The 54654-nt window shown below is 71.8% G+C and carries 50 protein-coding genes, 3 tRNA genes and 1 other RNA gene; 21 read left to right on the plus strand and 33 right to left on the minus strand.

Features of this window, described 5'->3' with window-relative positions:
• Positions 1–1104: 2-oxoglutarate dehydrogenase, E2 component, dihydrolipoamide succinyltransferase (gene sucB / locus AVP42_RS14225; protein WP_067950283.1), on the plus strand; the 1104-nt coding region annotated here is incomplete at its 5' end.
• On the opposite strand, the gene AVP42_RS14230 is transcribed toward sucB, so the two are convergent.
• Positions 1101–2723: a hypothetical protein gene (locus tag AVP42_RS14230; protein ID WP_067950185.1), complete on the minus strand. Its 1623-nt coding sequence runs from the start codon at positions 2721–2723 to the stop codon at positions 1101–1103. The genes sucB and AVP42_RS14230 overlap by 4 nt on opposite strands.
• A gap of 114 nt (positions 2724–2837) precedes the next feature.
• Here AVP42_RS14230 and lipB point away from each other — a divergent pair, with 114 nt between their 5' ends.
• The 3 genes from lipB (at position 2838) to AVP42_RS14245 (ending at position 5255) form a co-directional block, all read left to right on the plus strand.
• Positions 2838–3485, plus strand: a complete 648-nt coding sequence (lipB, locus tag AVP42_RS14235) for a lipoyl(octanoyl) transferase LipB (protein WP_067950187.1) — start codon at positions 2838–2840, stop codon at positions 3483–3485.
• Complete coding sequence (gene lipA / locus AVP42_RS14240; RefSeq protein WP_067950189.1) at positions 3482–4471, plus strand: lipoyl synthase; 990 nt, start codon at positions 3482–3484, stop codon at positions 4469–4471. Before lipB ends, lipA begins: the two co-directional genes overlap by 4 nt.
• Before the next feature lie 61 nt (positions 4472–4532).
• Positions 4533–5255 (plus strand): DUF4191 domain-containing protein, encoded by a 723-nt coding sequence (locus tag AVP42_RS14245; RefSeq protein WP_067950191.1) that lies wholly within the window; start codon positions 4533–4535, stop codon positions 5253–5255.
• Between the two features lie 53 nt (positions 5256–5308).
• Here the strand turns inward: AVP42_RS14245 and AVP42_RS14250 are convergent, their stop codons facing one another.
• Entirely contained in the window at positions 5309–5743 is a 435-nt protein-coding gene (locus tag AVP42_RS14250) for an RDD family protein (RefSeq protein ID WP_067950193.1), read from the minus strand.
• Between the two features lie 138 nt (positions 5744–5881).
• Between AVP42_RS14250 and glnA the strand changes: the two genes are divergently transcribed.
• Complete coding sequence (gene glnA, locus AVP42_RS14255; RefSeq protein WP_067950194.1) at positions 5882–7306, plus strand: type I glutamate--ammonia ligase; 1425 nt, start codon at positions 5882–5884, stop codon at positions 7304–7306.
• A gap of 108 nt (positions 7307–7414) precedes the next feature.
• Here glnA and AVP42_RS14260 read toward each other — a convergent pair whose 3' ends face one another.
• Together AVP42_RS14260 and AVP42_RS14265 are read right to left on the minus strand one after the other, a co-directional pair.
• Entirely contained in the window at positions 7415–10429 is a 3015-nt protein-coding gene (locus AVP42_RS14260; protein WP_067950196.1) for a bifunctional [glutamine synthetase] adenylyltransferase/[glutamine synthetase]-adenylyl-L-tyrosine phosphorylase, read from the minus strand.
• Positions 10430–10442: 13 nt separating this feature from the next.
• Positions 10443–11780 (minus strand): glutamine synthetase family protein, encoded by a 1338-nt coding sequence (locus AVP42_RS14265; protein WP_067950198.1) that lies wholly within the window; start codon positions 11778–11780, stop codon positions 10443–10445.
• Positions 11781–11866: 86 nt separating this feature from the next.
• Between AVP42_RS14265 and panB the strand changes: the two genes are divergently transcribed.
• Positions 11867–12754 (plus strand): 3-methyl-2-oxobutanoate hydroxymethyltransferase, encoded by an 888-nt coding sequence (gene panB / locus AVP42_RS14270; protein WP_067950200.1) that lies wholly within the window; start codon positions 11867–11869, stop codon positions 12752–12754.
• A 34-nt stretch (positions 12755–12788) separates the two neighbouring features.
• Here panB and AVP42_RS14275 read toward each other — a convergent pair whose 3' ends face one another.
• Positions 12789–12974: an SPOR domain-containing protein gene (locus AVP42_RS14275; protein ID WP_067950202.1), complete on the minus strand. Its 186-nt coding sequence runs from the start codon at positions 12972–12974 to the stop codon at positions 12789–12791.
• A gap of 11 nt (positions 12975–12985) precedes the next feature.
• On the opposite strand from AVP42_RS14275, the gene map reads away from it, so the two are divergent.
• Positions 12986–13849: a type I methionyl aminopeptidase gene (gene map / locus AVP42_RS14280; RefSeq protein WP_067950204.1), complete on the plus strand. Its 864-nt coding sequence runs from the start codon at positions 12986–12988 to the stop codon at positions 13847–13849.
• Between the two features lie 34 nt (positions 13850–13883).
• Positions 13884–14639, plus strand: coding sequence for a polyphosphate--glucose phosphotransferase (gene ppgK, locus AVP42_RS14285; protein ID WP_067950207.1), 756 nt, complete (start codon positions 13884–13886; stop codon positions 14637–14639).
• A gap of 25 nt (positions 14640–14664) precedes the next feature.
• Here the strand turns inward: ppgK and rnpB are convergent.
• The 5 genes from rnpB to AVP42_RS14310 form a co-directional block, all read right to left on the minus strand.
• Positions 14665–15040: RNase P RNA component class A (rnpB, locus tag AVP42_RS14290), an RNA gene on the minus strand.
• Positions 15041–15093: 53 nt separating this feature from the next.
• Positions 15094–15831 (minus strand): zinc ribbon domain-containing protein, encoded by a 738-nt coding sequence (locus AVP42_RS14295; protein WP_067950209.1) that lies wholly within the window; start codon positions 15829–15831, stop codon positions 15094–15096.
• Between the two features lie 37 nt (positions 15832–15868).
• A complete protein-coding gene (locus AVP42_RS14300) occupies positions 15869–16690 on the minus strand; it encodes a Nif3-like dinuclear metal center hexameric protein (protein WP_067950211.1) in 822 nt (273 codons plus the stop codon).
• A 39-nt stretch (positions 16691–16729) separates the two neighbouring features.
• A tRNA-Val gene (locus AVP42_RS14305) sits at positions 16730–16802 on the minus strand.
• A 51-nt stretch (positions 16803–16853) separates the two neighbouring features.
• Complete coding sequence (locus AVP42_RS14310; protein ID WP_067950213.1) at positions 16854–17321, minus strand: redoxin domain-containing protein; 468 nt, start codon at positions 17319–17321, stop codon at positions 16854–16856.
• A 161-nt stretch (positions 17322–17482) separates the two neighbouring features.
• Here AVP42_RS14310 and aceE point away from each other — a divergent pair, with 161 nt between their 5' ends.
• The 6 genes from aceE (at position 17483) to AVP42_RS14340 (ending at position 25085) form a co-directional block, all read left to right on the plus strand.
• Entirely contained in the window at positions 17483–20209 is a 2727-nt protein-coding gene (gene aceE, locus AVP42_RS14315) for a pyruvate dehydrogenase (acetyl-transferring), homodimeric type (protein ID WP_067950215.1), read from the plus strand.
• A gap of 13 nt (positions 20210–20222) precedes the next feature.
• A complete protein-coding gene (locus tag AVP42_RS14320) occupies positions 20223–21437 on the plus strand; it encodes a CdaR family transcriptional regulator (RefSeq protein ID WP_067950217.1) in 1215 nt (404 codons plus the stop codon).
• Between the two features lie 91 nt (positions 21438–21528).
• Positions 21529–22449: an ACP S-malonyltransferase gene (locus AVP42_RS14325; protein WP_067950219.1), complete on the plus strand. Its 921-nt coding sequence runs from the start codon at positions 21529–21531 to the stop codon at positions 22447–22449.
• A 23-nt stretch (positions 22450–22472) separates the two neighbouring features.
• Positions 22473–23477 (plus strand): beta-ketoacyl-ACP synthase III, encoded by a 1005-nt coding sequence (locus AVP42_RS14330; protein ID WP_067950221.1) that lies wholly within the window; start codon positions 22473–22475, stop codon positions 23475–23477.
• A gap of 65 nt (positions 23478–23542) precedes the next feature.
• On the plus strand, positions 23543–23791 hold the full coding sequence (locus AVP42_RS14335) for an acyl carrier protein (RefSeq protein WP_067950223.1): 249 nt from the start codon (positions 23543–23545) through the stop codon (positions 23789–23791).
• Between the two features lie 58 nt (positions 23792–23849).
• Positions 23850–25085: a beta-ketoacyl synthase gene (locus AVP42_RS14340; protein WP_067950224.1), complete on the plus strand. Its 1236-nt coding sequence runs from the start codon at positions 23850–23852 to the stop codon at positions 25083–25085.
• Between the two features lie 151 nt (positions 25086–25236).
• Here AVP42_RS14340 and AVP42_RS14345 read toward each other — a convergent pair whose 3' ends face one another.
• Positions 25237–25758 carry a DUF3145 domain-containing protein gene (locus AVP42_RS14345; protein ID WP_067950225.1) on the minus strand — a complete coding sequence of 174 codons (522 nt, stop codon included), beginning with the start codon at positions 25756–25758 and terminating at the stop codon, positions 25237–25239.
• Positions 25759–25951: 193 nt separating this feature from the next.
• On the opposite strand from AVP42_RS14345, the gene AVP42_RS14350 reads away from it, so the two are divergent.
• Positions 25952–26578 (plus strand): PadR family transcriptional regulator, encoded by a 627-nt coding sequence (locus AVP42_RS14350; protein ID WP_067950227.1) that lies wholly within the window; start codon positions 25952–25954, stop codon positions 26576–26578.
• Between the two features lie 6 nt (positions 26579–26584).
• On the opposite strand, the gene AVP42_RS14355 is transcribed toward AVP42_RS14350, so the two are convergent.
• Entirely contained in the window at positions 26585–28336 is a 1752-nt protein-coding gene (locus tag AVP42_RS14355; RefSeq protein WP_067950229.1) for a bifunctional 3'-5' exonuclease/DNA polymerase, read from the minus strand.
• 190 nt (positions 28337–28526) lie between these two features.
• Between AVP42_RS14355 and AVP42_RS14360 the strand changes: the two genes are divergently transcribed.
• Positions 28527–29198 carry a hypothetical protein gene (locus tag AVP42_RS14360; protein ID WP_157356859.1) on the plus strand — a complete coding sequence of 224 codons (672 nt, stop codon included), beginning with the start codon at positions 28527–28529 and terminating at the stop codon, positions 29196–29198.
• Between the two features lie 57 nt (positions 29199–29255).
• On the opposite strand, the gene AVP42_RS14365 is transcribed toward AVP42_RS14360, so the two are convergent.
• From AVP42_RS14365 to AVP42_RS14395, 7 genes are all read right to left on the minus strand, one after another.
• Positions 29256–30230 carry an NAD(P)-dependent oxidoreductase gene (locus tag AVP42_RS14365; RefSeq protein WP_067950237.1) on the minus strand — a complete coding sequence of 325 codons (975 nt, stop codon included), beginning with the start codon at positions 30228–30230 and terminating at the stop codon, positions 29256–29258.
• Positions 30227–32863, minus strand: coding sequence for an alpha/beta fold hydrolase (locus AVP42_RS14370; protein ID WP_067950238.1), 2637 nt, complete (start codon positions 32861–32863; stop codon positions 30227–30229). Before AVP42_RS14370 ends, AVP42_RS14365 begins: the two co-directional genes overlap by 4 nt.
• A 3-nt stretch (positions 32864–32866) precedes the next feature.
• Positions 32867–33901, minus strand: coding sequence for a 3-oxoacyl-ACP synthase III (locus tag AVP42_RS14375; RefSeq protein ID WP_067950239.1), 1035 nt, complete (start codon positions 33899–33901; stop codon positions 32867–32869).
• Positions 33902–33994: 93 nt separating this feature from the next.
• Positions 33995–34666: a VOC family protein gene (locus tag AVP42_RS14380; RefSeq protein WP_067950246.1), complete on the minus strand. Its 672-nt coding sequence runs from the start codon at positions 34664–34666 to the stop codon at positions 33995–33997.
• A 128-nt stretch (positions 34667–34794) separates the two neighbouring features.
• A tRNA-Ile gene (locus AVP42_RS14385) sits at positions 34795–34868 on the minus strand.
• A gap of 10 nt (positions 34869–34878) precedes the next feature.
• Positions 34879–36120: a glycosyltransferase gene (locus tag AVP42_RS14390; protein ID WP_067950248.1), complete on the minus strand. Its 1242-nt coding sequence runs from the start codon at positions 36118–36120 to the stop codon at positions 34879–34881.
• A gap of 157 nt (positions 36121–36277) precedes the next feature.
• Entirely contained in the window at positions 36278–37195 is a 918-nt protein-coding gene (locus AVP42_RS14395) for a DMT family transporter (protein ID WP_067950250.1), read from the minus strand.
• Between the two features lie 40 nt (positions 37196–37235).
• Here AVP42_RS14395 and def point away from each other — a divergent pair, with 40 nt between their 5' ends.
• Positions 37236–37802 carry a peptide deformylase gene (gene def / locus AVP42_RS14400; RefSeq protein ID WP_067950252.1) on the plus strand — a complete coding sequence of 189 codons (567 nt, stop codon included), beginning with the start codon at positions 37236–37238 and terminating at the stop codon, positions 37800–37802.
• Positions 37803–37843: 41 nt separating this feature from the next.
• Here def and AVP42_RS14405 read toward each other — a convergent pair whose 3' ends face one another.
• From AVP42_RS14405 to dusB, 12 genes are all read right to left on the minus strand, one after another.
• Positions 37844–38149 (minus strand): AzlD domain-containing protein, encoded by a 306-nt coding sequence (locus AVP42_RS14405; protein WP_067950254.1) that lies wholly within the window; start codon positions 38147–38149, stop codon positions 37844–37846.
• Complete coding sequence (locus AVP42_RS14410) at positions 38146–38874, minus strand: AzlC family ABC transporter permease (RefSeq protein ID WP_067950256.1); 729 nt, start codon at positions 38872–38874, stop codon at positions 38146–38148. The genes AVP42_RS14405 and AVP42_RS14410 overlap by 4 nt, the downstream gene beginning before the upstream one ends.
• Positions 38875–38928: 54 nt before the next feature.
• A tRNA-Asn gene (locus tag AVP42_RS14415) sits at positions 38929–39001 on the minus strand.
• A 71-nt stretch (positions 39002–39072) separates the two neighbouring features.
• Entirely contained in the window at positions 39073–40014 is a 942-nt protein-coding gene (locus AVP42_RS14420) for a D-isomer specific 2-hydroxyacid dehydrogenase family protein (protein WP_231878646.1), read from the minus strand.
• Positions 40011–40877: an ATP-binding cassette domain-containing protein gene (locus AVP42_RS14425; RefSeq protein ID WP_082847308.1), complete on the minus strand. Its 867-nt coding sequence runs from the start codon at positions 40875–40877 to the stop codon at positions 40011–40013. The genes AVP42_RS14420 and AVP42_RS14425 overlap by 4 nt, the downstream gene beginning before the upstream one ends.
• Positions 40874–42565: an ABC transporter ATP-binding protein gene (locus AVP42_RS14430; RefSeq protein WP_067950258.1), complete on the minus strand. Its 1692-nt coding sequence runs from the start codon at positions 42563–42565 to the stop codon at positions 40874–40876. Before AVP42_RS14430 ends, AVP42_RS14425 begins: the two co-directional genes overlap by 4 nt.
• Positions 42562–43641, minus strand: coding sequence for an ABC transporter permease (locus AVP42_RS14435; protein ID WP_067950260.1), 1080 nt, complete (start codon positions 43639–43641; stop codon positions 42562–42564). Before AVP42_RS14435 ends, AVP42_RS14430 begins: the two co-directional genes overlap by 4 nt.
• A gap of 1 nt (position 43642) precedes the next feature.
• Positions 43643–44740 (minus strand): ABC transporter permease, encoded by a 1098-nt coding sequence (locus AVP42_RS14440; protein WP_067950262.1) that lies wholly within the window; start codon positions 44738–44740, stop codon positions 43643–43645.
• Positions 44741–44826: 86 nt separating this feature from the next.
• A complete protein-coding gene (locus AVP42_RS14445) occupies positions 44827–46461 on the minus strand; it encodes an ABC transporter substrate-binding protein (RefSeq protein WP_067950264.1) in 1635 nt (544 codons plus the stop codon).
• A 231-nt stretch (positions 46462–46692) separates the two neighbouring features.
• Positions 46693–48669: a DNA primase gene (gene dnaG, locus AVP42_RS14450; protein ID WP_067950266.1), complete on the minus strand. Its 1977-nt coding sequence runs from the start codon at positions 48667–48669 to the stop codon at positions 46693–46695.
• A 49-nt stretch (positions 48670–48718) separates the two neighbouring features.
• Positions 48719–49978 (minus strand): deoxyguanosinetriphosphate triphosphohydrolase, encoded by a 1260-nt coding sequence (locus AVP42_RS14455; protein ID WP_067950268.1) that lies wholly within the window; start codon positions 49976–49978, stop codon positions 48719–48721.
• A 4-nt stretch (positions 49979–49982) separates the two neighbouring features.
• A complete protein-coding gene (gene dusB, locus AVP42_RS14460; RefSeq protein WP_067950288.1) occupies positions 49983–51137 on the minus strand; it encodes a tRNA dihydrouridine synthase DusB in 1155 nt (384 codons plus the stop codon).
• Positions 51138–51230: 93 nt separating this feature from the next.
• On the opposite strand from dusB, the gene AVP42_RS14465 reads away from it, so the two are divergent.
• Positions 51231–51716 carry an aminoacyl-tRNA deacylase gene (locus tag AVP42_RS14465; protein WP_067950270.1) on the plus strand — a complete coding sequence of 162 codons (486 nt, stop codon included), beginning with the start codon at positions 51231–51233 and terminating at the stop codon, positions 51714–51716.
• Between the two features lie 228 nt (positions 51717–51944).
• Here AVP42_RS14465 and AVP42_RS14470 read toward each other — a convergent pair whose 3' ends face one another.
• Positions 51945–52607, minus strand: a complete 663-nt coding sequence (locus AVP42_RS14470) for a DsbA family protein (RefSeq protein WP_067950273.1) — start codon at positions 52605–52607, stop codon at positions 51945–51947.
• 135 nt (positions 52608–52742) lie between these two features.
• Complete coding sequence (locus tag AVP42_RS14475) at positions 52743–52964, minus strand: amphi-Trp domain-containing protein (protein WP_067950274.1); 222 nt, start codon at positions 52962–52964, stop codon at positions 52743–52745.
• 108 nt (positions 52965–53072) lie between these two features.
• Here AVP42_RS14475 and AVP42_RS14480 point away from each other — a divergent pair, with 108 nt between their 5' ends.
• The 3 genes from AVP42_RS14480 to AVP42_RS14490 all read left to right on the plus strand — a co-directional run bounded on the left by AVP42_RS14480 (position 53073) and on the right by AVP42_RS14490 (position 54376).
• Positions 53073–53354, plus strand: a complete 282-nt coding sequence (locus tag AVP42_RS14480) for a hypothetical protein (protein ID WP_067950276.1) — start codon at positions 53073–53075, stop codon at positions 53352–53354.
• Positions 53355–53427: 73 nt separating this feature from the next.
• A complete protein-coding gene (locus AVP42_RS14485; protein ID WP_082847309.1) occupies positions 53428–53898 on the plus strand; it encodes a DUF4304 domain-containing protein in 471 nt (156 codons plus the stop codon).
• Positions 53899–54136: 238 nt separating this feature from the next.
• Positions 54137–54376 carry a hypothetical protein gene (locus AVP42_RS14490; protein WP_157356860.1) on the plus strand — a complete coding sequence of 80 codons (240 nt, stop codon included), beginning with the start codon at positions 54137–54139 and terminating at the stop codon, positions 54374–54376.
• The last annotated feature ends 278 nt before the right edge of the window (positions 54377–54654 follow it).

Raw genomic sequence — 54654 nt, forward strand, 5'->3', positions numbered from 1 at the left:
ACCATAGACCCCTGGTTACCTTTCCGAAAAGGCTTTCGGGGATGTCGAAGCCCCGCGGGAGTGCCGGCCCCGCAGCAGGCCCCGGCGCAGGCCGAGCCCCAGCAGGCTCCGGCGCAGGCCCAGCCTGAGCCGCAGCAGGCGCCCGCGCAGCCCGCCGCCCCCGCGCAGGAGGCTCCGCAGTCCGGTGGCGCCCACGCCGGCCCGTCCGGCTACGTCACGCCGATCGTGCGCAAGCTCGCCAACGAGCAGGGCGTCGACCTCGCGTCGGTGCAGGGCACCGGCGTCGGCGGACGCATCCGCAAGCAGGACGTGCTCTCCGCCGGCTCCGCGCCGGCGGCCGCTCCGGCCGCCGAGGCCGCGCCGGCTCGCCAGCAGCTCGAGACCTCGCCGCTGCGCGGCACCACCCAGCCGATGACCCGGCTGCGCAAGGTCGTCGCCGAGCGCGCCGTGGTCTCGATGCAGTCGACGGCCCAGCTCACCTCGGTCGTCGAGGTCGACGTCACGCGTGTCGCCCGTCTCCGCGACCGTGTGAAGGGCGAGTTCCTCGAGAAGACCGGCACGAAGCTGTCCTTCCTGCCGTTCTTCGCCCTGGCCGCCGTCGAAGCGCTGCGCGCCTACCCGATCATCAACTCGACCGTCGACGGCGAGTCGATCGTCTACCCGGAGCGCGAGAACCTCAGCATCGCGGTCGACACGGAGCGCGGTCTGCTCACCCCGGTCGTCCGCGACGCGGGCGAGCTCGACCTCGCGGGCCTGTCGAAGCAGATCGCCGACCTGGCCGAGCGCACGCGGAACAACCAGCTCAAGCCCGACGAGCTGGCCGGCGGCACGTTCACGCTGACCAACACCGGCTCGCGCGGCGCGCTGTTCGACACGCCGGTGGTCTTCCTCCCCCAGACGGCCATCCTCGGCACGGGCATCGTGGTGAAGCGGCCGGTCGTCATCTCGGAGGACGGGTCGGACGCGATCGCCATCCGCTCGATGGTGTACCTCGCCCTGTCGTACGATCACCGGATCATCGACGGCGCCGACGCCGCCCGGTTCCTCACCGCGGTCAAGGCACGCCTCGAGGAGGGCGACTTCGAGGGCGACCTCGGGATCTAGTCGAACCACTCCCGCAGACGCCAACCGGCCTCGCTCCGCATCATCAGGAGCGAGGCCGGTTCGCGTTCGACCTCGCTCCAGGGCACGGTGAGCACGACCGCATCCCCCAGGTCGGCAGCCACCGTGATCGCGTCGAGATCGACGTCGTCCGGTGCCGGGCCGTCGGCGTCGATCTCACCCCGATCACGGACGGCGATCGGCGAGCCCGGCTGGTCGACCGCGAGCACGCACTCGACATCGCGCGCGGCAAGGCACGTCTGCCGGATCTCCAGTAGGGCGGCCGCCGCAGCCACCGGGTCCTCGGGCAGGTCCGCGAGCGACGCTCGGGCAGGGATCGCGCCCGCGTCGGCCCCGGGAGGACCGAGTCGGTCGTCGAGGTCACCGACCTCCGGCGCATCCGCGTCCGCGGTCGGGGTGGTCGTCCCGCTGTCGGCCCTCGACTCGGCCGAGGACGCCGGAGGGACCGCGGTGAGCAGCGCGACGAGGGCGGCGGCGCCGACCAGACCACCGGCGAGCAGCGCCGGTCGACGCTGACGGGTCCAGTCCGACATCCGGCGCACTGCCTGCGCCCGGGGATCGGCGTCCAGCGCCGCGGCCAGTCCATCGACGGCGTCCGGCGAGAGCTGCAGCAGGGCGGCGAGCCGCCCTCGTCGTGCCGGTGCTCCGGGATCGCGTTCGGCGGACTCGTCGGCCGGCGAGACCGGCTCCGCCGGCGCGACCGCGATCCCGAGCGCCCTCGAACGGAGCGCGGGCACCTCCGGCGGTCGACGGAGCACCGAGGCGACGATCGGCTCCGCGGGCGCGACCGCGAAGAGCGCCCGCTCGAGTTGCGTTTCGACGCGTTCGAACGGCCGCGCCTCCAGCGCCGCGCGGAGGAGCTCGGTCGGTCCGGAGAAAGCGGACGGGTCGGAACACCGGGCGGCGACGTCCTCGATGAGGCGGAGCATGGCGGCGTGCCCCTCGCGAACGACCGCGACGCGCTCCGCTGCGGTGGCGAACCGGTCGGTGCGCCGAAGGGCCCCCAGTCCGAGCAGCCGGGGCCGACCGGAGTCGTCGATCACGAGGTCGAACCGGGCGAGACGGGTGTGGACGAAGCCCCGATCCGCGAGACCGCGAAGCGCGACGACGACCGGCGCGAGTGCGGTCACGGCCTGTCCCGGAGCGAGTCCGTCGGCGAGCAGCTCCGAGAGCGGACGGCCCGCCACCCGCTCGACCACCAGGCAGCCCCGGCCGTCGCGAACGTTCGCGACATCCAGCAGGCGCGGCAGGGTACCGGTGGCATCGGCCTCCATCGCCTCGATCTCGGTGGTGATCGCCTCGTCGTCGGATCCCGGCCCGTAGACCCGCATGACGACGAGCGGCGCACTCGAGGCCACGGCCTCGGCGTCCTCCGGCGCGAATGAGGAGCGCCCGGACGCGCCATCCGCGACCGCCAGGTACATATCGGCCCGATCACCGGCGGCGAGCCGGCGCAGGAGCCGGTAGCCCGCGAGCGCGGTGTCGGTCGACGTCGTCTCTTCTGACGCGTCGGACGCGCACCGCGCGGACTCGTCGGCACCGCGCGGGTCGGCACGTCGTGCGGCTCGCGATCGGGCAAGTCCAATGGACGGCTTCGGCATGGGCCGATCGTCCCGTCTCCGGACGCGCCGACGGCCACGCCGCCAGCTGGTAGGGGTACGGCGAAGGACCTCACGGCGCTGGGGAGGACGGGTCGTCCACCTAGACTGGGCCCCATGCTCGACTACGTCGTCACGGGGCTAAGCGCCAACTCCGTGCCGTACAGCGAGGGCCTCTCCCTCCAGCGCGCCGTCCATCAGGCGGTGGTCTCCGGTGAGCGACCGGACACCGTCATCCTCCTCGAACACGAGTCCGTGTACACCGCCGGCAAGCGGACCGCCCCCGACGAACGACCGACCGACGGCACGCCCGTGGTCGACGTCGACCGGGGCGGCAAGATCACCTGGCACGGACCGGGCCAGCTCGTCGGCTATCCGATCCTGCGCCTGGCCGAACCCATCGACGTCGTCGGCTACGTCCGACGCCTCGAAGGGGTGCTCATCCGGGTGCTCGACGACTTCGGCATCCGAGGGGAACGCGTCGAGGGTCGTTCCGGGGTCTGGATCCTCCGGGACGGCATCGAGGAGAAGATCGCCGCCATCGGCATCCGCGTCGCCGACGGGGTCACGATGCACGGCTTCGCGCTCAACTGCTCGAATTCCCTCGACCCGTACGAGAAGATCGTCGCCTGCGGGATCCGGGATGCCGGCGTCACGACCATGACGCGCGTGCTCGGGCGGCCCGTGGCTCCGGCGGAGGTCGTGCCGTCCGTGCGCGCGCGACTCGCTGCCGAGTTCGCGCCGGCCGAGGGGGTGGCCGCATGAGCGCCGATCCCGCCGGCCGCCGCATGCTCCGCCTCGAGGTCCGCAACGCGCAGACGCCCATCGAGCGGAAGCCCGAGTGGATCAAGACGCGCGCGAAGATGGGGCCCGAGTACCGGCAGCTCCAGCAGTTGGTGAAGGGCGAGGAACTGCACACGGTCTGCCAGGAGGCCGGATGCCCGAACATCTACGAGTGCTGGGAGGATCGCGAGGCGACGTTCCTCATCGGGGGCTCCCAGTGCACCCGGCGGTGCGACTTCTGCCAGATCGACACCGGCAAGCCCGCGGACTACGACGTCGACGAGCCGCGCCGGGTCGCCGAGTCGGTCGTCCGGATGCAGCTGCGGTACTCCACCGTCACGGGGGTGGCCCGCGACGACCTGCCCGACGAGGGCGCCTGGCTGTACGCCGAGACCATCCGCGAGATCCACCGCCAGTCCCCCGGCACGGGCGTGGAGATCCTCGTGCCCGACTTCTCCGGCCGTCCCGAACTGCTCGGCGAGGTCTTCTCGGCGAAGCCCGAGGTGTTCGCGCACAACGTCGAGACGGTGCCGCGCATCTTCAAGCGCATCCGTCCGGCGTTCCGGTACGAGCGATCCCTCGACGTGATCACGCAGGGCCGCGACGCCGGGCTCATCACGAAGTCCAACCTGATCCTCGGCATGGGCGAGGACCGGTCCGAGATCTCGCAGGCGCTCCGCGACCTGCACGACGCCGGAACGGACATCATCACGATCACGCAGTACCTGCGGCCGAGTCCCCGGCACCTGCCGGTCGCACGATGGGTCCGACCCGAGGAGTTCGTCGAACTCAAGGCGGAGGCCGAGGAGATCGGATTCCTCGGTGTGCTCGCGGGGCCCCTCGTCCGCTCGTCCTACCGGGCCGGCCGGCTCTGGGCGCAGTCGATGCGCGCCAAGGGCCGCACGCTGCCGCCGGAACTGTCGCATCTCGCGGATGAGTCGCTCGGGTTCGCGCAGGCCGTCGGCTGAGCCGTACGGGCGGCCCCCTCGGACGTCCGAGGGGGCCGCCCGCCGCCGGTATCCTTGACGCATGGCACGCACCAAGGACGCCGGGTCCTCCCCTAAGCCCCGCAAGGAGCCCGGCCGCATGAAGCAGATGTGGCAGGTCTTCCAGATGACCCGCCGCTACGACTCGAGCGCCCAGTGGCTCATGCTCCTCGGCTTCCTGCTTCCGATCCTCGTCAGCCTCGGCCTCGCGCTCTGGCTCGCGGGAGGCAACGGCTTCACGATCGCGCTCTGGATCGTCGCGGGCGTGCTCGCCGGCATCCTCATCGCGCTCGTGATCCTCGGACGACGAGCCGAGCGCGCCGCGTACTCGCAGATCGACGGTCAGCCCGGTGCCGTCGGCGCGGTCCTCCGCAGCGGCCTGCGCGGTGGCTGGGTGGGCAACGAGATGCCCGTCGCGGTCAACGGCAAGACGCAGGACGCGGTCTACCGTGCGGTGGGCCGCGGCGGCGTGGTGCTGATCAGCGAGGGTCCCAGGTCGCGCACGACGCGGATGCTCGAGGACGAGAAGCGCAAGATCAACCGCGTGCTCCCGAACGTCCCCGTGACGCTCCTCTCGGTGGGTCACGAGGAGGGTTCGGTCGAGCTGCACCGCCTCCCCGCCACGCTGCGCAAGAAGAAGCGGACCCTGACCAAGCCCGAGGTCCTCGCGGTGACGAACCGGCTGAACTCGCTTCAGGCGTCGCTGCCGATCCCGAAGGGCATCGACCCGATGAAGGTGCGCCCGCAGCGCGGCAAGATGCGCTGACCGACGACTCCCACCTGCGGCATCCGTTCACTCGAGCGGATGCCGCCGTCGTCTCAGGCGCGGATCAGGACCGTGCCCGCCGCCTTGTCGTGCAGGCCGCGCTGGTCGGAGTCCCAGATCAGGGCGGGGATGACGAAGACGAGGAGCAGGGTGCGCACGACCGGTCGCCAGGGGCCGACCCATCCCCCGCCGAGCGGGACGACGCGCAGTCCGAGCGCGCGGTGGCCGATGCTGCCGCCGATGGTGGGGATGAAGAGCACCTGCATGAGCGCGAACAGGCCCAGCGTGGCCCACGATTGCGCGTTCGAGGCGTAGGGGCCGACGAGGAGCGCGATGACGTTCGCGATCGCCCAGTCGATCAGCAGCGCCGCGAATCGCCGGCCGAGCCTGGCGACGGAGCCGATGCCCTCTTCCGGGAGGCCGAGCCGCTCCCCCGGGTACCGGCTCGGCTCGAGGTCTCCGGACGGGGCGGGGGCAGGCTGGCTCACCGGACGATTCTACCGGGGCCCGGTCCGCGTAACACGGCGGAAACATTCGCGTCATGGTCGGGAAACGGCACCCGGCTACCGTCGTGAGCGGTCGAACGACTGCGTCTCGCCCCCCAACCCGCCTTGGAGCACCGTCACATGTTCAGTGATTCTTCCGAAGTCCTCAAGTTCATCAAGGAGACGGACGTCAAGTTCCTCGACATCCGTTTCACCGACCTCCCGGGTGTGCAGCAGCACTTCAACATCCCGGCCGCCACCGTCGACGAGGACTTCTTCACCGTCGGCCAGCTGTTCGACGGCTCCTCGATCCGCGGTTTCGCGTCGATCCACGAGTCCGACATGCAGCTCATCCCCGACGTCTCGACGGCCTACGTCGACCCGTTCCGCGCCGAGCGCACGCTGGTCATGGTCTTCGACATCTACAACCCGCGCAACGGCGAGATCTACGCGAAGGACCCGCGCCAGGTGGCCAAGAAGGCCGAGAAGTACCTCGCGTCGACCGGCATCGCCGACACCGCGTTCTTCGCGCCGGAGGCCGAGTTCTACATCTTCGACGACGTCCGCTACGAGGTGAACCAGCACTCGAGCTCGTACTCGGTCGACTCGAGCGAGGGCGCCTGGAACTCCGGCCGCGTGGAAGAGGGCGGCAACCTCGCCAACAAGACCCCGTACAAGGGCGGCTACTTCCCCGTCTCGCCGGTCGACCAGCACGCCGACCTGCGCGACGACATCGTCCTCAAGCTCATCGAGGTCGGCCTCGAGGTCGAGCGCTCGCACCACGAGGTCGGCACCGCCGGCCAGGGCGAGATCAACTACAAGTTCGACACGATGGTCCACGCGGCCGACGACATCCTGAAGTTCAAGTACATCGTCAAGAACACGGCGAACGAGTGGGGCAAGACGGCCACCTTCATGCCGAAGCCCCTCTTCGGCGACAACGGTTCCGGCATGCACACCCACCAGTCGCTGTGGAACGACGGCAAGCCGCTGTTCTACGACGAGGCCGGCTACGGCGGTCTCTCCGACATCGCCCGGTGGTACATCGGCGGCATCCTCAAGCACGCTCCCGCGGTGCTCGCCTTCACGAACCCGACGGTGAACTCGTACCACCGCCTGGTCCCGGGCTTCGAGGCCCCCGTCAACCTGGTCTACTCGGCCGGCAACCGCTCCGCCTCGATCCGCATCCCGATCACCGGGACGAACCCGAAGGCGAAGCGCATCGAGTTCCGCGCGCCGGATGCCTCGGGCAACCCGTACCTCGCATTCGCCGCGCAGCTCATGGCGGGCATCGACGGCATCAAGAACCGCATCGAGCCGCACGAGCCGGTCGACAAGGACCTCTACGAGCTCCCGCCGGAGGAGGCCAAGTCGATCCCGCAGGTTCCCGCCTCGCTGGGCGAGGCGCTCGACGCGCTCGAGGCCGACCACGACTTCCTCCTCGAGGGCGGCGTGTTCACCAAGGAGCTCATCGAGACCTGGATCGACTACAAGCGCGAGAAGGAGCTGAAGCCCCTGGCCCAGCGTCCCCACCCGTTCGAGTTCGAGCTCTACTACGGCGTCTAGACTCTCGCCCCACCCCCCAGAGAGAGCCGAGGGCCCGCGTCGCATGTCGACGCGGGCCCTCGTGGCGTTGCAGCGGATGGCGCAGCGCGGTGTCGCCGGGTGGGGAACTCAGCTCCGGGTCGGTTCTCGCTTCGGTTCGACGCCGTAGAACCCCCGCTCGAAGACGGCCCGGGCTCGTCGGGTGACCTGCAGGTAGTCGTCCTCCAGCCGGGCTGCGGATCCGGGCGGGTACCCCATGATCCGCGCCACGCCCTCGAGCTGCGTGCGCTCCACGGGGAGCACGTCGGTGGTCTTGTCGAGCCAGAGCGTGAGCGCGGAACGCGCACGCGAGGCGAACACCCACGCCGCCCGGAGGGTTTCCGCGTCGGCGCGCTCGATCAGGTCGGCATCCACCGCTGCGGCGAGGGCGTCGAGGGTCGACGTGGTCCGCAGCGACGGGACGCGAGCGCCGTGCTCGAGCTGGAGCAGCTGGACGTACCACTCGACGTCGCTCAGCGAGCCACGGCCGAGCTTCAGGTGCCGTTTCGGATCGGCCCCCTGCGGCAGCCGTTCGTTCTCGACTCGCGCCTTGATGCGCTTGACCTCGCGCACCTCGCGTTCGGCGATCTGCTCGGGATAGCGGACGGTGTCGGCCAGCGCGGTGAAGTCGTCGAGGAGGGCGGCGTCGCCGGCGACGCCGCGGGCTCGCAGGAGCGCCTGGGCCTCCCAGGTGAGCGACCAGCGCGCGTAGTAGGCGCGATACGCGTCGAGCGACCGAGCCACCACGCCGTTGCGCCCCTCGGGCCGGAGGTTCGCGTCGAGTTCGAACGGGAGGCGGGCGTCCTCGCTCACGCGGACGAGCTCCGAGACGATCTTCAGCGCGCGGGTGTGCGCCGCGTCGGGTTCGGCGCCGGCCGGGCGGTAGACGTAGAGGATGTCGGCGTCCGACCCGATGCCCAGTTCGCGTCCGCCGAATCGGCCCATGCCGATCACCGCGAACTCGATGCCGTCGTCGCCGCGCCGGATCGCGCGGACGAGCCCGTCGATGTGGGCCTGGACCACGTCGCTCAGCCCGTGTCCGAGCTCCTCGACGGTGCAGACGTCGAGCATGCCGGCGAGGGACAGTCGGAGCACTTCGCGGCGCCGCATCGCGCGCAGCACCTTGGCCGCCGGGTCCAGCTCGCCGTGGCGCGCGAGAACGGCCGCCACCTCGTCCTGCAGCGAGGCCAGCGGTCGGGGTCGCAGCTCGGCCACGTCCTCCAACCAGGCAACCGCCTCGGGGATCCGCTCGAGCAGCTCCCCGGCGAACCGCGAGCCGGAGAGGATGCGGGTCAGGCGGAGCGCGGCGTCGGAGGAGTCGCGGAGCAGGCGGAGGTACCAGTGGGTGGTGCCGAGCGTGTCGCTGATCCGGCGGAACGCCAGCAGGCCGTAGTCGGGGTCGGTGCCCTCGGCGAACCACGAGATGAGGACCGGCATGAGGTGCCGCTGAATGGTGGCCCGGCGCGAGACCCCGGCGGTCAGTGCGCCGATGTGCGCGAGCGCGCCCTTCGGATCGCGGAAGCCGATTGCGGCGAGCCGCGCGGCCGCCTGCTCGCTCGTGAGGCCGAGCCCGTCGGCCGGCAGCGCGGCGACCGCCGAGAGCAGCGGACGGTAGAAGAGCCGTTCGTGCAGCCCGCGCACGCGGCGGCGCGTGGACTGCCACAGGGCCGTCAGCTCGTCGGCGGTGCGCCCGAGCCCGGACGAGCGGGCGAGCACGCGGAGCCCCCCGGCGTCGGTGGGCATGAGGTGGGTCCGCCGCAGCCGGGCGAGCTGCAGCCGGTGTTCGAGGACCCGCAGGATCCGGTAGTCGCGCGAGAACTCCGCGGCCTCCTCGCGGCCGACGTAGCCGTGCTCGGCCAAGGCCGCCAGGGCGGGCAGCGTGCCCGCCTGGCGGATCGCGTCATCCGTCGCGCCGTGGACGAGCTGGAGCAGCTGCACGGTGAACTCGATGTCCCGCAGGCCGCCCGGCCCGAGCTTCAACTGCACGTCCACCTCGTCGGCCGGAATGTGCTCGGTGACCCGCTCGCGCATGCGCTGCACGGACTCCACGAATCCCTCGCGCGACGAGCTCGCCCAGACCTTGGGGGCGACGCCCGCGGCATAGCGGGCGCCGAGTCCGGCGTCGCCCGCGAGCGGACGCGCCTTGAGCAGCGCCTGGAACTCCCAGCTCTTCGCCCACCGGTCGTAGTACTGCAGGTGCGACTCGAGCGTGCGCACGAGCGCGCCGTCCTTGCCCTCGGGCCTGAGGTTCGGGTCGACCTCCCACAGCGGCGGCTCGATCCCGGGCTCGCCGATCAGGCGCATCACGAGCATCGAGAGGCGCGTCGCGATGTCGAGGGCGCGCGCGGTCGGCGCGGCCTCCTCGTCGGCGCTCTCGGCGACGAAGATGACATCGACGTCGCTGACGTAGTTGAGCTCGCGCGCCCCCGCCTTGCCCATGCCGATGATCGCGAGGCGGGTCGCGTCGACCTCGGACGCCGGGAACCGGCCGGGCGCGGCGGGCGCACCGGGCTCGCGGGCGACCGCGCGACGCGCCAGGTGCAGGGCGGCGTCGAGCGCGGCGCCCGCGAGGTCGGCGAGGCCGGCAGCCACGGTGTCGACCGCGTCGACCGCGTCGGGGCGCATGAGGTCCCAGATGGCGATGCGCGCGAGCAGCCGGCGGTAGCGCACGCGGAGCACGCGTGCGCCGGCATCGATGAGGTCGGTTCCGGTCGCGTCGACGGAGGCCACCGCATCGACGAGTTCCGCCGCGGCCGCACTCGCGGTCGGCGGTGCGGATGCCGCGGTGCGGAGGACGTCGAGCTCGTCGAGGTTGCGCAGCAGGAAGTCGCCGAATCCGCGCGACGCGCCGAGGAGCCGCACCGCGCGGTCGCGCGTGGCGTCGTCGGCGAGCAGCTCGCGCACCGCGTCGGGCGCGCGATCGGTCAGTCGCCGGAGCTCCTCGAGAGCCTGGTCGGGGTCGCCCGCCGCGGCCAACGCGTCGACGAGGTCGGCCTGACGGATGCCCGTCGCCTCGGCGAGGGCGCTCGACTCCCGGGCCGCCCGGTCGAGGTCGGCGAACCCGGCACGCGCGAGTGCACCGAGCATCGGGGCCTGGCGCGTCATCCGTCGCCGCTCGTCAGAGGATCTCGAGGTTGCGCTGCAACTCGAACGGCGTGACCTGCGACCGGTACTCGCGCCACTCGGCCCGCTTGTTCGCGAGGACGTAGTTGTACACGTGCTCGCCGAGGGTGTCGGCGACGAGCTCGGACTCCTCCATGTACTCGATGGCGTGGTCGAGGCTCGCCGGCAGCGGACGGTACCCGAGCGCGCGACGCTCGCTGTCGGTGAGCGCCCACACGTCGTCCTCCGCCTCGGCGGGGAGCTCGTAGCCCTCCTCGATTCCCTTCATGCCGGCCGCGAGCAGCAGGGAAAAGGCGAGGTACGGGTTGGCGGCCGAGTCGATGGCGCGGTACTCGACGCGCGCGCTCTGGCCCTTGCCGGGCTTGTAGAGCGGGACCCGCACGAGCGCGGACCGGTTGTTGTGCCCCCAGCAGACGAAGCTCGGCGCCTCGTCGCCGCCCCAGAGCCGCTTGTACGAGTTGACGAACTGGTTGGTGACCGCGGAGATCTCGTTCGCATGCCGGAGCAGGCCGGCGATGAACTGCCGCCCGATCTTGGACAGCTGGTACTGGGCGCCCGCCTCGTAGAACGCGTTCGCGTCGCCCTCGAAGAGCGAGAGGTGCGTGTGCATTCCCGAGCCCGGCTTGTCGGAGAACGGCTTCGGCATGAAGGTGGCGTACACGCCCTGCTCGATCGCGACCTCCTTCACGACCGTGCGGAAGGTCATGATGTTGTCGGCGGTCGTGAGGGCGTCGGCGTAGCGCAGGTCGATCTCGTTCTGGCCCGGCCCCGCCTCGTGGTGGCTGAACTCGACCGAGATGCCGAGGTCTTCGAGCATGCGGACGGAACGACGGCGGAAGTCGTGCGCGGTGCCGCCCGGGACGTTGTCGAAATACCCGGCCGAGTCGACCGGCTGCGGCCCCTCGGGCCCGTACTTGCTCGACTTCAGGAGGTAGAACTCGATCTCGGGGTGCGTGTAGAAGGTGAAGCCCCGGTCGGCCGCGCGGGCGAGCGTGCGCTTCAGCACGTTGCGCGGATCGGCGACGGCGGGCTCGCCGTCGGGCGTGGTGATGTCGCAGAACATGCGCGCCGTGGGATCGATGTCGCCCCGCCACGGCAGCGTCTGGAAGGTGGTCGGGTCGGGGAAGGCGAGCAGGTCGGACTCGAACGTGCGGCTCAGGCCCTCGATGGCCGAGCCGTCGAAGCCGATGCCCTCGGTGAACGCGCCCTCGACCTCGGCCGGGGCGATCGCGACCGACTTCAGCGTGCCGACGACGTCGGTGAACCACAGCCTGACGAACTTGACCCCGCGTTCTTCGATGGTCCGGAGAACGAAGTCGCGCTGCTTGTCCATGCACACCCTTCCTCGATGCCCTCTCAGCGTACTGGGTCGCACCGGCCCCCGGATCTGGCGGATGGCACGTGTGCCAGACTTGCGGCATGTCCGAGCACGCATCGAACGACGCCGCATCCGACAGCGCGAACGCCCCGGCCGAGAACCCCTACGGTGGTGCCGCGAAGACGGCCCCCGGCCCCAAGCGCGTGCGCACCCGGCACTTCCAGAACGCCAAGCGCGAGGGCATCAAGATCACCGGCCTCACGAGCTACGACGCGCTCACCGCCCGGATCTTCGACGAGGCCGGCATCGACTTCCTGCTCGTCGGCGACTCCGCGGCCAACAACGTCCTCGGGTACGAGACGACGCTGCCGGTCACGCTCGACGAGCTGATCCCGCTCACGCGCGCGGTGGCCGGCGCCGTCCAGCGCGCGTTCGTGGTGGCCGACATGCCGTTCGGGTCGTACGAGAACGGTCCCGACGAGGCGCTGCGCACCGCCATCCGCTTCATGAAGGAGACCGGCGCGCACGCCGTCAAGCTCGAGGGCGGCGAACGCAGCCACAAGCAGATCCGCCGCGTGGTCGGCGCCGGCATCCCCGTCATGGCGCACATCGGCTACACGCCCCAGAGCGAGCACGGCCTGGGCGGGCACATCATCCAGGGACGCGGCGAGGGCATCAAGCAGCTGCTCGCCGACGCCGAGGCGGTGCAGGACGCGGGGGCGTTCGCCGTCGTGCTCGAGATGGTCCCGGCCGACGCCGCCCGCCAGGTGACCGAACTGCTCGAGATCCCGACCATCTCGGTCGGCGGCGGGCCGCACTGCGACGGGCAGCTGCTCGTGTGGACGGACTGGGCGGGCCTGACCACGGGCCGGATCCCGAAGTTCGTGAAGCAGTACGCGAACCTCGCCGGCGTCCTGCGCGAGGCGGCGACCGAATGGCGAGCGGATGTCGCCTCGGGGGCGTACCCGACCGAGGAGCACTCCTACTGAGCCGAGCCCGCCCCGCGGGCCCGACGCGGAGGGCTCAGTCCTCGGCGGCCTCCTCCTCGGCCCACTTGGCGCTGTTCGCGCGGAGGATCTCGAGCGCGCGCTCGGCCTCGGCCCGCGTCTCGAACGGCCCCACGCGCTCGACGGCCGGGGAGACCATGCCCTCCTCGACCTCGCCGGTGTTGAGGTTGTACCAGAACTGATGCTCGGTGTCTCGCGACATAGGCTGATCCTATGCCCAAGGACCCCGACGGCCACCTGATCCCCGGCCGCCTGTCGCCCGCGCGCGCCGTGCCCGCCTCGATCCCCCGCCCCGAGTACGTGGGACGCCCCGCGCCCACCCCCAACACGGGGGGCGACCGCTACGCCCCCGACGAGATCGAGCGCATCCGCGCCGCCGGGCGCGTCGCCGCGGGCGCCATCGAGGCGGCCGCGGCCGTGATCCGCCCCGGCGTGACGACCGACGAACTCGACCGGGTCGCGCACGAGTACGTGGTGGCCCACGGCGCCTACCCGTCGACGCTCGGCTACCGCGGGTACCCGAAGTCCTCGTGCACGTCGGTGAACGAGGTGATCTGCCACGGCATCCCCGACGACACCGTGCTCCAGGACGGCGACCTCGTGAACATCGACGTCACCGCGTACCTCGACGGCTACCACGGCGACCTCAACCACACGTTCGTGGTCGGCGAGGCCGGCGACGAGACGCGGCTGCTCGTGGAGCGCACGCGCGAAGCGCTCGCCCGCGGCATCCGCGCCGTCGCCCCCGGGCGGCAGGTCAACGTCATCGGGCGTGCGATCGAGTCGTACGCGAGGCGCTTCGGGTACGGCGTCGTCCGCGACTACACCGGACACGGCGTCGGCCGCGCCTTCCACACGGGCCTCGTGATCCCCCACTTCGACGACCCGAACGCGACCACGGTGATCGAACCGGGCATGGTGTTCACGATCGAGCCCATGCTCACCCTCGGCACGATCGAGTGGGACCTCTGGGACGACGACTGGACCGTGGTGACCCGCGACCGATCGCTCACCGCCCAGTTCGAGCACACCCTCGTCGTCACCGAGCGCGGCGCGGAGATCCTGACGCTGCCCTGAACGCCCGCCGGGAGCCCCGCGATAAGGTGGCGCCATGGCGACTGGACGTGCGATCGGCATCGACATCGGCGGCACGGGCATCAAGGGCGCGGTCGTCGACCTCGGCACCGGCGAGCTCGTCACGGAGCGCATCAAGGTCAAGACCCCGAAGGGCGGCCGTCCTGCCGACATCCTCGAGGCCACGCGGCGACTGCTGGAGACGATCGGCGAGCAGGGCCACACCGGTCTCCCCCTCGGCGTGTGCTTCCCGGCGATCGTCCGCCACGGGCGCACGCTGTCGGCCGCGAACATCTCCGAGGAATGGATCGGGCTCCAGGCCGAGCAGCTCTTCGAGCGCGAGCTCGGCAGCGACATCCACTTCATCAACGACGCGGATGCCGCCGGCTACGCCGAGGCGCGCTTCGGCGCGGCGAGGGGCGAGCGGGGCCTGGCGATCCTGACGACGCTCGGCACCGGCATCGGCTCGGCCTTCCTCTACGACGGCGTGCTCGTGCCGAACACCGAGCTGGGTCACCTCGAGCTCGACGGCCACGACGCCGAGGAGCGCGCCGCGTACTCGGCCATGGAACGCGAGGACCTGTCGTGGGCCGAGTGGGCCGCGAGGCTGCAGCGGTACTACTCGCACGTCGAGTTCCTCTTCAGCCCCGACCTGTTCGTGGTCGGCGGCGGGGTGTCGAAGCACCACCGCGAGTTCCTGCCGCTGCTCTCCCTCGACACGCCGATCGTGCCGGCGGCCTTCCGCAACAACGCCGGGCTCCTCGGCGCGGCCGCACTCGCCGCCGACGCCTGACGGCGGGCGGGCGAGGCCCGGGGCGCGAGCGGGCCGGCTGATACGCCGGGTTCTGTTCACCGGGCGCTTGCGCGACACCGGCTGGACGACCATCTCTCTCGGGGACGCGTTGCCGCGACCCTCCAGCGGCCTACCCGGGAACGGGACGGGCAGCCCCATCGTTCCCTGTCTGGCCTTGCTCCGGACGAGGTTTACCGAGCCGACCGCGTCACCGCGGCCGCTGGTGGGCTCTTACCCCACCGTTTCACCCTTACCGCGGGCCGAAGCCCGAGGCGGTCTGCTTTCTGTGGCACTGTCTCGCGGGTCACCCCGGGTGGGCGTTACCCACCGTCCTGCCCTGCGGAGCCCGGACGTTCCTCGGCGCCCGATCACTCGGGCGACGCGGTCGTCTTGCCGACCCGCTCGCCCTTCAAGGGTATCGGACGCAGCTCCCGGGCTCCCCCGGCATCCGCCGTCAGAGGCCGGATTCGTCGGTGCGGACCAGGATCCGGTCGCACTCGGGGCACTGCACGACCTCGTCGGGCGCCGCGCGCCGCACGGCGTCGAGGTCGGAGCCGGTGAGCGTGATGGTGCAGCCGCTGCACGTGCGCTGGCGCAGGAGGGCGGCGCCCACGCCCGCGCCCCGCGTGCGGCGCTGCTCGTAGAAGGCGAGCAGGTCGTCGGGGATCGTGGCGGCGATCGCCGCGCGGTCGCGCTCGGCGCCGTCGCGCTCGACGCCCAGACCGCCCGCCGCCTCGTCGCGCTCGCCCTCGAGGCGCGCGGTGTCGGCGGCGATGGCCGCGCGCTCCTCGTCGATCGCGGCGACGCGCGCCTCGGCGTCCTCGACCTTCTGCATGACGACGAGCTCGAGGTCCTCGAGGTCGGCGAGGCGCTTGCGCAGGGACACGAGCTCGGACTCGAGCGCGGCGACGTCCTTCATCGACGACGTGTGCGTGAGCCGCTCGCCGTCGCGGGCGATGCGCTTCTCCACGACCTCGACGTCGGACTCGATCCGACCGAGCTCGGCACGCGCGTCCTCGAGCGCGCCGACGGCCTCGGCACGGCGGCCGCGCACGCCGGCGTCGCGCTCGGCGAGGGCCTGCAGGTCGGCGGTCTGCGGCAGCGAGCGGAGCCGGTGCGCGAGCTGCTGCAGGCGCGTGTCGATGGACTGGAGTCGCAGCAGCTGCTGCTGATCGGCGGGGCTGGCCTTCACGTGGTGCTCCTCGGAGGGGTGGTCGGGGCGGGACTGGTCACTGGACGACCAGGAAGTCCCACGGGTCGGTGTTCAGGTCGCTCACGACGATCTCGAGGTCGGGGTGGGCCTCGCGCAGCCCCGCCGCGGCCGCGTCGAGCCACAGCCACTCGCTCGCCCAGTGCGACACGTCGACGAGTGCCGGGCCTCCGCCGAGCAGGGCCTGCTCGCGCGACTCGGAGGCCGGATGGTGCCGCAGGTCAGCCGTGACGTAGACGTCCGCGGCTCGCACGGCCGGATCGGCGAGCAGGGAGTCGCCCGCCCCGCCGCACACCGCCACGGTCTCGACGGGCGCCTCGTACCCGCCCGCGACGCGGACGCCGCCGGCGGTGGCCGGCAGCAGGTCGGCCAGGTGTCGTGCGAGGCGGCCGAGGGTCGTCGGCTCGGCGAGTCGGCCGACGCGACCGAGCCCGCGCGCGGCATCCGTCGCGTTCGGGACGATCGGGCGGGCGTCGAGCAGCCCGAGGCGCTCGGCGAGCACCGCCGACGTGCCGGACTCGACCACGTCGGCGTTGGTGTGCGCGGCCACGAGCGCGCAGTCGGCGCGGATCAGCCGGGCGAGGAGCGCGCCCTTGTAGCGGTCCTCGGCCACGGAGGTCACCCCGCGCAGGAGCAGCGGGTGGTGGGCGATCACGAGGTCGTCGCCGGCGGCGACCGCCTCGTCGACCGTCGCGGCGACCGCGTCGACGACGAGTCGCACGCGGGACACCTCGCGTGCCGGATCGCCGGTCACGAGTCCGGGAGCATCCCACGCCTCGGCGCCCGAGACGGGCCACAGGCGCTCGACGGTCGAGAGGACGTCGGCGAGGAGGACTGGCACGCGCCCCAGCCTAGCGCCGCCGCCGAGACGTGCTCCGCGTGGGCCCTGCCGGGCTCGAACCGACGACATCCACGGTGTAAGCGTGGCGCTCTACCAACTGAGCTAAAGGCCCCTGCGCGCGCGGCGCTCCCCCATCGTACGCCGAGGGCCCCCCCGGCATCCGTCACCGTCGGTCGAGGGCCGCGAGGGCCTCCCGGTACGCCGACAGCGGCCGGGGCTCGCCCGGGGCCGTGGCGAACGACGAGCGGATGACGCCGTCGTCGCCGATCACGAACGTGGCTCGTCGCGCGAATCCGGCTGCCGCGTCGAACGCGCCGTAGTTCGCAGCGACCGCGCCATGCGGCCAGAAGTCCGACAGGAGCGTGAGCCGCACGTCCTCCGCCTCGGCCCAGGCGCGCAGCGCGTACTTAGCGTCGACGGATGCGACGAGCACCTCGGCACCGGCCTCGTCGAACATCGCGACGTTCGCCGCGAGCTCGCGCAGCTCGCCCGTGCAGGTGCGCGAGAACGCGAACGGCACGAACACGAGGACGACCGGGCGCACGCCGCGCCGATCGGCGAGCCGCTGCGGCGCGCCGAACTGGTCCGGCAGCTCGAACTCCGGCGCGATCGCGCCCGCGTCGAGGATCAACGGCGCCTCCCTCACGGCCGGTGGAACGGGCGCCAGCCTAGCTGCCCGCACCCGGGCATAGAATCACTAGGATGGCGTGGTGCCCCCGACCGCAACCCGGTCGCTTCGTCGTGCGCACGCACCGAACGCAAGGCATGATCTGCTGAAGAGAGAGGTCGAGTGTGACTGTCAACGACCAGGACCCGTACTCGGTCGAGGCGATGGACTCCGATCCGGAGGAGACCACCGAGTGGGCGGAGTCCCTCGACGCCCTCGTCGCCGAGAAGGGCCACCAGCGCGGGCGTGAGATCATGCTCAGCCTGCTCAAGCGCTCCAAGGAGCTGCACCTGGGCGTGCCGATGGTGCCCACCACCGACTACCTGAACACGATCGCACCCGAGAACGAGCCCGAGTTCCCCGGCGACGAGGAGATCGAGCGCCGCTACCGCGCGTGGATCCGCTGGAACGCCGCGATGCTCGTGCACCGCGCGCAGCGGCCGGGCATCGCCGTGGGCGGCCACATCTCGACGTACGCGTCATCCGCTGCGCTCTACGAGGTCGGCTTCAACCACTTCTTCCGCGGCCAGGACCACCCCGGCGGCGGCGACCAGATCTTCATCCAGGGCCACGCCTCCCCCGGCACCTACGCCCGCGCCTACCTCGAGGGACGACTGTCCGCCGACCAGCTCGACGGCTTCCGCCAGGAGAAGTCGCACGCGCCGAACGGCCTCTCGTCGTACCCGCACCCGCGGCTCATGCCCGAGTTCTGGCAGTTCCCCACCGTGTCGATGGGCCTCGGCCCGATCAACGCCATCTACCAGGCGCAGGCCAACAAGTACCTCACCAACCGCGGCATCAAGGACGCCTCCGACCAGCACGTCTGGGCCTTCCTCGGCGACGGCGAGATGGACGAGGTCGAGAGCCGCGGCCAGCTCCAGGTGGCGGCGAACGAGGGACTCGACAACCTCACCTTCGTGATCAACTGCAACCTGCAGCGCCTCGACGGCCCGGTCCGCGGCAACGGCAAGATCATCCAGGAGCTCGAGAGCTTCTTCCGCGGGGCCGGCTGGAACGTCATCAAGGTCGTCTGGGGCCGCGAGTGGGACGACCTGCTCGCCCGCGACCACGACGGCGCGCTCCGCAACCTCATGAACGTGACGCCCGACGGCGACTACCAGACCTACAAGGCCGAGTCGGGCGCCTACGTGCGCGAGAACTTCTTCGGCCGCGACCCGCGGGCGCTCGAGCTCGTGAAGGACCTCACCGACGACCAGGTCTGGGGCCTCAAGCGCGGCGGCCACGACTACCGCAAGGTGTACGCGGCGTTCAAGGCCGCCACCGAGCACAAGGGCCAGCCCACCGTCATCCTCGCGAAGACCATCAAGGGCTACGGTCTCGGGCCGTCCTTCGAGGGCCGCAACGCCACGCACCAGATGAAGAAGATGACGCTCGACAACCTGAAGACCTTCAGGGACACGATGCGCATCCCGATCTCCGATGCGCAGCTCGAGGAGAACCCCTACCTCCCGCCGTACTACCACCCCGGTAACGACGACGAGGCGATCCAGTACCTCCACGAGCGCCGTCGCGAGCTCGGCGGGTACCTGCCCGAGCGCCGCACGAAGCACACGGCCATCTCCCTGCCGGACGACTCCGCCTACGCGATCGCGAAGAAGGGCTCCGGCACGCAGGAGGTCGCCACGACGATGGCGTTCGTCCGCCTGCTCAAGGACCTCATGCGCTCCAAGGACTTCGGCAACCGCATCGTGCCGATCATCCCCGACGAGGCGCGCACCTTCGGCATGGACGCGTTCTTCCCGAACGCGAAGATCTACAACCCGATGGGCCAGCACTACACGTCCGTCGACCGCGAGCTGCTCCTGGCCTACAAGGAGAGCCCGCAGGGCCAGATCGTCCACGTCGGCATCAACGAGGCCGGCGCGCTCGCCGCGTTCACCGCGCTGGGCACGTCGTACTCCACACAGGGCGAGCCGCTCATCCCGATCTACGTCTTCTACTCGATGTTCGGGTTCCAGCGCACCGGCGACGCCATCTGGGCCGCCGGCGACCAGATGACGCGCGGCTTCATGATCGGCGCGACCGCTGGCCGCACCACGCTCACGGGCGAGGGCCTGCAGCACGCAGACGGCCACTCGCCGCTGCTCGCCGCGACGAACCCCGCGGTGGTGTCCTACGACCCGGCCTACGGGTACGAGATCGGCCACATCGTCCGCTCCGGACTCGACCGGATGTACGGCGGAAACCACCCCGACCCGAACGTCATGTACTACCTCACGGTGTACAACGAGCCGCTCGTGCAGCCCGCCGAGCCGGAGGGCGTCGACGTCGAGGGCATCGTCCGCGGCATCCACCGGGTCGCCGAGTCGCGCGCCGAGGGCCCGAAGGCCCAGCTGCTCGCCTCGGGCGTCGCGGTGCCATGGATCCTCGAGGCCCAGGAGCTGCTGGCCCAGGACTGGGGCGTGTCGGCCGACGTCTGGTCGGTCACGAGCTGGTCGGAGCTGAACCGCGACGGCCTCGCGGTCGACGAGCACAACTTCCTCCACCCGGATGCCGAGCGGCGCGTGCCCTACGTGACGCAGAAGCTGTCGGGGGCCCGCGGCCCGTTCGTCGCGGTCTCGGATTTCATGCGCGCGGTGCAGGAGCAGATCCGGCCGTACGTGCCCGGCGAGTACGCGACGCTGGGCGCCGACGGGTTCGGCTTCTCGGACACCCGTCCGGCGGCGCGTCGCTACTTCAAGATCGACGGCCCCTCGGTCGTGGTGCGCACGCTCCAGCTCCTCGCGGATCGCGGCGAGGTGGACCGCTCCCTGCCGGCGCAGGCGATCGAGAAGTACCGCCTCCACGACGTGAACGCGGGCACGACCGGCACGGCCGGCGGCGAGAGCTAGCAGGCTCCCGGCTGTGGCGACGAAGCCCCGGACGAAGGCGGAGACGCTCGCGTGGTTGCGAACCATCGCGGGCGAACTGTCGACCCAGACCCTCAAGCGACTGGAAGACACCCTGCCCTGGTACGGGGACATGCCGCCGAGCCGCCGCTCCGCGGTGGGCCTCGTCGCCCAGGCCGGGATCTCCTCGTTCATCGCGTGGTTCGACGACCCGAAGTCGACGCCGTGGATCGCGGCCGACGTCTTCGGCGCCGCCCCGCGTGAGCTGCTGCGCTCGGTGAGCCTGCAGCAGACGCTGCAGCTCATCAGGGTGACCGTCGAGGTCGTCGAAGAGCGCGTCAAGGACGGCGGTGAGCCGCTCCGGGAGGCGATCCTGCTCTACTCGCGCGAGATCGCATTCGCGGCCGCCGACGTCTACGCGCGCGCCGCCGAGGCTCGCGGCCTGTGGGACGCCAGGCTCGAGGCGCTCGTCGTCGATTCGATCCTGTCCGGCGAGTACGACGACGAGCTGCCGAGCCGGATCGCCGCCCTCGGGTGGCACGGGCACGGCGAGGTGGCGGTGCTCGTCGGCACCGCCCCGAAGCTGTTCGACGTCGACCAGGTCCGCCGCGCGGCACGGCACATGCAGGCCGACGTGCTGGTCGGCGTGCAGGGCAATCGGCTCGTCGTGGTCATCGGGCGCGCGGAGCCGCGTGGCAGCGAACCCGACGACGCGGTCGGCACCGCCCCCGCACTGACGTTCCTCGAGATCGCGACGCAGCTCGAACCGCACTTCGGCGCGGGTCACCTGGTGCTCGGCCACGAGGTACCGAACCTGGTCGACGCCGGCAAGAGCGCGAAGGCGGCCCTCGCGGGGTTCGCGGTGGCCCGCTCGTGGCGGCACGCACCGCGCCCGGTGCACGCCGACGACCTGCTGCCCGAGCGCGCGCTCGCGGGCGACCCGCTCGCTCGCGCCACGCTCGTCCACCGCATCTACCGGCCCCTCCAAGCCCATTCCACCGAGCTCCTCACCACCCTGTGGAGCTACCTCGACAACGGCCGGTCGCTCGAGGCGACGGCACGCGAGCTCTTCGTGCATCCGAACACGGTGCGCTACCGCTTGAAGCGGGTCTCCGACGTGATCGGCTGGGATGCCACGGGCGCACGCGAAGCGCTCATCCTCCAGTCCGCGCTCATCATCGGCTCGATGAGCGATCATGAGGCGGTTCCGCGTCGGCGATCGGCGAGCTGACCCTCACTATGTACTGCCGTCACAACGTCTTCGCCGATACCTTGTCGCGAGTGCACACTCACGGCGCTGAGGTCATTGGCAGACTGAGACGGTGATCGTCGTCGTCTGCCCTGGTCAGGGCTCCCAGACCCCCGGTTTCCTCGCACCCTGGCTCGCCGAGCCCTCGTTCGCCGACCGTCTCTCGGCGCTGTCCGAGGCCGCCGGCGCCGACCTGACGCGCCACGGCACCGAGAGCGACGCCGACACCATCCGCGACACGGCGATCGCGCAGCCGCTCATCGTGGCCGCGGGCATCCTCGCGTTCGACGCGCTGGCCGCCGAGGGCCGCCGCGCCGCGATCGGCGGCGTCGCGGGCCACTCCGTCGGCGAGATCACCGCCGCTGCGGCGACGGGCGTGCTCGACGCGGCCGACGCCATGCGCTTCGTCGCCGAGCGGGGTCGGGCGATGGCGGATGCCGCGGCGCTCGAGCCCACCGGCATGAGCGCCGTGATCGGCGCCGACGAGACCGAGCTCCTCGCCCGGCTCGAGACGCTCGGCCTCGAGCCCGCGAACTTCAACGGCGGCGGCCAGATCGTCGTCGCCGGAGCCGTGGACGCGCTCGAGCAGCTCAAGGCCGAGCCGCCCGCCGGTGCGCGGGTCATCCCGCTGCAGGTCGCGGGCGCGTTCCACACCCGGTACATGCAGCCCGCGCGCGAACGTCTGGCCGAGGTCGCGCTCTCCGTGTCCGCCTCCGACCCGGACCTCACGCTCTGGACGAACCGCGACGGCTCCCCCGTGGCATCCGGAGCGTCGTTCGTCGAGCTGCTCGTCGGCCAGGTCGCCTCGCCCGTCCGCTGGGATCGCTGCATGGCGTCCTTCGCCGAGGCCGGCGTCACGGGGATCATCGAGCTGGCGCCCGCGGGCGCCCTCGTCGGCCTCGCCAAGCGTGCGCTCAAGGGCGTGCCGACCGTTGCCGTCAAGACGCCCGACGACCTGCCGGCCGCCATCGAGCTGCTCGCGCAGGCCGCCTAGTCCCACCGAACACGAGAGAACGCATGACGCACCCCACGCTCACCCAGTCGCACGGTCCTGCGCACACGCGCCTCTACTCCGTGGGCGCCGCCCGCGGCGAGAACGCGGTGCCCAACGACGACCTGGTCGGACCCATCGACTCGTCGGACGAGTGGATCCGCCAGCGGACCGGCATCGTCACTCGCGTGCGCGCCGGTGAGGACGTGCTCGCGGTCGACCTCGCGACGGAGGCCGGACGCGAGGCGATCGAGCGCTCGGGCGTTCCGGCCGACCAGGTCGACCTCGTGATCGTGGCCACCATCTCGAACGTGCAGCAGACGCCGTCGATCGCCGCCGTCGTCGCGGACCGCGTCGGGGCGAACCCGGCCGCGGCCTACGACATGAACGCCGCCTGCGCGGGCTACGCCTACGCCGTCGCGCAGGCGGACGCGCTGATCCGCACCGGCGCGGCCCGGTACGCGCTCGTCATCGGCGCCGAGAAGCTCTCCGACGTCGTCGACCCCACCGACCGGACCATCTCGTTCCTCCTCGGCGACGGCGCCGGCGCGGTCGTCATCGGGCCGAGCGAGACGCCGGGCATCGGCGCGACCGTTTGGGGCTCGGACGGGTCCAAGGCGGGCGCCGTGGGCATGAACCACACGCTCATCGACTTCCGCGAGGGTCGGTCGGAGTGGCCGACCCTGCGGCAAGAGGGCCAGACGGTGTTCCGCTGGGCGGTGTGGGACATGGCGAAGGTCGCCAAGCAGGCCCTGGATGCCGCGGGCATCACGGCCGACGACCTCGCCGCCTTCATCCCCCACCAGGCGAACATGCGGATCATCGACGAGTTCGCCAAGCAGCTGAAGCTGCCCGAGTCCGTCGCGATCGGCCGCGACATCGCCACCACGGGCAACACCTCGGCCGCGTCCATCCCCCTCGCGATGCACCGCCTGCTCGAGGAGCGTCCGGAGCTCTCCGGCGGCCTCGCGCTCCAGATCGGCTTCGGCGCCGGCCTCGTGTTCGGCGCCCAAGTGGTGGTTCTCCCCTGAGCCGCCGTCCCCCGTCCATCTAGACTGTGTCTCGGTCAACGAGACACCCCTCAAGGAGAAGAACCATGGCATTGTCCAACGAAGAAGTGCTTGCCGGCCTGGCCGAGCTCATCAACGACGAGACCGGCATCGCGACCGACACGGTTGAGCTGGACAAGTCGTTCACCGATGACCTCGACATCGACTCCATCTCGATGATGACGATCGTCGTCAACGCCGAGGAGAAGTTCGACGTGAAGATCCCCGACGAGGAGGTCAAGAACCTCAAGACCGTCGGCGACGCCGTCGACTTCATCGTCAAGGCCCAGGCCTAGTGCACGGGCGGGCCGGTGAAGCCGGCCCGCCCGTCTTTTCCCCACGGAGTTTCCTCGTATGACCAAGAAGATCGTGATCACGGGTATCGGTGCGACCTCGCCGATCGGCGGCACCGCCCGTGACAGCTGGAACGCCCTGCTCGCCGGTGAGTCCGGTGCGCGCACCCTCGAGGCCGAGTGGGTGGAGCAGTACGACCTGCCCGTGACCTTCGCCGCGACGGCCAAGGTGCCGGCGTCCGAATCGCTCGAGCGCCACGAGCTCAAGCGGCTCGACCCGTCGAGCCAGTTCGCGCTCATCGCCGGACGCGAGGCCTGGGCCGACGCGGGTTCTCCCGAGGTCGAGCCCGAGCGGCTCGCCGTGGCCTGGGCGACCGGCATCGGCGGCGTGTGGACGCTGCTCGACGCGTGGGACACCCTGCGCGAGCGAGGCACGCGCCGCGTGCTGCCCATGACGGTCCCGATGCTGATGCCGAACGGCCCGGGCGCGGCGGTCGGGATGGACCTGCACGCACGTGCCGGCATCCGCACGGTCGTGTCGGCGTGCGCGTCGAGCACCGAGTCGCTCGTGAACGCGTGGGAGCAGCTCCAGGACGGCATCGCCGACGTGGTCATCGCAGGTGGTTCCGAATCGGCGATCCACCCGATCACGATCGCGTCCTTCAACTCGATGCAGGCGCTGTCGCGCCGCAACGACGACCCGGCCGCCGCGTCGCGCCCCTACGACGTCGGCCGCGACGGATTCGTGATGGGCGAGGGCGGCGCGGCGCTCGTGCTCGAGACCGAGGAGCACGCCAAGGCCCGCGGCGCCCGCATCTACGCCGAGCTCCTGGGCGGTGCGATCACCAGCGACGCGTACCACATCACCGCACCCGACCCCGAGGGGTCGGCCGCGGCGCGCGCGATGAAGTCCGCCATCGAGGGCGCCGGCGCATCGCTGGCCGACGTCCGGCACGTCAACGCGCACGCGACGAGCACCCCGGTCGGCGACATCGCCGAGTACAACGCCCTCCGCCGCATCTTCGGCGATGGCCTCGAGGGGATCGCGGTCACCGCGACCAAGGCGTCGACCGGTCACCTCCTCGGCGGTGCCGGTGCGATCGAGGCGATCTTCACCGTCCTCGCGCTCCACGAGCGCACGGCCCCGCCGACGATCAACCTGTCGGACCAGGACCCGGAGATCCCGCTCGACGTGGTCACCACGCCGCGCTCCCTGGGCGACGGCGAGCTCATCGCGATCAGCAACTCGTTCGGGTTCGGCGGGCACAACGCGGTCGCCGCGTTCCGCACGGCCTGAGCCGCGGCATCCGGCGACACCCGTCGTTCGACGCGAAGGCCCCGGCACCTCACGGTGCCGGGGCCTTCTGCGTCGCCGCTGCGGTTTCGGTCGTGCGCTACCGGGACCAGGTCGACCGGCGGGCGCGTCGCGCCACCGCGTGCGGCGTGCATCACCCCACGCGGTGCAACCAGACGACCGGGGCGAAATCGCTGGCGTGACGGAACGGCTCGAGCTCGTCGTCCCACGCCTGTCCGAGGGCGAGTCGCAGCTCGCGGTGGAGCTCGCCCGCGTCGAAGGCCGCGATCTCCATCGCGTAGCGGATGCGGTCCTCGGGCACGACCACGTTGCCGGCGGAGTCGGTCTGCGCGAAGAACACGCCGAGCTCGGGCGTGTGCATCCAACGCGATCCGTCGTTCCCGGGGGCGGGATCCTCGCTCACCTCGAACCGGAGCTGCTCCCATCCGCGGAGCGCGGACGCGATGCGGGCGCCCGCACCGGGATCCCCGGTCCACGAGTACTCGGTGCGCATGGTCCCGGGCAGCACGGGCTGGTCGGCCCAGTCGAAGTTGACCGGTGTGCCGAGCGCGCGGCCCACCGCCCATTCGACATGGGGGCTCAGCGCCCGCGGCGACGAGTGCACGAACAGCATGCCTCGCGCGGCGCGCGCGGCCCGCGTGAACTGCTCCGCCATCTCCTGCTCCGTTTCTCGTGAGGTGCGTCTTCCCCTACGACCTCGGAAACGGGCGGCTCGGCGTGAGCGACGTGTTCGATTGGACGACGATGCGACTCGTCAGTTCGAGTATGGCGCGACCGCCGCACGATCACAAGCCTCTGGCCTAAACTGCATACCGGGTGAGTTCGATCACCCGGGCGAAGGAGACCACGTGGCCGTACGGGATGCGCTGCTCGTCCTCCTGCTGAACGGACCGGCGTACGGCTTCCAGTTGCGCGGCGGCCTGGCCGAGCGCACGGGTGGTCGGCGCACGGTGAACGTCGGGCAGATCTACTCCACGCTCGACCGTCTCACGGCCCGCGGGCTGGTCGAGCCGGCCGGCGCGACCGATGACGGCCTGCCCCTCCACCGCATCACCCCATCCGGCCGCACTGCCGCCGAAGCCTGGCTGGCCGGCGAGGACGCCGCCGGCGCGGATCCGTGGCATGAGACGGTCGACCGCGTGCTGGTCGCCCTGTCCATGCCGGGCGTCGATGCCGCTGCGGTGCTGGCGGCGGAGCGCGCGAGATGGGACGATCGCCGCGCCGCCGCGGCCACCGTCGACCCGGCGGGTGCCGCGGATGCCGCAGACGCCGCACCCGGGCGAGCACGCCTCGCGCGCCTCTCCTCGTCCGCCGACGTGCTCACGGCCGAGGCGGCGCTGCGCTGGCTCGAGGCCGTCGGGCGAACGGATGTCGCCGACGCCGCCTTCGCGCCCAGTGCCGAGCGCCCGCGCCGCGGGCGACGGCCCGCCAGTCCGGAGGCCACGACGATCGGCGAGGCCGCCGGAGCGCCCTGACGGCGGTCAGGACACCGCCGCGTAGTTCCGCACGATGTCGAGGTCGAGCGGGAACTCGACGGGGGCCTCGCCGAACAGGAGACGCCCGGCCTCGGTCGCGGATTCGCGGACGGCATCCGCGACGACCCCGGTGAGCTCATCCGGCGCGTGCACGATGAGCTCATCGTGGAGGAAGTACACCAGGTGCGGCATCCGTTCGAATGCCGGACCCGACGCGGACGCGGGCGGAGCACCCGGCGGCAGGGACATCGCCGCCAAGCGGGGACGCAGCGACGCCATCCAGCACAGGGCCCACTCGGCCGCGGTGCCCTGCACCACGAAGTTCCGGGTGAATCGACCCCAGTCGCGCGCAGCGGACCGGGCGCGCCGCTCGTCGGCGGCCGTCGCGTCGACGCCGTTCGCCCGAGCCTGGGTCTCATGCCAACTCGTCGGCGGCAGGGGCGACGAGCGCCCGAGCAGGGTGGTCACCCGGCGTCCGGCCTCGCCGGTTCGCGCTGCCTCGTCGACGAGCGCCATGGCGCGCGGGTAGGCCCGGCCGAGCCTCGGGACGAGCCGGCCGCTGTCGCCCGAGGTGGCGCCGTACATCGCGCCGAGCAGCGCGACCTTCGCCTCGTCTCGGGTCTCGACGACGCCCGCGTCGACGATCGCGCGGTACAGGTCGCGACCGCGTCCGGCCGCCGCCATCGCCGGGTCGCGCGCGAGCGCCGCGAGGACGCGCGGTTCGAGTTGCGACGCGTCGGCGACGACGAGCGACCATCCCTCGTCGGCGGTGACCGCGCCGCGGACGACCTTCGGCAACTGCAGCGCTCCCCCGCCCGAGGTCGCCCATCGCCCGGTGGCCGTGCCGCCGGCCACGTACTCGGCGCGGAGGCGCCGGTCGACGATCCACTCGTCGAGCCACGCCCACCCGTTCGCCGACCAGAGGCGGGCGAGGCGCTTGTAGGCGAGGAGCGGCTCGATCGCGGGGTGGTCGTGCTCGCGCAACTGCCACCGGGCGGTCGATCCGACGCCGATCCCCGCCGCGCGCAGGGCTCGGAGGAGGTCGCCGTGCGAGTCGACGTTCAGCGACGGCGCGTCGAGGGCCTCGCGAACGGCCCGCGCGAGTTCCTCCATGCGGTCCGGCTTGCGGCCCGGCGCCGGGCGCGGTCCCAGTGCCGCCTCGAGCACCCGCTCGTGCTCACCGCGGTCCCACGGCAGTCCGGCGGCCCGCAGTTCCGCCGCCACGAGCGCGCCCGCCGATTCGGCGGCGAGCAGGAGCCGCATCGCGCCCGGCGAGTCCGCGGCATCCGCCAGCGCGAGCTGCCGGTCGTGCTCGGCGGCGAGATCGGCGAGCGACGGATGCCGCGACCCACCACCGCTGAGGACCTCGCCGGGTGCGTCGAGCTCGAAGAGCGCGGCGTGGGCGGCCACGGATGCCACGGGTGCGACCGGTTCGTCGACCGGGGCCTCGGCCGGACCCGGTGGCAGCCACTCGGGGCGGGCTGGCGCCTCGCCTCGCGCGGTCGCCACTGCGGTGGACCAGGCCAGGATCGCGCCGCACAACCGCAGGTCGTGACAGCGGGCGACCCGCACCCCGCGCGCGAGCAGGAACGGCGCCCACTCCCGGGTGTCGCGCCAGACCCAACGAGGCGCGTGCTCGGCCTCGAGCCGGGCGACGAGGGCGGGGAGGTGCTCCCGATCGACCTCGTGGCGCTCCGGGCCGTCGAGGTCGCCGATCGCCACGCGCCCAGCGCCCGTCGCCGTGATCGCGATCCGCACGTCACGATTCTCGCGCGACCCACGGACACGCGGGGCGCGGCAGTCGGACCGGGCATGTCGGCGGCATCCGCGACGATGTCGCCATGACGAACGGAGCATCCAGATGGTCGCGGTGAGCTTCGCGTGCGGTCACGGAGCCGCGGCGGGAGCGCCGGGCAGTGTCGCACTGCGCCGAACCTGCCCGGTCTGCATGCTCCTGCACGAGACGCAGCGCACGCGCGGCGAGCTCCTCGGTCGCGTCGCGCCGCCCCAGCGGTCGGCGCTCGCCGCGGAGACGCGGGTCGGCGCGGAGTTCGACTGGCGTTGCCGACGCGGCCACGACCGGTTCCGAGCCAGCGTCGTCGACGTGCTGACCGGGCCGGGTTGTCCGAAGTGCGGGCGCAACGCAGCCTCCCCGGGGTCGCTTCGCGAGGCCGGGATGCCGTTCATGAAACCGGGGCTGCGCGTTGGCACCTCGATGACCGAGCAGCGACTGCGCGTGCTGCTCGGGGAACGACTGAAGCTGCACCACCGCGCCAACGCGGTGCGGACCGCCCGCATGTTCTACGGGCGGCAGGAGGTCTGGCCCGACATCCTCGTCGCCGAACTGCGGATCGCGATCGAGTACGACGATCCCGGTCGCTCCGGCCGGGCGCACCGCGGTCTGAAGGAGGGCTCGGACCAGGAGAAGGATGCGGCGTTGCGCGAGGTCGGCTGGGAGGTGATCCGGATCCGCGGCGGCGGGCTGCCCCCGCTCGGGCCGTACCACGTCGCCTGCCGCTCGGTCACCGCCGAGGTCGCCGACGAGGTGGTGCGGCTCATGCGCGTCATCCGCGGCGATGCGGCCGTCGACGCCATCGCCCTGCCGCTCGGCGCCACGTGACCTCGATGCGCACGGGTCGGGGTGCGGCAGCAGCGGCATCCCGACCCGGGCCGCCGGTCAGTTCCGCGCCGCCGTCCAAGCCGCCAGCCGTGCGAGACCCTCGTCGATCGTGATCGTCGGCGCCCAGTCGAGATCCTCGCGGACGCGGCGCTGGTCGAACCAGTGCGCTGTCGACAGCTGCTCGGCGAGGAACCGGGTCATCGGCGGTTCGTCGCGGCCCGGGCGGAGTCGCCACAGGGCCTCCACGGCGGCACCGGCGCCGCGTGCCGCGCCGGCCGGGACCCGCCACGCGGGCGCCGGGACGCCGCAGGCGCGGCAGATGCCGGCGAGCAGCTCCCCCACCGGCCGCGGTTCGCCGTTCGTCACCACGTAGGCGCGCCCGTGCACCCGCTCCGCGCGGTCGAGCGCAGCGACGATCGCGGCCACCGCGTTGTCGATGTACGTCGTGTCGATGAGGGCGGCACCGTTGCCGATCACCGGGAGTCGCCGCGTCCGGGCGCGCTCGACGATCCGGCCGACGAGCTGCGGGTCGCCCGGTCCCCACACGAGGTGCGGACGGATGGCGACGACCGCGAAACCCGGTGCGTCGGATTCCAGCGCGAGCAGTTCACCGAGCGCCTTCGTGCGCGCATAGTCGCCGCGGGCCCGATCGGGATCCGCCCGCCCGGTGCCGTCCCCCACGAGCGACGTGCCGGCATGGGCGACCGAGGGCGAGGAGACGTGGACGACGCGCGTGACCCCCGCACGTCGCGCTTCGTCGAGCAGCGTCCGCGTCCCCTCGACGTTGACCGCATCGAACTCCGCGGGCGCGCCGGCCAGCGACACCTTCGCGGCGAGGTGCACGACTGCATCCATGCCGGCGACCGCGGTCCGCACGCGAGCGGCATCCGTCACGTCGCCCAGCACGTCGAGCGCGCCGTCGACCCGGGAGGGCCGCCGCTGGAGGGTGCGCACGTCGTGGCCGCGGCGGATGAGCTCGCCCGCGACGGCGCCGCCCAGGTAGCCGCTCGCCCCCGTGACGAGCACCCTCATGGTCGACCCGCCCGCTCGCCGCGCAGCAGCGCATCGGCCCAGTGCGCGAGCGCCGTCCGGTCGATCTTCGAGTTGTGCCGGATGTCGGTCGGCAGCGCCGGCGTCGTGAGGACCGCCGCGAGCGGCCGGGACGCGGCTGCCCGAACCGATGCGGCGAGGTCCGAATCGGCGAGTCCGGGCGTCCGCCCGCCCTCGACGATCGCGACCAGCGCCTGCGTGCCGCGCGGGCCCACCCCCACCAGCGCGGCGCGGCGCCCGCCCGTGGCGGTCTCGATGCGCTGCTCGATGCCGACCGGAGTGACCACGCCGTCCGCCGTCACCAGGACATGCTGCAGGCGACCCTCGACCCAGAGCCGCCCCTCGGCGTCCAGGTGGCCGACATCGCCCGTGCTGTGCCGCCGCACCTCGAGCGTCGCGTGCGCCTTCGCGAGGCGGTCCACCGCCCAGAGCCGGTCATAGCCGTCCCGCAGGTGCCGGGCGGAGACGACGATCTCCCCCGTGACGCCCGGGTCGGTCGTGAGCCTTCCGGTCGGCTGGCCGTCGTCGTCGAGCGGACCGATCCGCACGTCGACGCCGTCGATCGGCGACCCCACGCACACCCCTCCGGTGCCGTCGGTATCGGTCGTCGCGGCGTCGCGGATGCCCTCGAGGGTGATGTCGGTCATGAGGAGCCCCTCGGTCATGCCGTAGGGCGTGTGCAGGGTGGCGTTCGGGACGAGTTCGCCGACCTGTTCGAGCAGGTGCACCGGGACCGGAGCGCCCGCCGAGAGCACCGTGCGGATCCGCGTCAGTGCGGCGCGCTGCGACGGGCGGAGCGCGTCCGCGGTCGCGACGACGTTGGCGAGCGCGGCGGGTGAGAGGAACAGCACCGTGGCATCCGCCGCCTCGGCCGCATCGGCGACCGCGCTCGCGGTGAGCGTGCGCGGCGCCGTGACGTCGCCGAGCGGGATGACCGATCTCGCACCGAGCGCCGGCCCGAGCAGCGCGAACGGCGCGAATCCGGCGACGATGCCCGTGTCCGGCCCGAGGTCGTAGTGCCGCGCGAGCGCGTCCCGCAGCGCACTCAGCTGCCCGTGGGTGTACCGCACGCCCTTGGCGGGTCCCGTCGAACCCGAGGTGAACAGGATCGCCGCGGCATCCGTCGGCTCGGGGTCGGGGAGCCCGGAGCCGCCGGCGATCCGCGCCTGCCCGAGTCGTCGCAGGTCGCCGAGCGAGTGCTCAACGGCGAGCGAGCGCGCGAGGGTCCGCGAGAGGGTGGCCACCGAGATCCGACGACCCGGCCAGCCCAGCGCGCGAGCGGCGACCAGGCCGGGCAGCGCGCCGACGATGACGTCGGGGTGGGCACCACGGATGGCGCGCCCGAGCCCGCGCACGCCGAGCCCCGCGTCGGCGACGACCACCACGGCACCCACGCGCACGGCGGCGTAGAGCACCGCGGTGAGGTCGGCCGACGGCGGCACGAGCAGGCTCACGCGGTCGCCGGGTCGGACTCCCGCGGCCACCAGGCCGTGCGCCAACTCGTCGACGCGCTGCGCGAGCGTGGCCCAGCGGATGACGCGCGGGGCGCCGTCCGCGCCGGCGCCCATGTCGATGAGCGCCGGCGCGTCGCGGCGAGCGTTGCGCTCCATCGGAGCCCAGATCGGTTCGCTCGGCGCCTCCCGTCCGTCCGCTGGGCTCATGTCGGAATCGGACGCCGGTGCGAGGGTCTCGCCGACCCAGTCGAGCACGATGGCGGCGTACTCCGTCTCCTCGGCGATGAGGTGGCCGGCGCCCTCCGCGCGATGCACGTCCGCGTGCGGCATCCGCTCAAGCAGGTCGCGCAGGTGCGCCTCGCCGAACACCGGATCGCGAGGACCCCACAGGACGAGCGCGGGCACGGCAAGGCTGGCGACGCCGGCCGCGATCCGGTCCAGCTCGGGCGTGCTGGCGTGCTCGGATGAGGCGGGGATGTCAGCCACGAAGTCGTGGATGCCGCGCCGACGATCCGGGTTCGCGTAGGGCGCACGGAACGCGTCTCGGACCTCCGGCGACAGGGCGGGGCGGGCGAGCGACAGGGTCGTCTCGAGGAACGCCGGCGTGGACTGCGTCGCCAGGTCGAGTACTCCCGGCGCGAGCGCCGCCCGGAGCGGCATCGGAACGGGACGACCCTCGGGCTGGTGCACCGCGGTGTTCAGCAAGACGACCCCGGCGAGGAGGTCGGGGTGGTCGACGGCCCAGCCCAGGCTGACCGGACCACCCCAGTCGTGCCCGACCGTCACGACCGGTCCCGCGAGGCCGAGTTCGTCGGTCAGGGCGCCGAGCTCGGCGACGCGGTCCTCCAGCCGGCGCATCCGACCGGTCCTCGCCGAGTACCCCATCTCGAGCTGGTCGACGGCGACGACGCGCCACGCCGGTCGCGGGTCCTCCCCCAGCGCCGCCTCGGTGGCGCCGGTGATCAGGCGCCGCCAGAGGTAGGACCAGGTCGGGTTGCCGTGCACGCACAGGAGCGTGCCGATCGGCGTGACGCCCGCGGCATCCAGCGCGGTGCCGTTGTCGAGCAGGTGCCACTCGGCCCCGGCCGCCCGCACGATGCGGGAATGGCCGTCCGGCAGGCCGGGCAGCCCGGACGGCGGCACGGATGCAGCGACCTGCATGGGTTACCAGGCCATCTCGAGCATCGACGTGTTGAGCCCCGACCCGACGCCCATGAGGAGCACCCGGTCGCCGCGACGCAGCGACGGCGCCTCGTGCGCGAGGGTGATGGGGATGGAGGCCGGCCCGATGTTGCCCAGCGTGGGGTATGTGAGCGGGATGCGCGTCCGGTCGAGCTTCGCGGCCTTCACGATGGCGTCGGTGTGCACGTCGGACACCTGGTGCATGATGTACCGGTCCATCTGGGCCCAGTTCCAGTGCTTCCTCGCCTCCCGCCACGCCGCGGTCACGAGTTCCATGCCGCCCTTGAGGAGCGCTCGCGCGTCGGTGAACATGCCGTCGACGCTGCCGACGCAGAGGGAGTTGAACTGCGTCGCGGCCCGCGTGATGCCGCCGAGGATGCGGTGCCCCTCCGGATGCCGGTCGGTGCGCCCGATCACGGCAGCGGCGGCCCCCGACCCCAGCGTGAGGCTCGCGAACTCGCTCATGAACTGCGCCCGACCGATGCCTTCGCGCTGCAGCCGCTCGATCGTGTTCCGCTGCACCTGGTCGGCATCCTCGCCGTCGACGACGACCGCGTAGTCGACCTGACCGGAGTCGATCATCCCGGCCGCGAGGCTCATCCCGTTGACGAACCCCAGGCACGCGTTCGTGACGTCGAAGTTGATGGCCGACGAGGGCAGACCGAGCCCGTGGTGGATGCGCACGGCGACGGACGGCTCGAGATGCGGCCGCGTGATCGAGGTGTTGATGAGCAGTCCCACCTGATCGGGCCGGATCCCCGCGCTCTCGAGCGCGCGCCGCCCCGCGTCGATCGCGGCCGAGTCGAAGGTCATGCCGTCTTCCCAGTTGCGGCGCTCGCGCACCCCGGCGACCCGTTGCAGCAGCCCGCTCGGCAGCGAGAGCCGCTCGAGCACCGGGAGCAGCCGCCGCTCGATCTCGTCGGACGTCGTGACGCGCTTGGCGATGGTGGTCGCGACGGACAGCATCGAGACGTTGCGGTGCCGGGTGGTCGCGTTCCCCGGAACGTGAGCGGCCATGCTCAAACAGTAGTTCCGATGTCGCTGCGGCGCGCGGACATTGCCCTCAGCCGCATTCCGATGTAGGGCGGCTCCCGCCGGGTCCGGTGGCGCTCAGCCGTCGGTGTCGGTCCACGCCGCGATATCGACCCCGTGGTTGTCGGGCGAGGCGAGGGACCACCAGTCCGGTGCGTGCGAATCGTCGGCGAGTCGCCCGCCCGCCGCGAGGGCGGCCTCGACCCGGGCGCGGGCCTGGTCTGCCGTCACGAAGACGTCGAGATGGGTGCGGCCCCGCGCCGGGACGTCGCCGGCGATGGGGCTGAACGCGAGTTGCGGGCCGCAGCGCAGCGGGTCGACGGCATCCGCGTCGCCGAGCGCCTCGTACCCGAGTGCCGCTTCGAAGAACGGGCGGACGTCGGTCCGGGAATGCGTCGCGACGTAGATGCCGATCGACTGCGCGCGTGACGGATCCGGTGTGAGCTTCAGCTCGGCCGCGGCTCGGGACACGGCGGCCGCGAAGTCGGGCGCCGCCGCCGGAATCCCCTCCGGCCCCCGGTACGGGATGCGCACGACCACCGCCTCGGGACGCAGGTCGACATCGGGGAGGACGCCGAACCGCTCGGCGGCGGCGACGATCGGCTCGACGAGCCGTGCAGCGTGGGCGAGCGTGGTCGCCGTGAAGACGGCGTGCGGCCCGGTGGCCGTCACCCGCCAGTCGGCGACGCCGGGGCCCCGATGGAAGTCGACTGCGGAGATCGATCGTGGCCCGTTCGTCGACTCGTCCATGGCGTCTCCTTCGCAGCCGGTCGGCGTCCCGCGGCGCTCACGGGCGGGGGCGCCGAGCGGAGTCCACCATACTCGGGCTCGATGCGTGAGCCCGGGCAAGAGGACCGGCCACCAAGACGGACGATGCGTAGGGCGGACGGGACTTGAACCCGTGACCGATGGATTATGAGTCCACTGCTCTGACCGGCTGAGCTACCGCCCCGCGCGCCGGATCACTCGGAGAGCGCGGCCGGCGCGTTGTCGGTGACCGGGTCGGTCACCGGCTTCCCACGATACAGATTCTCGAAGGTGGTGATCGTGCGCTGGATGTCGTGTGCGGCGATGAGCCGCAGCGACTCCTCCTTCATCCGGCGGTACTCCTCGGGGGCTGCCTCGAGCACGAGTCGCAGCTTCGCGGCGAGGTCCTCGGCACTGCCCGGCTCGAACAGGTAGCCGTTCTCGCCGTCGTGGACCAGGTGCGGCAGGGCCATCGCGTCGGCCGCGACGACTGGCAGCGCCGACGCCATGGCCTCCATCGTCACGATGCTCTGGAGCTCGGCGATCGAGGGCATGGCGAGCACGGAGGCGCGGTGGTAGGCCTCGCGGAGCTCCTCATCGGTCACGTAGCCGGTGAACGTCACGCGATCGGCGATGCCGAGCTCGGCCGCCAGGTTCTCGAGGTTCCGCTTCTGGTCGCCGCCGCCGACGATCTCGACCTTCACGTCGAGCTCGTCGGGCAGCAGCGTGATCGCGTGGAGCAGGACGTCGATGTGCTTCTCGTGCGTGACGCGTCCGACGAAGATGATCCGGTTCTCGGTGCGCGGCTCCCAGTTCGGGGCGTACTTGTGCGCGTCGATGCCGCACGAGATCGCGTGGACGCCGCGGAGGCCCGTCGCGCGCTCGAGGAAGTCGGCGGCGCGGCGGGTCGGCGTGGTGACCGACTCGGCGCGGCTGAAGCTGCGGCGTGCGGCCTTCCAGGCGAGGCCCACGGCCCACTCCTGCCAGGCCTTCGGGATGAGGGAGAACTCGAGCATGTTCTCGGGCATCATGTGGTTGGTGCCGACGATGCGGATGCCGCGCTTCTGCGCCTCGACGGAGAGCCCCCGCCCGACGATGATGTGCGACTGGAAGTGCACCACGTCGGGCTGCACGCGGTCGAGGATCTTGGCGCTGTTCTGCTTGATCCGCCAGGGCAGCGCGAACCGCAGCCAGTCGTGGGGGTACCAGCGCCAGCTGTAGAGGCGGTGCGCGGTCATCTCCTGACCCTCGTGCACCTCCTTCCACGTGCCGTGCTTCCGACTCGCGGCCGGCGCCATGACGTGCACCTCATGGCCTCGCTCGACGAGTCCCGCGGCGAGCCGCTCGGCGAAGCGCGCGGCGCCGTTGACGTCGGGCGTGAAGGTGTCGGCGCCGATCAGGATGCGGAGGGGACGCTCCGCGTCGGTATCGGCGGACGTGCTCGGGGTGTCGGACACGTGGTGCTGTACCTCGCAGTTCGTGGGCGGTGGAGTGCCCCGGGCGGGCTCACGCAGGCGGTCGCCGGGGGCCGTGCCGGCTCGATGGCCGGAGGCTTCATCCGAAGATAGTCTACGAGACGTCGCCGCACGGGCCCGGTGCCGCGCGGACGGACGGTCAGAGCCTCGTCTGCGGATGGTTCTTCGCCAGGCGGAACACGCCCCACACGGCGATGGCGCCCGTCACGATGAACACGAAGATCGCCCACAGCGGGGCCTGCGACGCCTCGCCCAGGACGATCACGCCGATGAGCACGGCGACCATGGGATCGACGACGGTGAGGCCCGCGATGACGAGGTCGGGCGGGCCGCTCGCGTAGGCGTTCTGCACGAAATACGCCCCGAGGCCGGTGCCGGCGAGGAGGGCGAGCACGCAGAGGAAGGTGAGCCACTCGAACTCCCCCTGCTGGACCCGGTTCAGCACGACCTTCGCGAGCGTCGCGACGAAGCCGTAGATGACTCCGGCCATGATCACGTAGAACAGTGCCCGGATCCGATGGCGGAGCAGCCCGAAGGTGATCGCCGCAGCGGTCAGCACCACCCCGAGGATGACCAGGATCGTCACGATCTGCCCGTCCGTCACCGGTTTGCTCACCGCCGTGAACGCGGCCACGCCGACGAAGACGAAGACGCCGCCCACGCACATGATGATCGCCACGACCGATTTCCGGCTGAGCTTCACGTGGTTGAGGCGCGAGTTGAGGATCGACGTGATGACCAGCGCCAGCGCCCCGAGCGGCTGCACGACGATGAGCGGGGCGAAGTAGAGGCTCGAGAGCTGGAAGACGATGGCGAGCCCCAGCATGAGCGTGCCGAGCACCCACGAGGGCCGCGCGAGCAGCAGCGCGAGCTGGCGCCCGTTCAGGCCCTTGCCGAGCGTGTCGGCGGTGAGCGCCTCGACCTTCACGACGCCGCGATGCTGGAACTGCGCTCCCAGGGAGAGGAACACGGCACCGATCAGGGCGAGCGGGATGCCGATGAACTGCCGCGGATCGAGCGGGATGAGCTCGGTCAACTCGGTGAGGTCGGGATCCACGCAACGACCCTACCCGCTCCCCCGCCGATATCCTTGCCGAATGGCCGTGCTCCCCATTCGAATCACGGGCGACCCCGTGCTCCATGCGCCCGCCTCCCCCGTCGAGCGGATCGACGACGAGATCCGGACCCTCGTGCGCGACCTCTACGAGACGATGGATGCCGCGCCCGGCGTGGGCCTGGCCGCGCCCCAGGTCGGGGTGCCGCTGCGCGTGTTCACGTACGGCTGGACCGACGAGGAGGGCACGGCGTGGCGCGGCGTCGCGATCAACCCGGAGCTGTGGATCTCACCGCCCGTCCCGGGCATGCCCGACGACGATGACGAGTCGGAGGGCTGCCTCTCGTTCCCGGGCGAGCGGTTCGCGCTCCGCCGCGCCGACCGGGCGACCCTGCGGGCCACCGACCTCGAGGGCGAGCCGTTCGAGATCGTGGCCGACGGTTGGCTCGCGCGCATCTTCCAGCACGAGTACGACCACCTCGACGGCGTCCTCTACATGGACCGCCTCGACGACCACGACCAGCGCATCGTCCAGAAGATCACGCGCAAGCGCGGATGGGGCCGCCCCGGCGCGAGTTGGATGCCCGGCGTCGACGACCTGGAGGGCTGACCGGTCGACGGCGCCCGCGGCGCGGCATCCGTCGCCCCCGGTCAGGCGACGAGGCGGATGCCGGCGGCTACGGCGGCCGCGACCGCCACGACGACGATGAACGGCGTGCGCACCGCGTAGAGGGCCGCCGCGACGATGAGGGCCGGCACGCGGGCATCGACCGTGAGCGCCTGTCCCGCGCCGAGCGTCTGGACGGCGATGAGCGCCGCGAGCAGCGCCACGGTCAGCAGGTCGGCGATGCGGGCCGGGCGTTCACGCTCGAGGAAACTCGCCGGGACGAGGTGTCCGGCGAGCTTCAGGGCGAGCGTGGCCGCGGTCGCGACGAGGATCACGTGCCAGACCGTCATGCCTCCCGCCTCCGCCCGAGCAGGTCGAACCAGCCGATGACCACGGCGACGAGCGCCGCGACGAGCACCGGCAGTCCGGGCGTGAGGACCGGGGTGGCGATGGTCGCGACGACCGCTGCGACGACCGCGGTCGCGCCGGCCTGCAGCCGTTTGAGCCGGGGCCAGAGCAGGCCGAGGAACGCCGCGGCCGCCGCGGCGTCGAGCCCGTACGCCCGCGTGTCGCCGAGCGCGTCGCCGATCAGGGCGCCGGCGAGCGTCGTGAGGTTCCAGCCGATGAAGATCGCGACGCCCGTCACCCAGAATCCGACCCGGGCCGCGCGGTCGGTGCTCTGCGCGAGGGCCACCGCCGTCGACTCGTCGATGGTGAGCCAGGCCGCCGCCACGCGGTGCGCCACGCCGCGACTGCCGACGACCGGCCGCATGCGCATGCCGTACACGACGTTCCGCACTCCGAGCAGGGCGGCCGCCGCGATCGCCGACCCGCCAGCGGAGAGACCACCGGATGCCACGACCCCGACGAGCGCGAACTGCGATCCGCCGGTGAACATCACGAGGCTCAGGAAGCACGCCTGCCAGACGTCGAGTCCCGAGGCGACCGCGAGGGCGCCGAACGAGACGCCGTACGCGGCGGTCGCGAGGCCGACGGCGATGCCGTCGCGACGCGCCGTCCGGACGGCGGCGGCATCGGTGGCCGCGCCGGCGCCCGCGGCCGCATCGTCGGACACCAGTCGACCTCCCGGATCGCGAAAGGCCGCCCGGGAACCGGACGGCCTTCGAAGCTCCCCCACTTGGACTCGAACCAAGAACCTATCGGTTAACAGCCGATTGCTCTGCCAATTGAGCTATGGAGGATCGCGCAGCGCGCAACGATCACTTTAGCAAAACGACCGCCGGACTCCCAATCCGAGGCGGACTCAGGTCCGTCAGTACCCGGCCTCGAGATCGACGACGCCGACGAACGCCCCGTCGCCGAGGAACGCGCGGGTGTTCGCCGCGATCCGCTCGGCGAACAGGGGGACGGTCATGTCGTCGGTGTCGGCGACGTGCGGGGTCACGATGCAGTTCGGAGCGGTCCACAGCGCGTGCCCGGCCGGGAGCGGTTCCGGGTCGGTGACGTCCAGGCCCGCTCCGCCGAGGCGGCCCGATCCGAGGGCGGCGACGAGTTCGCCGGTGTCGACGATCGCGCCCCGTGCGACGTTGACCAGCACCGCACCCCGGGGCATCGCCACGAACGCCTCGCGGCCGAGCAGCCCGCGCGTCTCCTCGGTGAGGGCGGCCGTCACGACGACCACGTCGGCCTCGGCGAGGGCGTCGAGGAGCCGGGCGGTCGTCACGGTCCGGGCGGCGCCGGGCACCGCGGCATCCGTTCGCCGCACCACCGTCGCGTGCACCCCGAACGGCTCGAGCAGCCGCAGCAGTTCGGCGGTGATGCCGCCCCCGCCGACGATCACCACCCGCGCACCGTGCAGGGTGCGGCCGAGTTCGTCGTGCGCCCACTCCCCGGCGCGGATGCGGCGCGGCAGCTCGCGCAGGACGGCGAGGGCGAGCATGAGCGCGTGCTCGGCGACCGGCTGCGCATACGATCCCTTGGCGCTCGTCCACGTCCGGCCGTCGCCGGAGTGGCGGCGGAGCAGGCCCGCGAACGCGTCCACGCCCGCCCACGGCAGCTGCACCCACGAGATCGCCGGATGCCGCTGCAGCAGCTGCTCGAGCTCGGCCTCGCCGGCCGGGTGGGTCCAGACCAGGCCGCGCGTGGCCTCGGAGACGGGCGCGACCTCGCCGCCGGCCGACCGGACCGCGGCGGCGAACCGCGGCTCGGTGTCGGCCACGATCGCGATCGGGCCGCCGGTCGGCGCGGAGGTCACGCGCGCGGCTCGGGGCGGAGGTCGTCGCTCACGGCGTGCCCGCCGTCGATCGCCGCGCCGAGCGCCCGGACGTAGGGGTGCACCGGGTCGCGGAAGACCTCGTCCATCGTGCCCGCCGCCACGAGCCGGCCCTGGTCGAGCACCGCGATGCGGTCGGCGACGCGCCGGAGCACCGGCAGGTCGTGGGTGATGATGATCGACGAGAACGTGTGGCCGTCGCGGAGTTCGCCGATCAGCTCGGCGACCGCGTCGCGCACGGTGAGGTCGATGCCGGCCGTGGGCTGGTCGGCGACGAGGAGCGACGGGCCGAGCACGAGCGCGCGGGCGAGGGCCACGCGCTGCCGCTGCCCACCGCTGAGCTCGTAGGGATACCGCTCGAGCATCCCGAGCGGCAGCCGCACCGCGTCGACCATCGTCGCGACGCGCGTGGTGAGCGCCTTCCGCGGGTAGCGGTGGTCGCGCTCGAGAATCGGCTCGGCGATGATCTCGGCGACCGTGCGGTCGGACGGCAGCGTCTGGGCGGCATCCTGCGCCAGGTAGCCGACCCGGAACCGGAGCTCGGGCACCTTCCGGCGCGGGATGCCGCGCAGCGGCGTGCCGAGCACGATCGCCTCGCCGCCCGTGATCACCGGGCGGACCTCGCCGCCGGCGCCGCTCGGCTCGAACGCCGCGCCCGAGAGCACGCGCGCGAGCGTGGACTTGCCGCTGCCCGCGGAGCCGAGCAGGCCCAGGACCTCGCCCGGGGCGAGCCGCAGGTCGACGCCGCGGAGCGCGACGTGAGCGGCACTCGCCCCGTGGGCCGGGTACTCGATCGAGAGGTCGCTCGTGACCACCGGGTAGCCGTGCGTGACGCCGCGGCTCATCGCGCGACCTCGTCGAGGCGGTGCAGCTCGGCACGGCGCTCCGCCTGCGCGACCGGGTCGGGCACGGGCAGCGATGCGAGCAGGCGCTGCGTGTACGGATCCTTCGGCGACCCGAGCACCTCGGCACCGGTCCCCTCCTCGACGAGGCGTCCGCGGTAGAGCACCGCGATCCGGTCGGCGAGGAGGTCGACGACGGCGAGGTCGTGGCTGATGAACAGGGAGGCGAACCCGAACTCGCGCTGCAGCTCGGCGAAGAGCTCGAGGACGCGCGCCTGCACCGAGACGTCGAGCGCGGAGGTCGGCTCGTCGGCGATGAGCAGCTCGGGCTCGAGCGCGATGGCCCGGGCCAGGCTCGCACGCTGCCGCTGGCCGCCGGAGAGCTCGTGCGGGTACCGGTCGCCGTACGCGGCGGGCAGCTGCACGGCCTCGAGCAGTTCGTTCACGCGCGGGCGCGCGTCGCGCGCGTCGACGGCCCGCTCGTGGATCACCAGCGGTTCCGCGACGCACTCGGCGATCGTGAGCAGCGGGTTGAAGCTCGACGCCGGATCCTGGAACACGAACCCGATGCGACTGCGGGACGGCCGGAACTGCCGCTCGCGGATGCCGTTCATCTCGTGACCGAGGACCTTCAGCGAGCCGCCCGTGACCTTCGTGAGTCCGGCGATCGCGCGACCGATGGTGGTCTTGCCCGACCCGCTCTCGCCGACGAGCCCGAGCACCTCTCCCGGCCGGATCGCGAGGTCGACGCCGTCGACGGCACGGAAGCCGGCACGGCCGAGGCGGCCCGGGTACTCGATCTCGAGCCCGCGGGCCTCGACGACCGGCGTGCCGGTCGCCCAGCCCTCCGGCCGCGCGGCGGCCCGCTCGGCCGCCTTGGCGACGCCGTGACCGACGTAGGGCACCGCGGCGAGCAGTCGCTTGGTGTAGTCGTCCTGCGGCGCGGCGAACAGCTCCCGGGCCGACGCCTCCTCGACGACGCGTCCCTGGTACATGACGACCACGCGGTCGGCGAGGTCGGCCACCACGCCCATGTTGTGCGTGATGAGCACGATCGCCGTGCCGAACTCGTCGCGCACCCGACGGAGCAGGTCGAGGATCTCGGCCTGCACCGTGACGTCGAGCGCCGTGGTCGGCTCGTCGGCGACGATGAGTCCGGGCTCGAGCACGAGCGCCATCGCGATGACGATGCGCTGCTTCTGTCCGCCCGAGAACTGGTGCGGGAAGTGGTCGACCCGCTCCTCGGGCTCGGGGATGCCGACCTTGCCGAGGATCTCGATCGCCTTCGACCGCGCCTCGGCCTTGGAGACCTTGCCGTGGGCGCGGAGGCCCTCCATGATCTGCCAGCCGACCGTGTAGACCGGGTTCAGCGCCGTGGACGGCTCCTGGAACACCATGGCCACGTCGGTGCCGCGGATGGCGCGCAGTTGCGCTCCGCTCAGCGTGACGACGTCGTGCTCGGCCGTTCCGGCGCGGTTGGAGAGCACGACGGCGCCGTTCGTCGTCGCGGTCTCGGGCAGCAGGCCGAGGATCGTCTTGGCGGTGACGGTCTTGCCGCTGCCGGACTCGCCGACGATCGCGACGACCTCGCCGCGCTCGACCGACAGGCTGACGTCGTCGACCGCCTTGACGGCGCCGGCGTCGGTCGAGAACGAGACGCCCAGGTTGCGGATGTCGACCACCGTGCTCATCGCTTGACCTCGATCCCGTGTTCGTCGAACGTCTCCCCGTCTTCCAGGCCGCCCAGTCCGCCGGGACCGGCGACGAGGGTGCCACCGGGGACGACCGACGTCTCGGCGACCTCGCCCGCGGCCTGCGCCACGCGACGGCGGCCGCGCAGGCGCGGGTCGGCGAGGTCGTTGAGGCTCTCGCCGACGAGGGTGATGCCGAGCACCGTGAACACGATGGCGAGACCCGGGAAGAGCGCGGTCCACCAGATGCCGCTCGTGACATCCGACTGCGCCTTGAAGAGGTCGTAGCCCCACTCGGCGGCTGCCGTGGGCTCGATGCCGAACCCGAGGAAGCCGAGCGCCGCGAGGGTGAGGATCGCCTCGGAGGAGTTCAGGGTGATGATGAGCGGGAGCGTGCGCGTGGCGTTGCGCAGCACGTGCTTGAACACGATGCGGCGGTTCGACGCCCCGAGCACCTTGGCCGACTCGACGTACGCCTCGGACTTGATGCGCACGGTCTCGGCGCGGATGACGCGGAAGTACTGCGGGATGAACACCACCATGATCGAGATCGCCGCGGCGAGCACGCCGCCGAGGAGGCTCGACTGCCCTCCGGAGATCACGATCGACATGACGATCGCGAGCAGCAGCGACGGGAACGCGTAGATCGCGTCGGCCACGACGACGAGCACCCGGTCGAGCCATCCGCCGAAGTAACCGGCGTACAGGCCCAGTGCCACGCCGATGAAGATCGACAGCAGCACCGCGAGCACGATCACGAGCACCGCCGTCTGCGTGCCCCAGATGACGCGGGAGAGCACGTCGTACCCGCCGACGGTCGTGCCGAGCAGGTGCTCGGGCGACGGCGGCTGCTGGGTGCCGAACGAGCCCGCGTCATCGCGGCGCTGCGCGTAGCCGTACGGTGCGAGCAGCGGCGCGAGGGCCGCGGTGAGCAGGAACACGCCGACCATGACGAGGCCGGCGACGAGCATGCCTCGCTGGAGGCCGACGCTCTGGCGGACCTGCCGCACCACGGGCAGGCGGTCGACGAGGCGGCGACGCGGGGCGGGGGCGGTGGCGACGGATGCCGTCGTCATGTCAGTACCTCACCCTCGGGTCGATGAACGCCGCGATGATGTCGACGACGAAGTTCGTGAGCGCGACGATCACGGCGAGCAGCGCGACGATGCCCTGGACGGCGACGAAGTCCCGCGATTCGAGGAACTCGGCGAGGATGAACCCGAGGCCCTTCCACTCGAACGTCGTCTCGGTGAGGACCGCGCCGGCGAGCAGGAGCGCGATCTGCATGCCGATGACGGTGATGATCGGGATGAGCGCCGGGCGGTACGCGTGCCGCTTGAGCAGCCGCCGTTCGCTGACGCCCCGCGAGCGGGCCGCGTCGACGTAGTCCGTCGCGAGGGTGCCGATCACGTTCGTGCGCACCAGGCGGAGGAAGATGCCGGCGGTGAGCAGGCCGAGGGCGATCGCGGGCAGCACGGCGTGGGAGAGCACGTCGGCGACGACCCGGGGGTCGCCCGTGAGGATCGCGTCGACCGTGTAGAGCCCGGTGCGCGTGTCGAGCAGTTGCATCTGGATCTCGGAGCTCACGGTCGCCCGCCCGGCGACGGGCAGCCACTTCAGCCACACCGCGAAGACGAGCTTGAGCAGGAGGCCGGCGAAGAAGATCGGGATGGCGTACCAGAGGATCGCGAGCACGCGGTACACCGCGTCCTGCGGGCGGTCGCGGTGGTAGGCGGCGCGCAGGCCGAGCGGGATGCCCACGGCGAAGGCGACGATGAGCGAGTAGAAGACGAGTTCGAGCGTCGCGGGGCCGTAGGTGAGCAGCACCTCGATCACCGGACGGTTCGTGGTGATGGTCTCGCCGAAGTTGCCGGTGAAGATCTGGCCCAGGTACTCGACGTACTGGACGAGGATCGGCCGGTCGTAGCCCGCCTCGGCCCGCAGCGCGGCGAGCTGGTCGGCGCTGAGCCGCCCGCCCTGCGCGGCGGTGATCGGGTCGCCCGTGGTCCGCATCAGGAAGAAGACGACGGTGACGAGGATGAAGATCGTGGGGAAGATCAGCAGGAAGCGGATGAGCAGGTACCTGGCGAATCCGCCGCCCTGCGCCTTCGCCTTCGGCCGATCCGGTTGGGGTATGCCCTCCGACGGGGACACGGTGTCAGCAGTGGTGCTCATGGATTCCTCAGGGGTACAGGGGAACGGGGGCGACCCGCGGTAGCAGATCGCCCCCGTCGTCGAGCTTCAACGACTCTAGCCCGTGGCTAGCCCTTCGACAGCGCCGCGTAGCGGAACTTGAACGACGCGTCGAGCGTGTCCTCGGCACCCTCGACGTCGGCGCCCACCACGGCGATCTGCGCGCCCTGCATGTACGGCAGGGTCGACAGGTCGGCCGCGACCTTCTCCTGGATCTCGCCGATGAGCGCCTCGCGCTCGGCGGGGTCGGCCGTGACGGCCTGCTGCAGGATGAGGTCGTTCACCTCGGGGTTGTCGTAGTGGTTCGCGAGGAAGTTCTCCGTGAGGAAGAACGGCGTGAGGTAGTTGTCGGCGTCCGAGTAGTCCGGGAACCAGCCGAGCTGGTACACCGGGTACAGGTCGGCGACGCGGTCGTCGGAGTACTGCACCCACTCGGTCGACTGCAGGTTCACCGAGAACAGGCCGTCGGCCTCGAGGCTGTCCTTGATGACCGCGTACTCGTCCGACGACGACGGGCCGTAGCGCTCCGCGACGTACTGGATACTGATGTCCAGCGGCGTCCCGATGCCGGCCCCCTCGAGGACCGCGGCGGCCTTCTCGGCGTCGGGCGCGCCGTTGCCGTCGCCGTACAGCTCCTTGAGCGACTCGTTCGCGCCGGTCAGCCCCTCGGGGACGTAGGAGTACAGCGGGGTGAAGGTGCCCTTGTACACGTCCTCCGAGATCGCGTCCCGGTCGATGAGGTGCGCGATGGCCTGGCGGACGGCCAGCGCCTTCGCCTCGTCGGCCTCGGGCGTAGTCGCCCCGAACGGCATCGTGTTGAAGTTGAAGACCATGTAGCGGATCTCGCCGCCGGGGCCGTCGACGACCTTCACGTTGTCGTTGCCGCGGAGGTCCTCGATGTCGGTCGCGCTGAGCGTGCGGTGCGCGACGTCGATGTTGCCCTCCTGGACGTCGAGCTTCAGGTTCGACGCGTCGGTGTAGTAGCGGACGTTCACCGTCTCGGTCTTCGCCTCGCCGAGCAGGCCCTGGTAGTCGGGGTTCGCCGTGTAGGAGACGAGCTCGTTGAAGTTGTAGTTCGAGATGGTGTACTGACCGGCGAACGCCTCGCCCTCGACGATCTCGTCGTCGGAGGTGAGCGCGTCGGCCGAGAAGACGTCCTCGTCGACGATCGGGCCGACCGGGCTGGAGAGGATCTGCGGGAAGATCTGGTCGTTCGGCGACTTGAGCTTGAAGACGACGGTGAGGTCGTCGGGCGTCTCGACGCTGTCGAGGTTGTACAGCAGCGACGACGGGCCGTTGGGGTCGGCGATCGCGAGCTGGCGGTCGAAGGAGAACTTCACGTCGGACGAGGTGAGCTCGTTGCCGTTGGCGAAGGTGAGGCCGTCCCTCAGGGTCACGGTGTACTCGTTGTCCGAGGTGAACTCGGCCGACTCGGCGATGTCCGGCTCGACGTCCGGGCTGCCGTAGGGCGTGTTCATCAGGAACGGGTACACCTGGTTCATGACCGCGAACGAGCCGTTGTCGTACGAGCCGGCGGGGTCGAGCGCGGTGATCTGCTCGGTGGTGCCGATCGTCAGCGTGCCGGCGGCGTCGCCGCCGTCGTCGCTCCCGCCGGCCGTGCAGCCGGTGAGGGCGAGGGCCGTGGCGGAGAAGCCCGCGGCGAACGCGAGCGCGCGCCTGCGGTTCGTGGATGCGGATGCCATATCCGTCTACCTCTTCCTGTCGGGTGACCGCGCGCGGGGTCGCCGCGTCGCGATCTCGTATCTCTCAGGCCTAGCACAACGGCGGTCCCCCGTTCGGGGCGCGGTGTCCCCGGGGCTCGAATGTGACCGATCTGCAACCTTGTGCTCAGGTGAGCGCGGGCGCCGCTGAGCGGTCCTCAGTTCGGGCGATGCGCGGGGCGACGGATGCCGCGGCGGCGAGCCTCGTCGCCGTCAGTCGCCGCGCAGCCGGCGACGCTCCTGCTCGAGCGCGACGAGACCGCGCTGGATCGCGGTGTAGGTCGCGGTGTCGCCGCGGTCGGTGCGCTGCAGCCGGCCGAGGAGCTCCTGCTTCTGGCGGAGCAGCTCGCGGTCGACGAGCGCGCCGACGACGCCGCGGACATAGGCGGTGAGCTCGACGGCGTTGCGCTGCGGCACCGGGAGCACCGCGAGCTGCTGCACGATCGACGCGAACGGCGCGGGCACCTCGGCGACGACGCGGTCGACGGTCACCGTCGCGGTCGCGGTCGAACCGGGTGCGGGCGCACCCGTGGCCGTGGTGGCGAGCGCCGAGGCGATGCCGTCGCGGACCACGGCGAGCGTGCCGTTGCCGAACCGGCAGTCGACGCCCTGACGCAGCAGGTCGATCCCGACCGCCTCCGGGTACTGGAGCATGGCCTGCAGGGCGTCCCGCTCCAGGCGCGTGGCCGGGTCGTTCGGCAGGTGGCGGATCGAGTAGGCGCGTTCGGGTTCGCCGTCCTGGGTGGCAGCGTTCCGGGCCGCGCCGCCGCCCTCGGGCGGGCGGCGATCCCCGGGTGCGCCGTCCGGCCCCGGCCGCCCTCGGCGCTCTTGCCCGCGCTCGTCGCGTTCGCCCCGACCCTGTCCTCCGCGCTCCCGGCCCTCCGCCGAGCGGACCGCACGGCTGACCTCGCCGAGCTCGACGCCGAGCATGCGCGCGAGCTCACGCGTGTATCCGGGCCGCAGCGCCGGGTCGCGGATGTCGGCGACGATGGGCGCCGCGGCCCGCAGTGCATTGACGCGACCCTCGACGGTCTCGAGGTCGAACCGCGAGAGCGTGTGCCGGATGACGAACTCGAACATCGGCGTCTTCGCCTCGACGAGCGAGCGCACCGCGGCGTCGCCCCGCGCGAGACGCAGGTCGCACGGGTCGAGGCCGTCGGGCGCGACCGCGACGAACGTCTGCGCCGCGAACCTCCGCTCCTCGCCGAACGCGCGCATCGCCGCCTTCTGCCCGGCTTCGTCGCCGTCGAACGTGAACACGACCTCGCCCACGCCGGAGTCGTCGCCGAGCACGCGCCGGAGCACCTTGATGTGGTCGACGCCGAACGAGGTGCCGCAGGTCGCGATCGCGGTGGTCACGCCCGCGAGGTGGCAGGCCATGACATCCGTGTACCCCTCGACCACGACGACGCGGTGCGACTTGGCGATGTCGCGCTTGGCGAGGTCGAGCCCGTAGAGCACCTGCGCCTTGTGGTAGATCGCGGTCTCGGGGGTGTTCAGGTACTTGGGGCCGTTGTCGTCGTCGAGCAGGCGGCGCGCGCCGAATCCGACGGTCTGGCCGGTGACGTCGCGGATCGGCCAGACGAGCCGCCCGCGGAATCGGTCGTACACGCCGCGGTCGCCTTGGGAGACGAGGCCGGCCGCCGCGAGTTCCTCGCTCGTGAAGCCGCGCCCGCGCAGGTGGTTCGTGAGCGCGTCCCAGCTCTTCGGCGCGAAGCCGACGCCGAACCGGCGCGCCGCCTCGGCGTCGAAGCCGCGCTCGCCGAGGAAGCGGCGCCCCACCTCGGCTTCGGGCGAGCCGAGGCGTTCGACGAAGAACTCCGCCGCGGCCTGGTTCGCGGCGAGCAGCCGGGCGCGGTTGCCGTGCTCGGCTGCCGGACCGCCGTCCTCGTAGTGGAGCTCGAATCCGATGCGGCCGGCGAGCCGCTCGACCGCCTCGGTGAACGTCACGTGGTCCATGCGCTGCAGGAACGTGTAGACGTCGCCCGACTCGCCGCATCCGAAGCAGTGGTAGAAGCCGCGCTGGGGAGTGACGTGGAAGCTCGGGCTGCGCTCGTCGTGGAAGGGGCAGAGGCCCTTCATGGAGCCGACACCGGCGGACTTCAGCGAGACGTGCTCGCCGATGATGTCGGCGATGTTCGTGCGAGCCTTCACCTCTTCGACATCGCTCTGTCGAATGCGGCCCGCCATGGTGATCATCCTATTCCGCGGATGCCGCCCCGCGGCCGGGACGGCGGTGTCAGCGCTGCACGAGCCGCTCGTACCAGGCCAGTGCGGACTGGTCGGTGAGGCTCGCGACCTGGTCGACGACGACCCGCTTGCGCGCGGCGTCGTCGGCGGCCTGCCGCCAGTCCTCGGCGAAGCCCGCGTCGAGGTTCGCATCGCCCGTCTCCCAGAGCACGTCGGCGAGGGCGGTGAGCACCTGCCGCTGCTGCGAGTAGATGGGCTGCCGGGTGTTCCGCGACATGACGAACGCGGCGACGATGCCCTTCAGCACCGCGATCTCGGCCTGGATCTCGCGCGGCACGACGACGTCGGCGTCGAACCGGATGAGGCTCTCGACCGGGTGATGCGCGCGCGTGGCCTCGGTCGCGGCGTGGGCGAACCGGCCGATGAGCTGGCTCGTGAGGTTCTTCAGTGCGGCCTGGTCGCGCCGGCTGCCCTCCCACGACGAGAGCCACGCGTCGAGCGAGTCGAGCCGGTCGAAGGCGGCGATCAGCTCGTCGTGGCCGATGGCGCCGCCGATCCAGTCGTGCATCGCCGTCACCAGGTCGTCGTGGTCGACGCGCCGGCCGAGCGCCGCGACGTCGATGTAGCCGCCGACGATCGCATCCTCGAGGTCGTGCACCGAGTAGGCGATGTCGTCGGAGAGGTCCATGACCTGCGCCTCGACGCAGAGCCGGCGCTCGGGGGCACCCCGTCGCATCCACTGGAACACGTCGACATCGTCGGCATAGAAGCCGAACTTGTTGCGGCCGCTCGGGTCGCCGACGCCGGCGACCTCGGGCCACGGGTACTTGCAGCTCGCGTCGAGGCTCGCCCGGGTGAGGTTGAGGCCGAGCGGACGCCCCTCTGGCGAGAACACCTTCGGCTCGAGCCTCGTGAGAATGCGCAGCGTCTGCGCATTGCCCTCGAACCCGCCGATGTCGGCCGCCCACGTGTTCAGCGCCTTCTCGCCGTTGTGGCCGAACGGCGGGTGCCCGAGGTCGTGCGCGAGGCACGCGGTGTCGACCACGTCGGGGTCGAGCCCCAGGCTGCCGGCGAGCTCGCGGCCGACCTGCGCGACCTCGAGCGAATGCGTGAGGCGGTTGCGCGCGAAGTCGAGCCCCGAGGTCGGGCTCAGCACCTGGGTCTTCGCCGCGAGCCGTCGGAGGGCGCTCGAGTGCAGGAGCCGAGCCCGGTCGCGCGCGAAGTCGCTGCGGCGCCGGTTCTCGTGCTGTTCGGGCAGGAAGCGTTCGGCGTCGGCCTCGTGGTAGCCGCCGAAGAGTCGGTCGCGCACGCGCTCAGCCGCCCGACGTGTCGAGCTCGGCGTCGACGAGGGTCGTGCGGTCGCGGCCGGCGAGTTCCTGCGACTCGAGCCAGCCGTCGGGCAGGGCGGGGTTCTTCGGCGTGCCGGCCCGGCCGCGCGGTCCCTCCGCGCCCTCGCCGGGGTACGGCGTCGACCAGTCGAGCGTGCCGAGCAGGTCGTCGAGCTTGGCGAGCGACTCGACGGTCGCGAGCTTCGCGCGCAGGTCGCCGCCGACCGGGTAGCCCTTGAAGTACCAGGCGACGTGCTTGCGGATGTCGCGGCATCCGCGCTCTTCGCTGTCGAAGAACTCGGTGAGCAGCTCGGCGTGGCGACGGAACGTGCGGGCCACGTCGCCGAGGGACGGCTCTGCCTTGACGTGCTCGCCGCGGAACGCGGCCGCGAGGTCGCCGAACAGCCACGGACGACCGAGGCAGCCGCGACCCACGACGACCCCGTCGCATCCGGTCTCGTCGACCATGCGCAGCGCGTCGTCGGCCGACCAGATGTCGCCGTTGCCGAGCACCGGCACGCTCGTCACGGTCTGCTTGAGCTTCGCGATCGCCGACCAGTCGGCCTGGCCCGAGTAGAACTCCGCCGCCGTGCGGGCGTGCAACGCGATCGACGCGACGCCCGCGCCCTCGGCGATGCGACCCGCCTCGAGGTAGGTGAGGTGGTCGGCGTCGATGCCCTTGCGCATCTTGATCGTGAGCGGGACCGCGCCGGCCGCCTTCACGGCACCCTCGACGATGTCGCGGAACAGCCCCGACTTCCACGGGAGGGCCGCTCCCCCGCCCTTGCGGGTCACCTTCGGCACGGGGCAGCCGAAGTTGAGGTCGATGTGGTCGGCGCGGTCTTCGGCGACGAGCATCGTGACCGCCTCGGACACCGTCTTCGGGTCGACGCCGTAGAGCTGGATGGAGCGCGGAGTCTCGGACTCGTGGTGGCGGATGAGGCGCATCGACTCGGGCGTGCGCTCGACGAGCGCGCGGCTCGTGATCATCTCGCTGACGTAGAGGCCGGCGCCGAACTCGCGGCACAGCCGCCGGAAGGCCGTGTTCGTGATGCCCGCCATGGGGGCGAGGACGACCGGCACCTCGAGGTCGAGGCCGCCGATCGAGAGCGGGCGTGAGGGGGTCGTGGTCGTTGGCATCGCCATCGATTCTCCCAGACGACCGGGCCTTCCCGCCCGGCGCCCCCGCGGGTCGGCCTAGGATGCCGACATGGCCGCACTGTGGAGGATCGCATGACCGCGTTCGAGGGGCTCACCGGCGTCGAGCGCGTGCGGGCGGATGCCGCGGCGCGGAGCCTCGACATCGACGTGATCGAGCGGCCGGCCGCCCGCAGCCTCGAGGAGGCCGCCGAGTTGCTCGGCATCACGCCGGCCGACATCGTGAAGTCGCTCGTGGTCAAGAAGAGCGACGACACGTACGTCTTCGCGCTCGTGCCCGGCGGCCGAAAGATCAGCTGGCCGAAGCTGCGCGCCCTGCTGTCGGTGAACAAGCTGCAGCTGCCCGACGCGTCGCTCGCGCTCGCCGCGACCGGCTACGAGCGCGGCACCATCACCCCGCTCGGGTCGACGACCCCGTGGCCCGTCATCGTCGACGCGACGATCCCGGGCCGGCGGGTCTCGATGGGCGCGGGCGAGCACGGCCGCAGTCTGTTCGTCGACGCCGACGCGCTCGTGCGCGCGTTCGACGCGACCGTCGCCGACATCACCGACCCCGAGTAGCCGGGGCGCCTGCTGCGCAGGCTGCTCTGCGTCGCGAGAGGACGCAACACGCCGCGTGCGCACGCGTGCGAACGGCGTGTTGCGTCCTCTCGCGCGGGCGTAGGGGGATTCGAGTCGAGACCTACTCCCCCGACGCCTCCGGCACGACGCACACGTCGCCCTCGCACACGACGCCCTCACCACCGAGCATGGTGAACGGCACCGGTGCGGCATCCGTCTCGCGACCGCTCACGCCGCGGCCTCGCGCTCGCCCGCGACCTGCGTCAGCACCTGCGAGAACACTTCGGCGGGCTGTGCACCGGACACGCCGTACTTGCCGTCGAACACGAAGAACGGCACGCCCTGGATGCCGTACGCGCCCGCCTGCGCGATGTCGGCCTGCACGGCCGGGCCGAAGCGGCCGGACTCGAGGGCCTCCCGCGCGGCATCCGCGTCGAGTCCGACCTCGACGGCGAGCTCCACGAGTTCGTCGATACGACCCACGTGACGCCCCTCGGTGAAGTAGGCGCGGAAGAGGCGCTCGGACAGCTCGAGCTGCAGCCCATGCTCCTTGGCGAAGTGCAGCAGCTCGTGCGCCTTCAGGGTCTTCGTGTGCACGACCGCGTCGAAGTCGTACGAGAGCCCCGCCTGCGCGGCGATGCCGGTCACCCGCTCGAGCATCTGCTCGACCTGCTCGACCGGCATCCCCTTCCGATGGGCGAGGAAGTCCACCGTCGAGCCCGCGTAGTCCACGGGCGTGCCGGGCGACAGCTCGTACGAGTGGTACTCGATCTCCACGGCGGGTGCGGCGTCACCGAGCGCGGCGATCCCGCTCTCGAGGTGGCGCTTGCCGATGTAGCACCACGGGCACGCGATGTCGGACCAGATGTCGATCTTGATGGGGCTCGTCACGCTGTGGGCCAACGGATGCCGCATCCGGCGTATTCCCGCGGCGGCACCCGTCTGCGTGCCGGGCTGACTCAGAGGCTGTTCGGGCGAGCCCCCTTCGACCCTGATCGTCGCGACTCGTCCGCGGACGGCCCGCGATCACCAGGTGAGCTCGATCTCCAGCTCGTTGTCGCCGTCTTCGCCGAGCTCCACCTCGACCTTGAGGTCCACCTGGTCGGGGATGCGCACGGTGATCCGCCGCCCCGCGCGCTCGAATTCGACCGAGTTGTTCTTCGCGAGGGCGTCGGCGAGTGCGCGGAGCCTGGCAGCTGCCTCTTCGCGGCTCATGCGTCGCGTGTCGTCGATCTCGAACAGGTCCATGGCGTCTCCCCGTGGTGATGTGTTCTCGACCGTAGCGACCTGCGGCCATCTCGCACCAGCGTCCCGGCGTGACGATGTCGACTTGCGGGGGCTCGCTAGTGTGGCGCCATGCAGCGGATGCGTCCAGCCCTACTGAGCACGCTCATCGTCTCGGCCGTGCTCGCAGCCGGCGGGATCGCGCTCTTCGCGATCACCAGTCGCATGCCCGTGTCGTTCGGGTTCGTCGCGTATGGGCCGCTCACCGGTTCGCTCTTCGCGCCTGACGGGTTCATCGTCCTGACGACACCCGCGATCATCGCCGCCGTCATCGCGGTGGTCGGCGCCGTCGGGTTCGTCGGCGCAGCCGGTTTCGCCATCGGGCACGGCAGAAGCCAGGGGCCAGCCGAATAGGCGATCCGTCAGCGAGCATCGGCCGCTCTCCACGCCAGCGGCGAGTCCTCCCCGCTGTATCGTGCGAGACACCATGGTGACGCGGAGAGATCCAGTACAGGCGACGTTCGACGAGTTCGGCGCGAAGCTCGGGCTGGAGAAGCGGGCTCGGACTTGGTATCGCCGTTCGCCCGGCATGGTGGGCATTCTCAACCTGCAGAAAAGCCAGTGGGGGGCGCAGTACTACGTCAACGTGGCGTTCTGGTTCACCGCTTTGGGAGCGGAGGAATTTCCGAATGAGCGTGAGGCGCACGTGAGGTCACGCTTGGACGCCGTACTTGGACAGGCGGATGCAGCGGAGCTGACAGCGCTCCTCGACCTCGATGCACCGATTCGCGAGGCGGACCGGGTGACGGAACTCCTCCGAGTGCTCGGCGGCGAGCTTGCACCGCTGTTCGAGAAGTTCACCTCGGTCGCCGCGTTCAGGTCTCCCGCCGGACGCGAACTCTTGATGCGCGCCCTGGTTCGCCGCGAGGCGCAGCCGCTCGTCCTGGCGGACGCCTGAGGTTCGAGCCCGCGGCGATCCCCCATTGGCGCATCCGCGGTACGGTGGGCAAGTGCGCAATCGGAGGGACGCGCGTGGTACCCGACATGGCCTAGCCCTCGACCCTGGACTCGACCGCTATCGATACGGCCTCGCGCGCGTACTGCGTGATGGTGTCCCTATCGGCTACCTCTCGACCACCGTGACGGTGACCCGAGAGCTTCGCCTCCTCGGGTGGTCTCGACCGGAGGAGATGATCGTGTGGTGGCTTGAGGCACCGCATGCGCCCCATCTCTTCGGCGAAGGCTCAGAGGATTGCGAGGATGGGTGGGATCTCGACGGCAGCCTCCTTCTCGAGCTGTCACGAGACGAGTTCCGTTGGAACGATCGTGAGACCTTCACGCTGAGCTGGGTCGATCGCACCGACGAAGCCGAGGAATGGCGCAGGCACTACGAACACGAGTGGGCGTCGAACCATCGCGCGACCGGCCGACGCTAACCGGGGCGGCTGAAGGCGCAGGCGACCCCTCCTCACCAGCGCTGCGCGACGCGACCGCACATCAGACCGAGCGGCTCTGGCTCGGTCAGAACGGGCGCCGGGCGACCCCCAAGTGATGCTGGAGAATCGGGTAATGCCGCGGATTGAACCACCTGTCCTGCGAACGCCACGGACGCGGCTGAGGCCACTCGAACGATCCGACATCGCGGACCGGGCGCGCTGCGGCGATGATCCAGAAATCATGCGCATGTTCGGCGCCACTCCCACCCTCTCCGCCA

Source organism: Agromyces sp. NDB4Y10, from assembly GCF_001620055.1.
Taxonomy (GTDB): domain Bacteria; phylum Actinomycetota; class Actinomycetes; order Actinomycetales; family Microbacteriaceae; genus Agromyces; species Agromyces indicus.

Bases quoted from the DNA above. Each gene is read 5' to 3' on its own strand.
- AVP42_RS14405 (WP_067950254.1), bottom strand. From the start codon at position 38,149: ATGACGGTCTGGCACGTGATCCTCGTCGCGACCGCGGCCACGCTCGCC.
- AVP42_RS14370 (WP_067950238.1), bottom strand. From the start codon at position 32,863: ATGCAGGTCGCTGCATCCGTGCCGCCGTCCGGGCTGCCCGGCCTGCCG.
- AVP42_RS14425 (WP_082847308.1), bottom strand. From the start codon at position 40,877: ATGAGCCGCGGCGTCACGCACGGCTACCCGGTGGTCACGAGCGACCTC.
- AVP42_RS14375 (WP_067950239.1), bottom strand. From the start codon at position 33,901: ATGGCCGCTCACGTTCCGGGGAACGCGACCACCCGGCACCGCAACGTC.
- AVP42_RS14475 (WP_067950274.1), bottom strand. From the start codon at position 52,964: ATGGACCTGTTCGAGATCGACGACACGCGACGCATGAGCCGCGAAGAG.
- dnaG (WP_067950266.1), bottom strand. From the start codon at position 48,669: ATGGCGGGCCGCATTCGACAGAGCGATGTCGAAGAGGTGAAGGCTCGC.
- AVP42_RS14245 (WP_067950191.1), top strand. From the start codon at position 4,533: ATGGCACGCACCAAGGACGCCGGGTCCTCCCCTAAGCCCCGCAAGGAG.
- AVP42_RS14275 (WP_067950202.1), bottom strand. From the start codon at position 12,974: ATGTCGCGAGACACCGAGCATCAGTTCTGGTACAACCTCAACACCGGC.
- AVP42_RS14335 (WP_067950223.1), top strand. From the start codon at position 23,543: ATGGCATTGTCCAACGAAGAAGTGCTTGCCGGCCTGGCCGAGCTCATC.
- AVP42_RS14265 (WP_067950198.1), bottom strand. From the start codon at position 11,780: ATGGACAAGCAGCGCGACTTCGTTCTCCGGACCATCGAAGAACGCGGG.
- ppgK (WP_067950207.1), top strand. From the start codon at position 13,884: ATGGCGACTGGACGTGCGATCGGCATCGACATCGGCGGCACGGGCATC.
- AVP42_RS14345 (WP_067950225.1), bottom strand. From the start codon at position 25,758: ATGGCGGAGCAGTTCACGCGGGCCGCGCGCGCCGCGCGAGGCATGCTG.
- AVP42_RS14465 (WP_067950270.1), top strand. From the start codon at position 51,231: ATGACCGCGTTCGAGGGGCTCACCGGCGTCGAGCGCGTGCGGGCGGAT.
- dusB (WP_067950288.1), bottom strand. From the start codon at position 51,137: ATGCCAACGACCACGACCCCCTCACGCCCGCTCTCGATCGGCGGCCTC.
- lipA (WP_067950189.1), top strand. From the start codon at position 3,482: ATGAGCGCCGATCCCGCCGGCCGCCGCATGCTCCGCCTCGAGGTCCGC.
- AVP42_RS14435 (WP_067950260.1), bottom strand. From the start codon at position 43,641: ATGACGACGGCATCCGTCGCCACCGCCCCCGCCCCGCGTCGCCGCCTC.
- glnA (WP_067950194.1), top strand. From the start codon at position 5,882: ATGTTCAGTGATTCTTCCGAAGTCCTCAAGTTCATCAAGGAGACGGAC.
- map (WP_067950204.1), top strand. From the start codon at position 12,986: ATGCCCAAGGACCCCGACGGCCACCTGATCCCCGGCCGCCTGTCGCCC.
- AVP42_RS14340 (WP_067950224.1), top strand. From the start codon at position 23,850: ATGACCAAGAAGATCGTGATCACGGGTATCGGTGCGACCTCGCCGATC.
- AVP42_RS14380 (WP_067950246.1), bottom strand. From the start codon at position 34,666: ATGGACGAGTCGACGAACGGGCCACGATCGATCTCCGCAGTCGACTTC.
- AVP42_RS14330 (WP_067950221.1), top strand. From the start codon at position 22,473: ATGACGCACCCCACGCTCACCCAGTCGCACGGTCCTGCGCACACGCGC.
- AVP42_RS14440 (WP_067950262.1), bottom strand. From the start codon at position 44,740: ATGAGCACCACTGCTGACACCGTGTCCCCGTCGGAGGGCATACCCCAA.
- AVP42_RS14485 (WP_082847309.1), top strand. From the start codon at position 53,428: ATGGTGACGCGGAGAGATCCAGTACAGGCGACGTTCGACGAGTTCGGC.
- panB (WP_067950200.1), top strand. From the start codon at position 11,867: ATGTCCGAGCACGCATCGAACGACGCCGCATCCGACAGCGCGAACGCC.
- AVP42_RS14230 (WP_067950185.1), bottom strand. From the start codon at position 2,723: ATGCCGAAGCCGTCCATTGGACTTGCCCGATCGCGAGCCGCACGACGT.
- AVP42_RS14430 (WP_067950258.1), bottom strand. From the start codon at position 42,565: ATGAGCACGGTGGTCGACATCCGCAACCTGGGCGTCTCGTTCTCGACC.
- AVP42_RS14360 (WP_157356859.1), top strand. From the start codon at position 28,527: ATGCTCCTGCACGAGACGCAGCGCACGCGCGGCGAGCTCCTCGGTCGC.
- def (WP_067950252.1), top strand. From the start codon at position 37,236: ATGGCCGTGCTCCCCATTCGAATCACGGGCGACCCCGTGCTCCATGCG.
- AVP42_RS14260 (WP_067950196.1), bottom strand. From the start codon at position 10,429: ATGACGCGCCAGGCCCCGATGCTCGGTGCACTCGCGCGTGCCGGGTTC.
- AVP42_RS14365 (WP_067950237.1), bottom strand. From the start codon at position 30,230: ATGAGGGTGCTCGTCACGGGGGCGAGCGGCTACCTGGGCGGCGCCGTC.
- AVP42_RS14445 (WP_067950264.1), bottom strand. From the start codon at position 46,461: ATGGCATCCGCATCCACGAACCGCAGGCGCGCGCTCGCGTTCGCCGCG.
- lipB (WP_067950187.1), top strand. From the start codon at position 2,838: ATGCTCGACTACGTCGTCACGGGGCTAAGCGCCAACTCCGTGCCGTAC.
- AVP42_RS14480 (WP_067950276.1), top strand. From the start codon at position 53,073: ATGCAGCGGATGCGTCCAGCCCTACTGAGCACGCTCATCGTCTCGGCC.